Below are 53,327 nucleotides of genomic sequence, written 5' to 3'. Positions count from 1 at the left end.
AACTCTGTTTCTGTAGAATTTAATTGACGTTTATACATATTCAAAGCTCTATTTTGTTTTGAGTATTCATTACGCAGTTTTTCAGCTTCCACACTTGAGCGTTGTTCTTCTGCAGTCATTTTTTTCAATTGGTTTGAAATATCTTTCATACTGTTTTCAGTGACTTCAATACCTTTACGAAGTTCCTTTGTTCGTGTGGACAAAGAAGACATAGAACGTTCAGTATTTTTGAAATCATTGTTTGAACGCCCCATTTCACTGGATAATGTACGAAATTGTGCTTTAATTTGTTTCAGTGAGCGTTCGACACCCACATCTTTCATGCTCATCAATATTGATAAACCTTTAACATCTGCCACTCATTGCCCCTCCTTTCTTAAAATAGATAAAAAAATAAAGCCCTAGCAATATGCTAAGGCTAGAAATTTGCAAACATTGCATCAGCTTCAGCATCGGAGGTTACTTTATTCGTATTGCGTTCGTCTAATATTTGCAGTACATAATGTAAAGGCATTTTTAATATTTCATTGATATCTTTGCCATTTTCCAACATATCCCGTACTACAACATCTAAATTTTTACGCATACCTTCATATGTTAAGTCTTCCTCTTTGAGTTGGCTTAACTGATGCTCTGAATAAACTTTTTTGTCTCTTCGTCTTGCTGTCCATTTGCGATAAATTCAACTTGTCGTTGAAGTGCTTGAATTGCATCAGGGGCATGCAAGCGTGCTTTAACATCTTTAGCTGTAAATTGTTTGCCGTAAATTTTAACAACAACATCGATTAATTTGTCTAATTGTTCTTTGAAACTCATTTCTACTTCGCCTGTTTCTACTTGTTCCAATTCTGCCATGATATCTGTCGCTTCATATAAAACATCTAGCGGGATGAAGTGAGGAGTTAAAAATGTTTCCATTTTGATTTCTTCTGCTTTTGGGTTTTCTACTAATTGAATGTAGTTACGTTTAAGTTTTGTCATTTTTTATACGCTCCTTATTTATCTAATCGTTCAAAAAACGGTAGTTCATAACCTGCTTTTTCAAGTCTTTTCTCAAATTCATTAATTTCTTTAACTGTAGAATCAATTGTTTGTCCAGTTTGATACACCACATCTGTTTTTTTATTGTGGCAATCTTTCAAAACTTCATATTCTGCCATGCTCTCACTCCTTTATACGAGTGTTATTTTTGTATACAAAAATAGGCGACCGGTTAAAGTCGCCTCAAGTTATTATCCAGTTATTGTCACAGTAGCTGTACCTTTCACACCGCTGCCGTCTTTAGCAGTTGCTGTGATTGTTGCTTTACCTTCAGCCACGCCTGTCACTAAACCAGTGTCAGCATTAACTGTTGCGTATTGTGTATCAGTAGTGCTATAAGTTACACCTGTATTAGCAGCGCCTGATGGTTGTACAGTTGCTGCTAATTGAACTGTGCCGTCAACTGCAACTGATGGAGCAGATGGTGTTACTGTGATTGATGTGACTTTGACATCTGAAGAAACAGATGATGCGCCGTCATAAGCACCTAACAATAAACGCTCGAAGAATTTTGATTCATCATCTTCTTTTTTCTTAGAATCAAAGATGATTTTACGTACGCCGTCTCCGATACGGTGCATCGGTGTACCCTCAACTTCTTCTTGTGAGAATTCCCATTTTTCCTCTGCAGTTTTACCTTCCATTTTTGGATCAGTAAACATTACTTTTGTTAATCCTACACGTTGGAACGAACCGTCACGACGTTCACGTTTGAACCATACTGCTACGTAGTTGTTTTGTTTACCTTGTTTCTCTTCATAAATACCATCTTCATCATAAACTTCATTGAAGATGATTTCTCGAATTTCTTGTGGGAATGCGTGCATTGTAAGGTTTAATTTACCTTCACCGTCAGTGTTACCAGATTCGATAATACCGCCGTCTGCATATGCATTAACAATATCTCCGCCAGTTTCTAATGAAACCTCTTGTAAACCGCGTGTTTGAGTTACTTTTTCATAAACCATGTTGCCTACTTCATCAGTAGACAATACTGCGAAACCTAAGTCTTTGATATTAATATACGCTCTAGGCGTTTTAGCTTGTGTTACCATAATTTATTTCCTCCTAATATTTTTCATCATAAAAAATAGCCTCATACCGTCTTGTAGAACGATATAGGCTGAACGCTTCGTTATATTCATTTCCTAAATTCGACGATTGGCTGATTTTCAACTGTTCCCACAGTAAATCGCTAATACGTTGCGAAATTTCATTGCGTCTCAATCTTGCATTGTAATCATCAGAGTATTTAACAAACACATCAATTTGGACAATATAATTATAGGCAATGCGGTCACCGTCTGAGTGTGTTTCAGGGATTGGATCATCAAAATCATCTAATACAATATAAGGTTTGGTGATGTCTTGCTCGTCAGGATAATCATTGAACTTAATATTCTCTAACGGAACAAGGCGCATCAATACTTCATCTGCAATCAATAAGTTATAAAACGTCGTTAAGATATCAATCATAGTGCTTTCTCGATTTCTTCAGCTAATACTTTATAAAATCTGTCTCTTGCACTTCTGATTGCCTTATCGATTGCACCGAAGCCTTTCGGTTTGATAAATTTACCGTTTCTATCGTGAAATCCCTTTTCGTTTAAATGGACAATAGTATAACGTTGTTTTTCACCTTCCCAGTATACCTGAATAGAACGATTACCTTTATCCCAGAAAGGTTTTGACAATTTCACTTCGCCGTATTCTGCTCCGGTATCACGAAAGTATTTAATGTTTGCTTGTACAGCTTTACGCATGACTTCACCAGCCTCAACCAAAGCTTTATCATAAATCTTTCGCATACGTGTTTTGTTAAATTTGTTTTCAAGCATTTTCATTGCTTCTTGTTCATTAAACTTAATACTCATTGCACAATACCTCCTAAAACCATCAAGAACTGTTCGTTCTCGACATCAGGTTGCACTAATTTAATATTCAAATCTTTTGTAATATAAGGTGATTCAATATTGATGTAGTGTTTTTCGGAAGGTATATATTGTCCGCGTGTTTCTCTGATAAATACTTTCACATCATGCATTGTTCCGTTTGCAATTGCGTCCTGCAGTTCAGTCATTTTCCATTGCGGAACATATGCCCAACAACTGTATAAGATGCGTTTTCGTTTTGAACCTGCTTCTGGTCCCGTATTCGCTTGATACTCGTAAAAATGAACTTTTGTATTTAACTTTTTGGTTGTGATAAACGGCTTTTTAAATGATGTTTTCATTCGTATCACCTGCCGTCACATTGTTTAACCCGAAATTGATTAAATCGTCTTGATAATTATCATTGAAATACTCCGTCAAATCTTCATAAGCATAGCGTGTTCTTGCGAAAACCAAATCTTGACCTTCTAAATTTTTATAAATGTCAAAATCGCCAAATCTCGATACCAAATTACTGTATGACTTCTTCAAAAGGTTTTTTAAATACAGGTCTTCAGTATCATGCGAGATTTTGGCGAAATCTTTGAATTCTTTTAATAATTCATCTGTGATGTCTAACATTTACATCACCTCAATTCTTATGCGCTAGGCGTTCCGTCAGTAGTTCCACCTGAAGTAGATTGTGTTTTTGGTGCAGTTGCAATATTCAAGTCATAAACTGCAGATGCATTATTATCAGCAGGTTGACCATAAGCGAATGTTTTAGCTGTAAATAAAATCGCATCTTGTAATGCTAATGTTTGATCGAATTTCTTCACAGTCAATCCACCGCCGCGTACCGCATCATAACGGTCAGTTACAAACGCAACTAACTTACCTTTTGGAACAAATTCAGAAGTAATAATTTGTACATTGTAAGGTAAAACTGTCACATAACCGCCGTTTGCTGTTAAGTACGTATAACGTGCTTGGATATCCCAAGAATCACGAGGGTTAACAACTAAAGCGACTTTACCGTCAATTGATAATTCTTTGCCTTTTGCATCTACTGAAAGACTCTTAAGCATATCTTTCAACTCTAAAACAGTTGTATCAGCATCTTTAAATGTTAAAGTGCCAGCTGAAGTTTTATCAGTAACTGCACCAGTATCCGTATTAATATCTTTCATTAATCCTACGGGTTGTGTTTTAGCAGCACCGCCGCCATTAACAATTGCAGATTCTAAGCCTACTGAAATCGCTTCTTGAATTTGAGTACGTACAAAGCGTTCAATCCAGTTAGGACCAAAGATTGATAAATCATCCGGTAATACAACGAAACATGTCAATTTGTATTGAGTGAAATCTTCTTCTCGGAATGCTGCATCTAATTGCCCTTTGATTTCGCCGAAGATTTTACCCCATACTGCTTGACCGGCAGGGTCTGCTTTAATTACACGTGTTTTAATTCCTGCATTTTGGAAATTGATTTTAGATAATAGCGGATGATTCTTTTGTAAATCTTCAAATACACGTTCTACAACAGTTTCCGGTAAGATTTTTTCATCTGTATAACCTACTTCATAATTAATTTCATTGAAGAATTTTCGTTCTTCTGAAGTTAATGGATCTTGAGAACGTTTGGCTAAGATCCCATTATCAACCACACGATTATTTACCTCTGCTGAAATTTCTTCTTGTAAGTCATTTGATAAAGCATCAAACATTTCTCCAAACGCTTTTGATTGTTCTTCATCTGATGCTCCGTTTTGAACTAAGTTAGCAAATTTTGCCTTGTGTTCATGATAATTCTTTAATTTTTTCTGATTTCTTTTCATTTCTGACATAATATTTTTTCCTCCTTAAATTTTGCATAAAAAACAGCCTTCCGTTTCTCACGAGAGGCTGGTTAAAATGCAAATTTATTAAATTTATTTTGCGGTTGTTGCGGTGGTTGATTATCATTACCGCCTTTGCTTCCTTCTAAATCATCTAATCGAGTTTTAATGTTTTTAATATCATTTTCTACTTTTGCGACACGTTGATCTAATGTGTCGTTACTGTTAGGTTCATCTTGCTGCGTTTGAGAGGCGTTATCTTCCCCCACATTCTGAATCATTTGCGCTAAAAGTTGTTGCTGTTGTTGCAAGCTCGCTACTAATTGCTGTTTATCCATGTTCTTTACCTCCTTTTTCTTTGTTTTTTCATCAGCAAATTTCTTATTGACGGCTTCATCTGCAGTCAACCAAGTTTCATTTGCCATCATTTGCGACAACTCTGCTTTGTCAATACCAGTCCGTTCGTGATAAATATCAACAATAGATGTATCAACACTTTCTAAAGCATTGAGTGTTTTTTGAATGTCAGATTTATTGCCAAATGCCATTGTAGAGGCTTCGTGTATCATCATATTCGCACCATTATGCATGATAATCTTATCTGCTGCCATAGCAATCAATGAAGCCGCACTTGCAGCAATTGAAGTAATTTCAATCGTTACATTGTTTTTAAGGCTTTTTAGATAGTTGTAAATATTAATACCTTCAAAAGCGTCCCCACCAGCACTTGCTAATTTGATGACAATATCTTTATCCGTCCCATTCAATGAGTTTTCAACAAACTTAGATGAAATTGTATTATCAAATTCATCAGAGGCCACCACACCGTTTAATGTAAGAATATGTGTATTATTCTTTATTTCATTTTTAAACTGTGGAATTACCTTTTGCATTATTATCACCTCCTTTGAATGCGTCTGCACTTTGTAAGTTCTTAGTGATAATAAACTTATCAAGTTCCGAGTCATCTGCCGGTTCTTCGCCTGTCATGATTCTAACTTGGTTACGTGTGAATGTACCTGAGCTGACTAACTTGTCAATCGCTTCTGACATTTGTAATGGATCTCGTTTATCTATACCTACAACTCTAATATGTTTATCTTCTTTTAAGTATTCATCAGGGTAGAAAAATTTAGCGTTTAATTCAGATTCAATCTTACGTAATAAAGGATTGATACAAAACTTAAGGTATGAATCAATTGTTTTTTCCAAATCTGCCATTTCACCTAAAACGAGAGAAGGTGGAACGCCAACCATTCGAGCAACATCTGTTAAGATGGTACGTTTTAATTCTTCAATCTCATTGAAAGCTTGAGAGCCTTGAGATGCGCCTTTGCTTGAATGTTCTTCATAGCTTAATCCTTTCGTTAACGGGGCAATCGCAATCGAATTATTTTTAAATGAATCGAATAACATATCTATATATTCTTGAATGGCTTGTTGTTTGTTTTCGCCTCTCATTTGAGTAACATCAATATTTAACGTACCTCTTACCTGATTATTCATAAGTTGAAGATTAATCATTCTTCCGAATATCTCGCCATAATCTTCAAATAATCCTAATGAGTAATGCTCTAGTTTTTCGTTGTTATAACGTAAGTAAATAACATCATCCATTGCAAAGATACGCTTGAATTCAAAATCATTGACCATAACATTTGTAAATTTATGAGGTAATAAACCTAATTCATCTTCATGATAAAAATCATCTGCAATAAAAAAGTACCCGTCGTCATTTTTAACAACAAGTACTTCGTTATCCATGATTAATTTGTAAATGAACTTTTGCCAAAAATCGACTGCGTTTTGATTTTTATTTGGTTGGACGTTAAGTAAATAATATAGATTGTCTTTTTCTTTTTTGTTGCCTGTCATCACTCTGAACTCGCTTTGTGATATGGTTCGTGCTACCATCTCCACAACTGTATTTAGTGCAATTTGCTTTAAATAAGCCTTTTTACTTGTATCTTGTAGGAGTTCTAAATCGTACATCCATTCAAGCTCAGAATTACGTTTAAATACACTGTCGAATAAGCCCATAAATTACCTCCTTTCTAAAATTTTAGACCTCTTAAGAAATCAATTTCTTCATCAATTGTAGACTCTTTTAACTCATCTGCTCTATATAAAGCATGAATAAGTGCTTGGAATCCATCAGTTTTACGTCGGATAGGTTCTTTCTTTTCATATGTTTTATTGCCGTGTTTATCAATTTTCACAACAACATTTCCTGTATACCAACGCATTAATGGATTATCTCCGAATATAATATGATGTTGCGCAAACATATCTTCTACACGAGGAGCTAGCAGTGACTGGATCGCACGTGTGTTTTTTACAACTTCATATTCAATACCGTTATCTTCGAACATCGGACGTAACAAATCCATTCGGAAATTATCCGCAATCACTTTCTTTAATCCATAATTTTGTTGTGCCTCTAAAAACCAATCGATAATATGTTGAGGACTGATTGTAGGTTCATCTACAATGGTTAACAGCCCTTGCTTTTCCCATTCTCTGATTGGCGGTTTTAATTGATATTCATCTAAAAATGCCTTTCTAGCAAATGAATGAGTTTTCCATACATAATCCTCACCATCTCTGAATAACAATCCAACTGCTGCAAAGTCTTTTAAACTTGCATAGTCAAGACCGCCGATGCACTCTTCATTCTCCATAGGCGGCATTGCACGATTAGTTGCAAGAACATCGTCCCACGGTGCGACAACGCTTTGTGAATCTGTCTCAGGCATATTCATTCGCTTAGTCATGAATTCAGGACGACCAGAAGGATTGAACTTAAGTGTTAAATATTGTTGTTTAACCTCTTTGAACAGTTGCTGTCCATAAGCACTTAATGGTTTTTCAAACATCGGATTAGCCTTTTCCCACACATCAGGGTTGTCAAGTTCATCTTTATCATCAATTTTACAAATGAAAGGAAACAGTCTGTCTTCCACAGATTCGCCTTTTAGTACATTATCAGCACGCTCTTTCAATCGATCTAAAAAACCCTCTCTGACATAACCATCAGTACCAATATAAAAAGTGCGCGGATGTGCAACCTTACCTAAACCACTTCTCTTGATATTGATAATCGTATCTTTCTCGTAAGCGTGAATTTCATCAAAGAAAATACAACCTTCACGCGCACCGTCCTTTGTTTTTTCGTTCGATGTATCGAAAAGAAATTGTGATTTAGTTGAAAGGCCTTCTACATATACCTTACTTAAATAAAACGGGTTATTCGGTCGTTCAGACGTAACATAGAGATTGTTGCTTTCAATCATTTCATATATTTCTCTGAAACTAACCAACGCTTGCTTCTCACTATTAGCCACAACAGACATGTTATATTTAGGTATGCCGTGCAATGGTGTCATGAAAAATGCGCCTAGGGTACTAATATAGCCATTCTTACCACCACCACGTGCCATAGATATAAAGAATTCGGAAAAATACGGTGCGAGTGTCTGCTCTTCGTATAAGAAAACGAAGCAAGATATAAATTTTTGAAAATCTCGCAATTCGAAAAACCATTTTTCACTGAATTTAATATAATCCTCGATTTTTTGAGTATCAAAATATAGATCGTCTCTTGTTAAAATATGTGCTTCAAGAAATTTGACTAATTCGATACGCTCTCTGTTGACAATGACAGTACCTTCTTTGATTTTATCAATATAATTTGTTACATACTTAGGTATCTTCATGTCAATTCAGGTCCTTTCTGTGCTTCAAGTTTTCGTTTCTCTTCAGCACGTTTATCTAATTGGAATGATTTTTCTAACGAAAGCAATGCACCGTTCACACGATTTTTCTCTGCAATAGCAGGATTTTGTTTAATGTATTCTTGACTGCCGTTTTTTATATGCGACATAGGCCCCATTTCATCAATTGCCGTATCCAGAGCATAAAAAAGACGCAACAGATTACTGTAGCGTTCTACTTTCTCAATTTCCATATCGTTATCAGTGTCAATAACAGACATTAACATTTTCTCGGCAGCTTCTATTCTTTTTAATTGGTCTTTCGTAAGACTTTCTTGCAGATAACTGCGTTTAGCCATATACCCCTACCCCCTTTCTTAAATATTTATAATTATAGTTTTAAGTTATAGATACCCTCTAGTGTAATAAAAATAAGTTATAGTTATGAAATTGACCCAAGCGCCGGTTTCCGCTGAATCCTTTAGGTATGGGATTCTTTGAGCCGGGGGGGTATTTAATATTTTTATATGAAAATATTTATTTTATAATTTCCATTACCATTTTTCATCATTATATTTGTTTTTCTTGTTATTTTTATTAAATTCAAATCTGCCATGTTTTTTGTTGTGATGATATTTGCATAAAGTTTGCAGGTTATCCAAGTCATATGCTAAATCTGGCCTTTCTTCTAAAGGTATGCGATGGTCCACTTCCAAAGATTGGTGTTGATTAATCGTGAGTTTACCTTCTGCTTTGCAGTGTACACATTCATAATGATCGCGTTTTAATACTTGCTCACGTGTCTTACGCCACTTTGCCCGCATATAGAACTTACGGTTCTCATCACGTCTGTCTATATAGTCTGAGTACTTGCTCATATGCTTACCTCTTCAATGATATGATGTATTACTTAACATCTGACCACCATGCCTCTCTGCTTATATCAAGCATAAAGAAAGACACATCATGTTAATGATGTGCCTCAGTTATAATATAGTATTTTCATTTACATAGTAACTTAGTGATCAACGAACTTCTTTGTCAGTGCCAGATATAAGAATCATAACAGATAACATGTTATATCTCGTGTACTAATATCGCTATGACTCAATTATAATAATATGAATATAGCAATTGCAACTTCAGTCTTATCAGTCCTATCAGTCTCATCAGTCCTAACAGTCCTATCAGTCTTCTAACATCTTGCTTCTCTTCTGTTGGATAATGTACACATTAACTATCTCATCAACATGATGCATTATCTTATTGTATCCCATCTTCATAATACGTTTGATATCATTAACACTCTTACCTATCTTAATCAACTGAAGTAAGTGGTAGTTCTTATCGCTGCTGATATACTCTTCGTAACTATCTATGAATGCTAACTTATCTACTAACTCTTGTGTCTTGCGGTAATCCTTATCATTGCGTATAACTCTCACTAATACTTTATTACCAGTAGTTCCTTGTGCTTTAGGCATTGCTGATTCAATACCATACTGTCCGATAGATGTACTGTCATACTCATAAACCTTTTCGTCTACCAGCTTACGCATCCAGTGGTAATCAAACATCATATCTTTAATCTCTATTTCTGTGTACATCTAATTCCTCCACTTACTTATCTTTTCTCAATACTTCTATAATTCTATCCCTCAATTCCAATTCTTCATTCAGTTCTCTATTCGCCATGTAAAGCACAAGAGAGAGGAGAGCGAAGAGAATGGTTAGTGCTATCCACATCAATCACTCACGTTCCTTTCCTGGCGGTACTTTTGTACCTTTATCTTTCTTTGGTTTAGCCAAACTCTTATAAGGTACTCTTATACTTTTGTCTTTCTTCGGTGGCGTCGGTGCTTTCTCTGGTTTAGGTGAAATTCTATGATGATCCAGCCACTTTATAAGATTAGGGTCCGGCTGTTTTGTTTCAGGGTTTGTTAACCCACCAGTGTAATAATTATTCTTAGTCTTATTCACATGGTTGCAATCTATCTTATAAACGGTGTAGCAAATGATTGAAACTATCAATATAATAGTAAATAATATATCTTCCATTTAATCACTCTCCTCTGTTTTAATGTTAAAGTCTGCAGGTGCTTCCACATCATCGTTCTGTGTACGGTAAATGATAAGCTGTTCAGTGATGTATTTAGCTGCTTCGTATAGTGTAAGCGTTAAGATTAGTTTGAGTATTGGTTTAATCATTGTTTACCACCCTACTCTTTCCATCTTTTTATTGATATACGGCAAGCTATCGTAAAATTTACGAGCTTCTGTTTTATAATAAAAACGCTTGCCATGCGATTCACCTTTATCATCAACCCAAAGTACATTCCATTCACTAAAACTAAATGTATCTGTAACCTCTTTAATTAATCCAAACATAGTATTACCTCCTAAAAGCAAGGCGGACGAACCGCCAAGCTGTTTAATATCCTGTGCTACCGAATCCGTTTGTACCACGTGTGCTTTTTATATCAAATTCAGCTACCTCTTCTAACTCTGGCGTCCAAATAGGTACAATGACTAATTGAGCTAGTTTATCGCCTTTGTTGATTTTGTAGTAATCATTTATAATGAATGGTTTGGTTTTAGCATCATTTACAAAAGAACTCTCCATTTCTCCTTGTATATCAAAACATTGTTCATTAGTTGTTGAATATATTTGCGCATCATTCTTAATGTTAATCCCCATATTGCCATGAAAGCCTGCGTCAATCTTACCTGTTTCAATAACTAAGTGTGTTTTACTGCTTACACCGCTGCGTGAAGTAAGTAATCCCACATACCCTTTAGGAATATTAACTGCTAGATCAGTTTTAATAATTGCTTTCTCTTGCGGTTCCAGTACCACTGTTTCTGGTGCTTTATACTCATCATTTGCATGACGCAAAATCTCATCAAACGCCTTTGCTTTTTCCAGCACCTCTACATGTTCTTGGTAAATATCTTGGTGTGATTGCATGTGCGGGTACTTTTCTGCCAATGCTTTAGCACCTTCTGCTTGTTTTTCCATGTATTTATAAGTCATTCCACTATTCCTCCCTTAATTCCGGATTTTCATATACATTGCCTACGACCTCATATTCTGTCGGATTGTTTATATAACAGTGGTCGTAACCTCCGTTATAAAATTCAGTTAATACAAAACTTCCGTCTAACCATTCCACAACATATAACTCACCGTATGAATTTCTCACAATATCCGACTCATAAATTTCTTTTCCGTTTTTGTCTTTCAGACCAGTCGACATCATCACAATTCTATTAATAGTGCCATCTTTTTCGATTAAATCCAGGTCTTCAATATGGTCGAACCAAATAGTGAATCCCATATCAAAGTCTCGTTGTTCACCATAACTCATGCCTTTCTGATAATCAGTTCTATGTCTTTCTCTATCAAATTCTCTGAATTTAGGTATCATTCCAATTCCTCCTGTTATTCAAATAATCCTCTCTAGCAACGATTGCAGTAATGCGTGAGGGGCTTGCGTCAATCACAAACCCTTTTACACCTCTGCTTTGTAACTCTTGCTCTAGCTGCGTTAAACTGAGTCCTCGTGTGTCTGTTTTAAATCGTTGTTTAATTGTGTTTGTAAGTTCTCTCATCACTTCACCAGATCATTAGCTTTAATAAACTCTGCTAATTCCTTATCTGTTTTGATAGTTTTCATTTTTTGATAATGCATACCTGCCATATTGCCTACATAGTTGGTATCTTCAGCAAGCGGTATAACACTGAATGCTATTTCTCCATACTTATTTTTGAGATAGTATTTCTTTTTAGCCCCTTCAATTAATCCCATTGTTTACACTCCTAACATTTCGTAGATGTCTGTTTGATAATCTTTGGTAAGTTGATTGTTTTCCATGAATGTGTGCAATTCGTTCAAATCAAAGTTCCAACGTCTGCCTTCCCATTCATTAACACCTGTCAATTTGTATCTGTCTTTATCAGTTTCGATAACAAAGACTTTGTTGCCATGTTCATCAAATAGATTGAATTCCATTTCTATCACCCTTTTTAAAAGAGATAGGTAATTTATCGAAGTAATTATCATTAGTAATGATTGTTTGTTCAGTAGTTCCATCTAACAATACGTATGCAGCATGTGTATCGAAGTTTTGTCTGAATAACTGAATGACTGTTCCGCATTGACCTTCTTCTTGATCATCTTCTTGCCAGATAATGATTCGGTCGTAATTGTTGAGTTCATGAATCTTCATTGCGATTCCTCCTAATCTTCACTCCACGATTCTTTGAGATGTTTTATAAATGCTTCAGAATCTTTTTCTAAATCAGCATCAACATTCTTATTATTTTTCTTCTCTGGATTTAATAACCATTCAGGTGTAATCTCTTTTGATTTAGTATTAGAATTGTAGTGATTTCTATTATTTGTACGTTGTGCTTTCTGCTGTTGTTCATGAGCCTTGATTTCTTCCATAGAATTTAAATTGGCATTTAACCAATTTTTAAGAATACTCTTTGCATAACCCCAACTTATTTTGTTTCTGTCTAATGCAATCTTTAATGCTGCTTGTACAATTTCATCTGAATCGTTATCAAATGATTCAATGTAATAATTCATATCTTCAGCAGTATATTGATTTAATACTCCGAATCCATTTTCTTGGAAGAAGTCGAAGGCATTTATCTTCTTCTCCTTCTTCTCATTCTTATCATTATTTACATTATTATCTTTATTAACATTATTGTTTGTGTCTTTTTGATGTTCAGTTGATGTTTTTTTGATGTCTTTTTGTTGTTCAGTTGATGTTTTTTTGATGTCTTTTTGTTGTTCAATTTGATGTTTTTTTCTACCTTCATCACTCTGGTAAAAGTCATAATTCACAATGGTTATAAGGGTGTATTTTGTTGTCTTTTTGATGTCTATCATGTTGTCTTTTTTTAGTAGTTCTAGGAATGAATTTGTTTTAGTACGTGACCAACCCCAAAGGTCAGATAAGGTCAAAACACTTGTTAACTTTTGCCCTCTTTTAACCTCTACAAGTTGATTACCGATGGTCACTTTGTTGTCTTTATGATTAGCTTCAAGCAGCAAATGCAACCATGCTTCAAACTTTGAAAAGACTCTATCTTCTTGATACAACCAATGATTTTCAACGCTTCTGTGCAAACTTATCCAACCAGACATGTTACACCCTCCTCTCTTTTACTAACTAAATCAGAAGGGAAGATCGTCATCTTGGATATCGACTGGATCATTAGAATTTGCAAATGGATTATTATCATTAACTGATTGCTTCTGATTTGTATTATTTTGGCCATATTGCTGTTTAGTGTTGTTTGCATTGTAGTAGCTGTCTTGTTGTGTTTTTTGGCTTTTTTTAGGTTCTAAAAATTGAACACTGTCCACTAATACTTCTGTAACAAATATTTTTCTTCCTTCGTCATTCTCATAACTACGTGATTGTAAGCGACCATCAACGCCTGCAAGACTTCCTTTAAACAAGTAATTGCTTACGTTTTCTGCTTGTTTTCTAAAAACAACACAGTTAATAAAGTCTGCTTCACGTTCCCCTTGCGCATTCGTATACGTACGATTAACCGCTAGAGTAAAAGTCGCTACACTTACGCCTGAGGGTGTCGTTCTGTATTCAGGATCCTTAGTTAAACGGCCTACTAATACGACTCTATTAATCATTTAATTTCCTCCAATGTATACAGGCACACCAGACACCTGTTGTATCTCATTTTTAATTCGTTCAGCATCTGCATTTGTGCTGCTTAGATGAATAAGATTGATTTGTTGCAGTTTGCTTAGATCATTCGCTTTTAAGAATTCAACTGCATTCTCTAAACTGAAATGACTTTCCATAACTCGATTAGATAACGCTTTATGAAGTACACCGTCTTTGACATTCTGCAGCATCTTTTCATATACGTAATTGACTTCTAACATCATGTGAGTGATACCTTTGAATTTGTATTTAACGTACTTTGTATCTGTAAGGTAAAGGACCTTATAACCATAATCGCTTTTGAATAGGTAGCCTACAGGCTCTTTAGCGTCATGTTCTACTTCGAAAGGTAGAATGGACCATGTTCCGATTCTTAACTCTTGTTTGGCTTTTAAAGTACATAATCTGTGACTGTTGATGTTTAATGCATCTTTTGTACCTTGTGTCATATAAGTTGTAATTCCGTGGTTTATATATTGTTTTACATATTTAGCATGATCACCGTGTTCATGTGTGATAAGACATGCTGCAAGTTTTCTAGTCTTGAATGTTAATGCTATCTGAACATTGCGAAAGTTTATACCAGCTTCCAATAAGAGTGAGGTATAGCCATCACTGATGCGATAGCTATTCCCCTGTGAGCCAGTTGAAAATACTTGTATTAAAATGGCTCAACATCCTCTCCGACTTCCTCTGCAGGCTCTTCTTTTTGAAATGCTTCATTTTTAGGTTCATTTGCAGGTTCTTGATATTCTGTGTAAACTGCTTCTTCAAAATCAATTTCTTCTTTGTTTGCATTCTGTTCGACTTCTGCATCAAAGACTTCTTTGCGTTGACGTTCTTCTGATTCTTGTGCAAATCTTAAAAGTCCATCATCAGATGAAGTGTTGATGTAACGTTTAGCAGCACGATTGATGACCGTTTTCTTAGCCATCTCTTCTTTGAAGTTGTTATGTGTTTTTGATTTTTTTAGTGCTGCTTCGTCTTTAATCATTGATGACTGCAACCATGCTTGTTCAATTTGGTCCATTGTCATAACTTCGATATAATTCTCACGATCATCTTCAAATACGATTGTGCAGTATGCACCTTTGATTTTGTTTTTATCGATATTAAAGAAATCTTGTTCGTGTTTAATACCTTTGATACGACCGACAGAATCTAGTTCTTGTTTAAAGCTATCATCTTCGTAAATGATTTGTGCTACAACATCTTTAGCACCTGCATCACGTTTGAGCAATAAGATATTACCGAATACACTTCTTTGAAGTTGCATCTTATCTCCGTATGGAATGAAGTAGCATTGGTCTTTTGCAGGATTTAACCCTTGTGTGACCATGTCCAGCAATGCATTGGCTGTACTTGCTTCTGTACACTTAGCTAATTTGAAATCTTGACTGATTTTCAACCATGCTTGCTTCATAGCATTGCTTGGTGAATAGTTTTTTGGAAGTTCTAAGTTGCCTTTCGCTTCTAAAACCTTAACTTTGTTCAGAACGCTGTCAGAAATGTTCTTCTCCGCTAATAATTGCTCTTCTACTTTTTGTAATTTATTGTTACTCATCTTAATTCCTCCATGTCTTTGATTAGTTGAATATCTTCTGCACTCACTTCATAAATACAGTTCATTCTTGTTGCGACTAAATAAACTTTGATGGTTCTGAATCCTGTTTCTTTTATTTCGGTTTCACTGACCTTCATAAAAGTTTTAGATTGTACAACTCCGTAACGATGACCACAGATAAATCCTTTTTCTTCACAACTTGTTTTACTTCTGATTGCTAATTCTTTTCGTTGGTTCTCTTTTCTGAAATCATCTGGACCAATACTCTTTCTTGTTTTTTGCCATTTGGCTTTTATTTGTACAAAATCACCTAATTCGTATTTCATTGAACATCCTCCGCTCTAAGTTGTTGATCATCTCCGCTGACAATCAATCTGATTTGTTGTGCATCTGTTTCAATCAGTTTTGTAACCGATTCAGCATTATCGATAAAGATAGGTGCTTCAATCTCATAGTATCGGCCTAAAGTATTGATGATATCTAAACCAACATTGATACGTGCTGCGTTGTTTAAGCCCGAATCATACTCAACACCGTTAACAGTAGTAATACATGTTTCTTCCGTATCTCCGTTAACTAATTGATTGAATAGCTTGAATTCGGCGTATTTGAATTTGTTGTTGATATTGTCTGTCAGCATTTCAATTTTCGTGTTAGTGAATTTGTTCAATTTGTACAATTGCTCAGATAGCTCTTCTTTTTCATCAAGCAAGTTATCTTCTTCTGTTCGCAGATCTAACACTCTGTTTTGTGTACGTTCGTTTGCCTGTTCTACATATTTGATTGATTCGATTTCTGATTTCTTGCTTTCAGCTGTTTTCAATTCTTCTTCAAGTTCTTCAACCTGTTGATTTATTTCCGAAGCAATATCTTTTCGCTTGTTGCTGATGTCTGCAATATCTTGCATGATTTGTCGGTATTCATCTGTTTGTGTCACATCAACTGCTTCTGCTTTTAATGCTTTGATTTTCTTATCAATAGAATTAGATTTCTCTACCGCTTCATTAGATAATTGCTTTTGTTTCTCGATTTCTCTTTGAATGTTCTCTAATGTCGGCTTAATAGATTTACCTTGCTCTAACGTGTATCCTTGTTTAGCTTTAAGGTTCTCTAATTCTTCTGATTTACGCTTGTTGAAAATGTTGAACGCTTTTTCTTTAGCTTGTTCGATTTGGTATTTCGGCAACTCTTGTCCGCAGCACTGACAAATCGTGTCATCAGTGTGTTCAAACTGTTTAGCGGACACTTCTTTGATTTGTGTTTGAATATCTTTATAATCTTTTAATAATGTTTCTCTGCGTTTAGCTTCATGTTCATACTCATTTTGTAATCTCTTTATAGTTGATTCAGCGTTGATAACCGTACTGTTTTCAGTATTGAATTTATTTGTAAGTGAATGAATTTTATCTTCAGTATCATTACTGAAATTCTGTTCTAAACGTTTTAATTCAGATTGTTTGTCAGTTAATTGGTTACGTAAATCAATGTCAGCTTTACCATTTTTAACTTCTAAAATTTTGTTGTTAATCTCTTCAATCTGTTTGATTGCTGCTTTGTAATCATCTTCGTTGTATGGTTCTACTTCCTGCAATCCTTTTTGTGCTTCATTAATACGTGTAGGGATATCTTTAATATCCTTATTGATTTGTTTGATTTTATCGCCTAATATTTTCTTTTTCGTTTCGATATCATGGTCAGATAAGATATCATTGATACCGATTAATTCATCATCTGTTTCGATAATTGCTTCATCACTGATTGGATCTGCAATTTGGAACAAGATTTCTCTACGCTTTTTCCAATCCAATGTATTAAACGCTTCTGGATTAGTAACCAGTTTAAATACATCTTCATCTACAATTGATTGAATGTAGTTTTTGTACTCAGTAACTTTCAAACTTTCTTCATTTACATATTGCTTTTTAGTTCTGCTGCGACTGTACTCTTTTCTGTTCGTCTTAGCGTTAGTTGTATATTTTGCGTGTGACTCTTTACGTAGTGTTAATGGTTTATCATTCAGTACCATTTCTGCGGTGACTGTCGGTGTCAATTCGTACTGTTCTTGATTATTCTTATCAAGCGGTACTAAGTTGAATGATTTAGTCGTACCGTCTAAGCCTTTATCAAACAACAACCATTGTAATGCGACTGCAGTTGTTGTCTTTCCGCTTGCGTTAGCACCGTAAATATTTGTGTTGTTATCTCCAAAGTTAAAAGTTTGTTTTGTAATACCTGCAAAGTTTTCAATTCTTAGTTTTTTTAATCTTATCTTCATCTTTATGACCACCCTTTCGAAAAGTAAGCCATGATTTTGTCGAGTTCGTCTGTCTGTTCTTCAATAAATGTATATACATCTTGTTTAATAATCTCTTCTGCAGTTTCAATATCTGATAAACTGGCGACTGCTGTATTTGTGACGTAAACATTATTTACAGTCGAAATTAAAATACTGATATGATCATCTTCTCTTGCGATTTCTCTCATAAACTCAAAGCCGTCTACCTTGAATTTATGACGCACTACTGCGCCTTGTTCAAAATACATTTGATTATTCCTCCTGAATTTGATAATTTAGAGGGTGAAAAGTTTCTAAAACATTACACCCTGACTGTTAGCAATTGCCGTTGCTAGCAGTCTTTTTTAATACTTAATTGTAAATAACGTAATATACTCTTCGCCGTCATCGACTGCTTCCTCTGTTTCATCTTCTTCGAAATACCATACATCGAAAAAGAGATAAACCGCTAACGATAAAAGCAATGACCACGCTGCGGATATGATGAAATCTTGTGTGATAAGTGTCAGTGTGAATGTGCTTGCAAAGCAGAATGCGTATGCGATCCAGAATGATTTCATTTATATATCTCCTATTTAAATGTTAGCTTCTTTTAACTCTTTAATTACTTCATCCGATAAATCGCAGTAAGGGAATTTTTCTCTCACTAATTGGATAGGGAGTTTTCCTCTAATTGCAATAAAGCCTTCTTCTTCAAGTTGGCTGTTTAACTCTCTAACAATGGTGGATGCTTTACTTTTACTAACACCTGCTAGTATCTGTATATCTTTTATACTTAAATAATTGATGATCATAATAGCGTCTCCTTTCATGTATAATGTTGTTATCAACCTAAGGAGGTGATAACTATGACTAAAGATGAATTTTTTGAAATTTATAAATCTAAGTTAGAGTCTGCTATTAACCAACATGAAAATGATTTCGAAACTAAACAATCCTATATTTATTTAATTGATAACGAATTGCCTAATCTTGATAAACAAGCAAAATCATTTGTATTAAAACAACTAGTAACTCGTCATGTTGAACATGTTGCTTTAGTGGATCTAATTCAAGAACTCGTTGTTGATGAGTAATCTATAATTACGTTCTTTAATTCAAAAGTTTTTTATAGAAGCACCCTTTTTATTTACGGATAATTTAATTCCATGATCTTTTCTTTTCAGCACTTTCTCTAATATCATTGCAGCGATATATAAGAGGAGTGCTATTTTGATTGTTTTGAGTTTGCTCATTTTGTTTCACCTCCTTGAATCTGTTCGTTTGATTATTTTGATATAATCACCTGGGGAGGTGATTTATGTGAGCTTCAAAATGTACTGTTATTTATTTTCTCTTTATCTTAAGGGAAAGTTGAAATACAAAGATAATAGAGACATTGAACGTTTATTAAATAAAAAAATTATTCATCAAATAATAGTTGATTTTGATGGCTGCTTTCCTATTCATGATGAATATGTTTATATTACTAACGAAGGTAGAGAATTCTTCGAAAACTTTAACTTAAAATTTGCAATACCGCTGCTACTATCGATATTGTCATTGCTAGTATCGATAACAGCACTGATAATTTCGATTGTGTTTTAGCCTCTTCATTCGGTCGGTTATTCTCATTCAATGCCCTTATAAGATAGCCGACTGAACGATTATAATCAGAGCTTCCTTTTTTCAAAGCTAGTAATAAAAATTTAGATTTAGTTAAGCGATAATTATAATCATTGAATATCGCTTTCAATTCATTCTTTCCTTCTTCGCTCAATATATTTCACCTCCTTAATTCCGCTCGATTGTGGGTTTTATTCATAAATTTTCTGCTATACTCCTGTTATGGAGGTGATACTATGACTTTGATAACCGATGAATTCGAAGTACTTACTAAAGATCAACAGTATATTTTGTCAGTACTTTATAAAAATTATTTAGAATGTGTTAAGTCTGGAGTTGTTAAACTAACTTGTAATAATTTTGAAAGTGCGGAAGATATATACTCTAAACATTTTCAAAAACTACATTTTGAGGATGTAGAAAATGATTTGAAAAAACTTAAAAAGCATGGATTCCTGAATGGTATTTTTGCAGATAACACCATTTATCATGTGACTATTTCAGATAAAACTATTGTTTATTTCGAAAATGAGTTTAAAAATAATTTAAAAAGTATAATTGATAGCATTTCTAAAATTGCTTCAATAATTCCTGGTCTCTGATTGGGTTGATAACCTCCCAATCATCTGCCATTAAGTCATCTGCTGAAGGTTGCCAATGTCTAATGAGATGTTTTCCATCATTACTTGACACTATGCAGTTTAAAAAGCTATCATTCGTTGGTAACACTTGAGCTTGATGACTTTCTTTCCATTCTTTTCGTGTCATTGTTAATAGTTCTTTCGTAGCTAACTTTGTTGCTTCTTGAATGCTCATTCCATTTCCTCCTTAAATTCCGCTCGATTGTGGGTAGGATGTTGTTACTGGTTTGGTTCAGGCACAAGTTTAAAATGTTCTTCAATCTCTTGTTCTGCCCAATGCATAACTTCTGCTAAATGTTGTTCTCTGCTGATTTCTATCATTTCTACCTTTCCATCTTTTTCAATAGCATGTTCATATGTTTCATAATCATCAGCGGCTTCTTGTCTTAAGTAGTAATAAATAAGTGTGAGGACGTTTGTTTGTTCTGGTGTCATTTATACTCCTCCTAAATTTCAAACTGGCTAATATCTACACCGTATTTAATCGCCATATTCTTAATTACTGAAATGTAAATTTCAATAAGTCTAGGTTCGTCAGTAATAACATCTAACTTAGACAGTTTATTAATCTGGGTTTTAGTAGCGCCATTCGCTAACATTTTGCCTTTTCGGTTTTGCATACGGATTTTTAAATTACAACGCCCTTTTTCTTCTAATGCTTTATATGCTTCCGACTTAATCTTCTTATGCATGTCCCCGCCACCTAGGTGTTGAGCGATAGCTGATAGAATTTTATTTGTGTCATTACGCTAGTTTTTCGTTTCAATACCTACGATGTGACGAATACCTGTGATTTGACGTTCCATCTCTTTATTGAATTGTTCTTGGTTCTTTTGTACTTTGAACATCATTTCTAATGCCTGCATAGGTGTTTGTGGCACGTTCAGTTGTGATTGTTTAATGTGCTCGTCCATTTTATGAAATGCGTCTACATACATTGCAGTGAATAAAACGCCTTTAGATCCTGTCATTTTGTTTGCTACCATGTCGCAACCTTTTTTAGTGAGTAGGTAGTGTTTGTATTGTTTACCAGTTCCTGCTTGATAAGTGCTTTCTAAGAAGAATTCATCAGAACTCAAATTTGAGTTTTGACTCAACAACTCTTGATAATTTTCAATATCTCTCACTAAGTTTGCGTGTCTTTTATCTACCATCTCCGCTACTTCTCGACTGTCTACATAAAATTCATTGTTATGTTCTACTACTTGTAAATCTTGCATGTGGTTTTATGCTCCTTTCATGTATAATATTGTTATCAACCTAAGGAGGTGGATAAATTATGAAAAATTATTATCATCTTTTAACTTTTTATGATGATGTAGCTGAAAAATCTGCTAATAGCTTTCTTAAAGATGGTTGGGAACTTGTTCACGTTGGCACAAAATTGATTGATATTTTGGATAACGGACAAGCTTATTACAATACTGAATATGTTCTTGGCGGAACTAAGGAACAGTATGAAAAGTACATTGCTGATTCTGAAAAAGCTAATAAGGATTTTTTTAGTCAATTCAAATCTAACGACGATGATTAGCTAGGTAATGTTGTTCTCTATCAATTAGGTAGAGAACTTCTTTTATTTCTACGTATGAAAGTTTGGCGTTTTTAATTCCTTCGTTTAAATCTTTTTTTAGTAGCTTTTGTTCATCGTTGAGTGAATCATTCATTGCATTAATACTATGAATCTGTGGGTACGCTGTTCTTTTAAGTCCTTGCATGTGATTTCCTCCTTTAAGTTGTTTGTGATTCTTTTTCTTTAAATCTCAATCGCTGATAATCTAACGTCATTAATAAATTGAATTGCTAGATCTACATCTTTACGTTTGATGTGATTATTAGGTGCGTTACCTTTCATGCCTAAGTGTTTTTTAGTCAGTACGAGTAATTTGCGTTTGGCTTTGCCTATATGAAACTTCTCTTGTTCTTCTGCTTTTTTATAAGCGATCGCTTGCTCGTACACATCACCGATAGTATCTATTGTCATTTGCAACCCTTGATATTTAAGTGTTTCTTCCGCTTTATCCTTAACAGCATATTTGATTGCTAATAAATCTTGTGGCGTTACATATTCGCCTTCAAATTTGTTGTTGAGTTCATCTAATTTCTTATTGCTTACTTGTCCTGTTGAAATTAAATAATCAAGTTTGTCACTTACTAACTGTTCAATGAGTTGGTTCATATCCTCTAATGAAGTAATTCCATAAGCGCTTGCTAATTGATTATGTTGTCTTTCTACTTTGATGAAGTAACCTCTGATTTTTCTTCCGATTTCACTACGTTGTATCATCGAAATTTCCTTTGCCATGTCGAGTGTCATGATGTGGTCATCGGTAAGCTTGTAGCCACCATTTGCAATTGGACTTTTTTGTCTGTTTGTAATGTAATCAATGTTTTCTTCAAATCCATAAGCAATCATTCTGTTCATCCATTTTGGATACGGAGTTTTAATTTTTAGTCCTTTGTGTAATTCACGTCCACTTACTGCGACTGTTCCATCTTCATTTCGCTTCAAATTAAAAAGTTGTTGAATTTCATTCATTAATTCTTCACCTCTTCTTTAATTTCTAAGATTTTTGCAATACGTTTCTTTTGCTCAAATGCATCTCTGCGTCCACGCAAGATGTCAGATAAATAAGCACTTGAAATACCTAACATATCTGCAAGTTGTTTATTCGTGATGTTACGTTTAAGTAATTCCATTCTTACTTTCATGCCGAATTCTGTTGTTGCCATGATTTTCACTTCCTTTAACTTTTTTTCTAAGCGTATAAATTACCTATTGAAAGCAAATAACTTTTATGCTAATATTTAAGCATAGCTTAATAAACCTATAACAACGCTATTGAGCACTGTTAATGCGGTCTCTTTACTCGTTCCCCAACGAATATTTGTTATTTGTTTAATGGCTAAATTTAAAGCTTAAATACAGTATAATAACTTATTTGCTATTTATCAAACTGAAATAACAAAAAAGTTAACTGTGATAGGAGAATTTTATGAATTTAGTTCAAAGAATACGCAACTTATGCAACTCAAAAAACATGACTTTTGCTGAATTAGAGAGAGTTTTAGGTTTTTCAAACGGTCAAATTAGACGTTGGGAAAGTTCTAAGCCAGGTATTGATAAAATTCAAAAAGTAGCCGACTACTTCGATGTATCTGTTGACTACTTATTAGGTAGAGAAAAAGATGAATACACTGGCGAGCAAGAAGACGAAGAAATTCGTATTATGCATCGTGGTGTAAAAAATATGACTAAAGAAGAGAGAGAAAAAGCACTAAAAATGTTTGAAACTTTCTTTGATAATTGGGATGAATACACTAAAGACAAGTAAGGGGATTTTATTGTGCATTTTATTTATCAAAATTCATTTTTAAAAGCAGCGCGTGCTGTAAACGCCGTAATTGAAACTAACTATATAGATGAATTCCCTTTACCCATTAAAGAAATTATTGAAAATGATAGTAATGTGGAATTATTTACTTTCAAAGAATTTTGCAACATGACTGGTTATACATTGAAAGAATTACTAACCTATGGTGGTTCTGATGAAGCTTTTCATATTAAGAAAGGCAGTAAGTTTGCCATTATTTACAATGAAAATGTTTATAATAGAAGATTACGTTTTACGTTAGCTCATGAATATGGGCATTATATTATGCAACATGACGGTATGAGTTATAAGAGCACACCTATTTTTCATGACGCTCAACGCACTCGTATTGAGGAATATGAAGCAAATTCCTTTGCCTCTTGTTTGTTATTCCCTCTGGATATTCGATACAAATATCGTAATGTATTAAATATAGGTGATGTAGCAGATATGTTCAAAATAAGTTATCAAGCTGCAAAAGTAGCGTTAGACATCTTTGATGAACATATGGATAGTGGTTTAGAAGAACACATATCTATGTTTGAACATAGGCACATGGAAACGTATATATCATTTCTCGATGAAATGCTCGGCGAACAATTAGAAGAGTATAACCAAATAATGAGGGCTGAATACGGATATTAACCCCCCTCCACTCTGGGGGATTTGGTATAAAAGAAGACTTCTGCATAAGTAGACATAAAGGGGGAAACAAACATGAAAATTAAAAATTATTCATTAACTTATGACAATTATAGGGATCTCGTTACCATTTATGCTGAGACAGAGTCAGGTATACCTTTCAGCTATGTATTTAGTGAAGACCAAACAGTTAGAGAAATAAGAGAGAAGTTAATAGAAATAGCTAATAAATTGGAGCAAGAATAAAAGGTGGAAGTGATTGAGTTATTTTAAACAAAGGAGGAATGAAGAATGACAAAACATAGTAAAACTCTCATAGCATTAATACCTTTTTATCTTTATTTCTTCTTTCAAGGATTCTACGTTGTTATTTATAAGGAAAGTCCGATTGCCAGAGTATTGGCAGTTATTAGTATGTTGATTTTTACTATCTTATTAACGCTGTTTATAACAACTGATTTAATTCGAAATAAGAAGAAAAGGAAGGAAAATAAAAATGAAGAAAGATAATGATAAAACTAATATAAACAAAAAAACACCCGGCCATTTGGGAGGTGGACCAGGTGGAGAGACAAGAAGTAATAAGCCGGTAAAAAAGAATTATAGAAATCATAACCAAGAACATATACTGCCATCTGAAAGTCGATTAGAGCAAATATTTGGCGATGATTATAAAAAAGATAGAAAATAACTACTTTTTAAACCCATATATTTTATAAAAGTTACTAGAGTTTGATTTGTGATAAACATAGTACATTTGAGATTGATTCAACACATCGTCATCAAATCTTTTAGTGGTAGAGATCACAAAACTTACATCCAGGTTATCATCTACTTGATGGTGTTTTAATAATCCATACATTGATGGTTCATTAATAAATTCATCTTTATAGCATTCTACATAATAAACATAATCTTCCATAGATAAAATGTTATCAATCGAATGTTGAAAAGTTAAAGGATTTAAGTTCATATTTTTTCTAGACTTATTCATCACGTCTCTAAATTTACTGATCACAAAAACATAAACAAACTTGTTTAAAACATAAATTATAATCAAAGAAGCAATTATAAATGCTAATATAATCGAAATTATCTCATTAGGAACCCATATTGATATAACTGATTTCATTAATATAAAAATACCAATACTAATTAACGAAAACATAATAGAAAACATCTTTTTGGTTTCTAACTTTTCGGTATCGAACAAGGTTAAATAGTCTAAGTAGATGTAAGTAAATAACCCAGCAACACCAGAACTGCATAATAATAAAATTAATTCCAAAGCTCCACCTACTTTTTCTTTAATTATAACATTTATTTATCAATAAGTTTAACATTAATAGCAACAAACTATTCACCGGGTACACCACCGTACCCTTATTATTTTTTACCTTTTTTGAGGAGGAATGATTAAAAATGCCAGTTTATAAAGATGAAAGTACAAATAAATGGTATTTTTCTGTCAGATATAAAGATGTATACGGTAATAACAAACGTAAAATGAAACGAGGTTATAACACTAAAAGAGAAGCTAAATATGCAGAAGCGGCTTTTTTAAATGATATTAATGAAGGTTATAGCGATTCGAATACGTTTGATTATGTATTTAATCATTATTTAGAACATAGTGATCTAAGACCTAAGACTAAGAAACGAAAACAAAATGAATATAACAGACACTTTAAAGATAAGTTCGGCCACATTAATATGAACAAGATTACGCAGAACCAGTGCCAGGAATTTCGTAAATACCTAATGGATAATATTCCTTCTACTAATACAGCACGTACAATTTGGTCTGGTTTCAAAGTAGTTATCAACTACGCTAAAAAATATTTCGGTTTGCGTATAGATCCTACTATCTCAATCAAACCGATTCCCCCTGTTAAACCTAAACCAAAGTATATGTTAAGAGAAGAATTTGATGAGCGTGTAAAGGAAGTGGAGGAACAAGATTATCAAGAATTATTTAAGTTAATGTTTTATACTGGTTTGCGCATTGGAGAAGCAATGGCGTTAGTATGGACAGACTTTAATAAATATAAAAAAGAGATATCCATAGACAAAACTATGGACATCTCCAACAGAACAATATACCCTAGCGCTAAAACAGAAAGCTCTGAAGATATTGTCCCACTACCTAATTTCATCAATGAAATGTTAGCTGAACGCTACCAACGTGAAAAAGCAGCTAACAAATATTTTAATGAAAGAAGTTATTTTATTTTTGGAGGGATAGCACCTAAACATTATAGTCATGTTCATAAAAAATTTCAAAAGGCTTTCCCACATTATAACATACACGCGTTGAGACATTCTTACGCATCTTTTCTTGCAAATAATGGTGTAGATATTTTCGTTTTACAGTCACTCATGAGACACGCTCAAATCACTGAAACGATGGGCACTTACAGCCATTTATATACCCAGAAAAAGCATGATGCGATAGCCGTATTTGACGAGTAAATGGTATCAAAATGGTATCAATAGCCGTTTTTCGACTACAAGAATCGCTCAACCACGCGGTTTATAGCTATCCAATGCTGCCTTCCATTTCGAATTTAATTAGACGGTTCATTTCAACGGCATATTCCATTGGTAATTCTTTTGTGAATGGTTCAATGAAGCCCATTACGATCATTTCAGTTGCTTCTTCTTCTGAAATACCACGGCTCATCAAGTAGAAGAGTTGTTCTTCTGATACTTTAGATACTTTTGCTTCGTGTTCTAATGAAATGTCATCGTTCATGATTTCATTATAAGGAATTGTATCTGAAGTTGATTTGTTATCTAAGATTAACGTATCACATTCGATGTTCGCACGTGCGCCTTTAGCTTTACGTCCGAATTTAACGATACCACGGTAAACAACTTTACCGCCATCTTTAGAAATTGATTTTGAAACGATAGTTGAAGATGTGTTTGGTGCTAAGTGAATCATTTTCGCACCCGCATCTTGAACTTGTCCTTTACCTGCTAAAGCGATAGAAAGTGTGCTACCTTTCGCGCCTTCACCAGCTAATACACAGTTAGGGTATTTCATTGTTAACTTAGAACCTAAGTTACCGTCAACCCATTCCATGTTACCATTCTCATGAACTAAAGTACGTTTAGTAACTAAGTTATAAACGTTGTTTGCCCAGTTTTGAATTGTAGTATAACGAACGTGTGCATCTTTGTGTACAATAATTTCTACTACAGCTGAGTGTAGAGAGTTTGTTGTGTACACAGGTGCTGTACAACCTTCAACATAGTTCACTGAAGCACCTTCATCAGCGATGATTAAAGTACGTTCGAATTGACCCATGTTTTCTGAGTTGATACGGAAGTATGCTTGAAGTGGTGTATCTAATTTAATATTCTTAGGAATATAAATGAATGATCCACCTGACCATACTGCTGAGTTCAACGCTGCGAACTTGTTATCGGCAGCTGGAACTACTGAAGCGAAGTATTCTTTGAATAATTCTTCGTTTTCACGTAATGCAGAGTCAGTGTCTTTAAAGATTACACCTTTCTCTTCTAATTCAGCTTCCATGTTTTGGTAAACAACCTCTGATTCATATTGTGCAGAAACCCCAGCAAGATATTTTTGTTCTGCTTCAGGGATACCTAAACGGTCGAAAGTACGTTTGATTTCATCTGGTACTTCGTCCCATGAACGTTCTGCTTGTTGAGAAGGTTTTACATAGTACGTGATATCGTCAAAGTTTAACTCTGACAAGTCGCCGCCCCATTGTGGCATTGGCATTTTATAGAATAATTTCAATGCTTTTAGACGGAAGTCTAACATCCATTGAGGTTCTTCTTTCATTTTTGATATCTCAGTTACGATATTTTCCGTTAATCCGCGTTCTGATCTGAAAATGGACACATCATCGTCGTGGAATCCATATTTGTAATCCCCAACATCAGGTGCTTTTTTAGCCATTTCAATCACTCCTTTTATATAATCAACACGATACATAGACACGTGACAATATTTCAATCATTGATAGAACTTCATGATGATTTATAGCTTTCACATTATCCGATTGGCTAATGTTACTTGTATAAACCAGTCTATCATGGAACTGACAAGTTCGAAACCTCCTTGCCAGTTACCTATTCTTTACCCGTTATAAGTGCTTACTTTGCATTTTCTTCAGAATCGATATCTGCTTTACCTTCACGTTCCACAGTACCTTTTTCTAAAGCTTTCCAAGCAAGCGTTGCACATTTAATACGAGCAGGGAATTGAGAAACACCTTGCAGTGCTTCGATATCTCCCATATCTTCAGTTAATTCATAATCTTCGCCAAGCATCATTTTAGAAAATTCTTGACTCATTTCTAATGCTTCTTTTAACGAATGACCTTTAACTGCTTCAGTCATCATAGATGCACTAGACATTGAAATTGAACAACCTTCACCATCAAATTTAGCATCCTCAATAATGCCATCAACAATATCGAAAGTAAGGTGAATTCGGTCTCCGCATGTCGGGTTATTCATATCAACAGTTAAAGAGCCGTTATCTAATTTACCTTTGTTTCTCGGATTTTTATAATGGTCCATAATTACAGATCTATATAGTTGATCTAAATTATTAAAATTCATATGAGAAAAACTCCTTCGTTTGGTTTAAAGCGTAAATTAATTGATCAATGTCTTCTTTAGTATTGTAGATATAGAAACTTGCTCTTGCTGTTGAAGATTGATTCAACCATTTCATTAATGGCTGTGCACAGTGATGTCCTGCACGTACAGCAACACCTTCTGTATCTAAAGCCGTCGCAACATCATGCGGGTGAATATCTTTCAAGTTGAAAGTAATTACACCTGCACGTCTATCTTTTGGCGGACCATAGATTTCTAAGCCTTCAATCGCAGACATTTGTTCGTATGCATATTCAGTCAATTCTTTTTCATGTTGATGAATCGCATCAAAACCAATGTTTTCAAGATACTTAATTGCTTCGCCTAAACCGATGGCTTGCGCAATTAAAGGTGTACCTGCTTCGAATTTAGTTGGCAAGTCTGTCCAAGTTGCTTCATATTTACCTACGAAGTCAATCATGTCGCCGCCATATTCAATGGGTTCCATATCTTTAAGCAGACTACGTTTGCCATATAAGACACCAATACCTGTAGGGCCTAGCATTTTGTGTCCACTGAAACTGTAGAAGTCTACATCTAAATCTTGTACATCAATTTTCATGTGTGGTGCTGCTTGTGCACCGTCCACGCTGATAATTGCGCCATGTTCATGCGCAACTTTCGCGATTTCTTTCACATCGTTGATTGTACCTAGTACGTTAGATACATGTGCAACTGCTACAATTTTAGTATTATCATTAATTGTCGCTTTTACATCTTCGATGTTTAATTCACCCGTTTCTGTCATCGGGATGAATTTTAAAGTCGCACCTTTACGACGTGCTAATTCTTGCCAAGGTACAATGTTAGCGTGATGTTCCATTTCAGTTACGACAATTTCATCGCCTTCTGAAATATTCGCATCACCATAACTATGTGCGACTAAGTTAATAGAAGCTGTTGTACCTCTTGTGAAAATAATTTCTTCAAAGTAGCGTGCATTAATGAAACGTCTTACTGTTTCGCGTGCACCTTCATAACCATCTGTTGCTAATGAACCGAGTGTGTGTACACCACGGTGCACATTAGAATTATAACGTTTATAATAATCGTCAATCGCTTCGATCACTTGAAGTGGTGTTTGACTTGTTGCTGTTGTATCTAAATAAGCTAAGCGTTTGCCATTGACTTGTTGTTTCAAGATTGGAAAATCTTCTATAACTTCATTAACATTTAGTGTTGTTTCGGCCACTATATCCACAGACCTTTCTTCATTAATAATCACTTGTCGTACAAAATAACTTACAAGCTGACAGGATTTAATGAATAATAATTGACTGCGAACTGTTTATTCAAAAGCGTAAAGAGAAGGAGGAAACATCGCACAGTGATGCAGACACATCAGCTGACTTCCTCCTGTTTTAATCTCTCCTGCCTAGCTTATCTGTTTGTTTTATTTTGCAACTTTTAATTCAATAACTTCACGTAATTGACGTTTAACATCTTCAATCGGCAACTCTCTTACTACTGGATCTAAGAAACCATGAATAATTAAACGTTCTGCTTCTTGACGAGAAATACCACGGCTCATTAAGTAGTAAAGTTGTTCATCATCCACACGGCCTACTGATGCTGCGTGACCTGCTTCTACATCATCTTCATCGATTAATAGAATTGGGTTCGCATCGCCACGTGCTTTTTCTGAAAGCATTAACACACGTGATTCTTGGTTCGCAATTGATTTTGAACCGCCATGTTTAATGTATCCGATACCATTAAAGATGATTGTCGCTTCTTCTTCAACTACACCATGTTTAAGAATGTAACCATCTGTTTCTTTACCGTATTGAACGATTTTAGATGTTACGTTTGATTTTTGTTGACCAGTACCTACTGCTACTGATTTCAATTCACTTGTTGAACGGTCACCAATCAAGTTTGTTGTATTATCAATGATTTGGTTGCCTTCATTCATTAAACCAAGTGCCCAGTTAATAGATGCGTCAGCTTCAGTAATACCACGACGAATGATGTGGCCAGTGAAACCTTTATCTAAATAATCTACTGCACCATAAGTGATTTTCGCGTTTGGTCCAGCAATAACTTCAGAGATAATATTCAATTGATTGCCTTCACCGCTTGCATCTGACAAGTAGTTTTCAACGTAAGTCACTTCCGCGCTTTGTTCAGCCGCAATAATGACATGGTTGAAGAAGCTTGCATTGTCGTCATCATGTAAAACTACATATTGAATTGGATGTTCCACAACTACATTTTTCGGTACATATACAAATAATCCACCGTTGATTAATGCAGTATGCAATGCTGTTAAGCGATGTTCATCAACGTTAACCGCATCTTTCATCAAATATTTTTTAACTAAATCATCATGATTCACTAAAGCTTCTGCTAAACCTTCAATGATTACACCGTCTTTTTTCGCTTTTTCTGAAACGCGTGTATAAGCAAGTGTATTATTGTGTTGAATGACTAAGTTTTCAGATTTATCTACATCAATAATCTTTTCAATTGATTCTGGTACTTCGCTGATATCTGAATACGTAGCAGCTTTTGTTTCGAATTGTTTAAATGAGTCGAAATCCCATTTTGTGATTTTAGTTTTATCTGGTTTTGGCATTTCTAAAGTTTCAGTTAGTTTCAACGCTTCTTTACGTAATTCTGTCATCCAAGAAGGTTCATTTTGGGCTTGTGAATACTCAACAAGTTCTGCTTCAGAAATGTTCAAAGTTTCAGTCGTCATAACTTAATATCCTCCTAACGATACTTATAACATTTAATCGGTTGTTTCATCTTTGCGTATATCACTTACGCTTCGCTGAATTCTTCTTTAACCCATTCATAACCTTCATTTTCTAAACGTTGTGCTAATTCTGCACCGCCAGTTTTAACGATTTTACCGTTATACATAACGTGTACGAAATCAGGTGTAATGTAGTTTAATAAACGTTGATAGTGCGTGATGATTAATGAACCAAAGTCATCTCCACGCATTTCGTTGATACCTTTAGATACAACTTTCAACGCATCGATATCTAAACCTGAGTCGATTTCGTCTAGGATAGCGAATTTAGGTTGTAACATCATTAATTGTAAGATTTCGTTACGTTTTTTCTCGCCGCCTGAGAAACCTTCATTAAGGTAACGTTGCGCCATATCTGGATCCATATCTAGGAATTCCATTTCTTTATCTAATTTCTTAATGAATTGCATTAAGTTGATTTCTTTACCTTCTTCACGTTTCGCATTGATAGCTGAACGCATGAAGTCAGCATTTGTTACACCAGTAATTTCTGATGGGTATTGCATCGCAAGGAATAAACCTGCTTTTGCACGTTCGTCAACCTCTAATTCTAAAACGTTTACACCGTCAAGTAATACTTCACCTTTAGTTACTGTGTAAGCTGGGTGGCCCATGATTGCTGCTGATAAAGTAGATTTACCAGTACCGTTAGGTCCCATTACTGCATGAATTTCTCCCGTGTTAATTGTTAAGTTAACACCTTTTAAGATTTCTTTATCCTCAATAGACACGTGTAAGTCTTTAATCTCCAATGTTGATGGCATTAAAAGTCCCTCCGTAAACATAAATAGTATTTCAATTACTAGTTTATAATAATTTTAATCTGTAGTCAAAACCGCACTACATTGTTACATTTATAAATTATAACGCAATTAAACCCCAGAATAAACCTTTTAAGTACCTAAATAAAAAGAATTATTAAATTGTAATGAGTTTCATTAAAGCGTTTTAATGTGAAATGCTGCACGATTTTCAAAGTCACTGATTCTCATTTTCTGTCCTTCTATTATCATTACCCACATCTTTGTCACATATTAGTATCAATAATTCTTATGTCCCATACTATTTATAACCCAAATAAATCACCCCCAAGCATCTCTGCCTGAGCGTGATAAACAATATATTATTCTACTGGGATAATCGCACTTATTTAGGTAATTATTACAAATTAATCAAAGTGTCATTATATCAAGGTTATAGCGATATTCAGAACAGATAATTATTCATGACTTCGCTTTTTTTATCAACGTCCTGTTACTCACTTAGATTGTAAAGTTACACAAAATCATCCCTCACTACAAAACAGGTCATTTCTCATTATGAAAACACTATTCATCAAAGCAAATAGAAAGTATTATCATATTAAATAACATTCAATTATGAGCTATATCATTATTAAAAGTCATATCAGAATAGGGGATAACAACTATGATGGATAAACAGCCTAAAACTACTGATGGTCTTATGCGACACATTAGAAATAACAAAGATATAAAAATAAAAGGTAGTAAACAAAAAAGACAGTTACAAAACATTGGTTACTTTCCTGGATATAAAGGTTATAGTTTTTTTCAAAATAAAAATACACCTTTATATTTCGAAAACTTTGATGAAGTGGTTTCTCTTTATGAATTTGATTCTAATATCAAAACTCTTTTCTACAAACATGTTATGTTTGCGGAAACCGCTATAAAAAATCGGCTATTAGAGATTATACATAGGCAATCAGGAACTGAATTAGACAAATTATTCAGTGAAGTACTAACTGATTATAAGAGATATCAAGTTCGCACAGGTAAATACAAAGAAAAATTTAAACAAACAATGAAACTTAGAAGTGATATTTATGAAAAAATCCATGCGAATTTTACTAGTAAATCATTCATTAATCATTTTATTTATAATGACAGATCAGTTCCTCTTTATGCTGTGTTTGAGTTATTCACTTTGGGCAACCTAGTTTTCTTCACAAGGTGTATGAATTCTACAACAAAAATACAAATTATAACTGATCTAGGTCTTTATCACTCCTCTTTCGATAAAAATGACAGATTAATTGGTGATTTAATTGATTGTTTAAAGGGATTAAGAAATGCTATTGCTCACAATGGCGTCTTATTTGATTGTAGATTTAAGGAAAGTAATGTAGGAAAACAAATTACAGAATATTTCAATATCAAAATGAATGTGAAAGATATACAATTTAATAGGATTGTTGATTATTTAGCTGTAATCATCTTAATAAGTTCTTCTTTGGGATACAATAAGACTGAACTAAGAAAAATAGTTAAATCTTTCGAATTATACTTAAATGAGCTACGACAAAAGCTTAATGTAAGCACATATGATAGAATTTTCGGCACTGATGTTCTCAATAAAATAAGAGAAATAAATGCGTACATCAATAGTTTCTCTTGATATCTATATACTAAAATGCTAATATTATAAACAAATAGCGGTACACATCTGCGGAGTGTACTTGAGGTTAACTGTTGCGACGGTTGCCTCTTTTTTTATGTAGGAGAACTTGCATAATAGGAGTGAGAAAACAAAGAACATAATATTCTAAATATATACAATTTATATTTCAACAATTAATATAACTGATTTATTGGTACAAACAAATTTTCATTCCAATCTATTTGATTATGGTTAAACTAACACAAACCTGCACTTATCTCTGGTGCATTTGATTAATTATACGACTATCCAATTGTGTATTGTTCTGTGCCACAATCACCTCAGCATTAGACTCCCTAATATTAAAGAGTCCTCCTTTTCTACTTATTATTCATGAATAGGTCAGTATTAATACACGACAATCTTAACATATGTAATTGAGCATAAAAGTAACCCTTCGCCTTTTTGTAGGCCTGATAAATTAGCCATTAAAAACATCCCTTTTAATTTAAAACTCATCTATTTCTGTACTCCAAACCTAAATTGAAATCAAAAATCCAAAACTAATTTAAGTCTCTCTTTTTTCAATTAAATAGGCATACATAAACCCCATAAACATTGAGTTTACGGGGTTTTGTTATGGAAATACGATTATTTAGCTGGGATTACAGCACCATCATATTTTTTGTTGATAAAATCTTTAATTTCTTGAGATTGTAATGCTTTGATTAAAGCTTGGATTTTTTTGTCTTTTTCATGGCCTTCTTTAACCGCTACTAAGTTTGCATATGGGTTATTTTCAGGTTTTTCAAGTGCGATTGAGTCTTTTCTAGGGCTTAATTTTTGTTCAATAGCGAAGTTAGAGTTAATGATTGCTGCATCTACATCTTCGTTTTGATAAATTTTTGGTAAATATTCAGCTGATTGTTTGTTGTTGAATTTAATGTCTTTTTTGTTTTCTACAATGTCACTGAAGTGAGCGTCTTGAACTTTTACGCCTTCTTTTAATTTGATTAAACCTTCGTCAACGAAGAATTTTAAGAAACGGCCTTCTTCAGCTGGGTTATTAGAAACGTAAACTGTTGCACCTTTTGGTAATTCTTTTAAGCTTTTATATTTTTTAGAGTATACAGCCATTGGTTCTAAGTGAACATTACCAACAGATACTAATTTATAACCTTTGCTTTTTTTCTCAGTATTTAAATATGGTGTGTGTTGGAAGAAGTTGGCATCTAATTCACCGCTATTTACTAATTTGTTAGGTGTTGTATAGTCGTTGATTGTTTTGATCTTTAAGTCATAGCCTTCTTTTTTCAAGATTGGTTTAGCTTTTTCTAAAAGTTCAGCGTGAGGCGCTGGTGAAGCACCAACTGTGATTGTCTTAGAATCTTCTCCTCCTGCTGATTTATCCTTACTGCCGCATGCTGCTAAAACTACAGTTAACACTAAAACTGCTAAAATACTAATAATTTTTTTCATTGAATTGGTCCTTTCAAAATAGAGTTAACGTTTATCAATTTTATTTGTAGCCCAGTCACCCACAAATTGGATGATGAACACGAATACTAAAATAAAGATTGTTGAAACTAAAATGACATCATTTTGGTTTCTTGTAAAACCTGTTAAATAAGCTAAGTTACCTAAACCGCCTGCACCGATAACACCGGCAACAGCTGTAGAACCTACTAACGCGATAGCAGTAACTGTGATACCTGAAATCAAAGCTGGACGTGATTCTGGGATTAATACTTTATGAATAATTGTCCAAGTATTCGCCCCCATTGAACGTGCCGCTTCAATCACACCTTTATCAATTTCTTTAAATGCGATTTCTACTAAACGCGCATAGAATGGTGCTGCACCAATGACTAATGCCGGAAGTGCACCAGTTGGTCCACTGATTGTGCCAAGTATTAAACTTGTGAACGGAATCAATAGCAAGATTAAAATGATAAATGGAATTGCTCTGAATAAGTTCACAATAAATGACACGATTTGATAAAACACTTTCGCTGTCGGCGATTTACTCTTGGCTGTTAAAAATAACAGTACGCCAAGAATGATACCGATCACAAACGCAAAGATTGTGGAAATGGCTGTCATATAGAGTGTTTCGTATGTAGCCACCCAAACTTGATCCCATTGAACATTCGGCATCGTGACCATTTCTCGTAATATATCACTGAATGATTTATCCATTACGAACCACCTCCACATTCACATTACGTTGTTCTAATTCATTTTTAAAACCTTCAAAAAATTCAGTCTTTAAGTCTGCAATATGTACGATTAGAAAACCGATAGGCCCGCTTTTTGAATGACGGATATTCGCTTCTAGTATGTTCACATTGAGATTATATTTTTGTGTGATATATGACACAATCGGTTCTGTCGTTTCTTCTCCAGAGAAGTTCAAACGTACAATATAACCATCTGTCGACTCAGGAATTAATTCTTGAATGGATTCATCAAATTCATCATTCAAGCCTTCTTTAACGAAACGTTTTGTCACTTGGTGTTTCGGATGTTCAAACACTTCTTTGACCGCACCGCGTTCGATGACTTTACCATTCTCCATCACTGCAACTTCATCGCAGATTTGGCGAATTACATTCATTTCATGTGTAATAATCACGATTGTTAAATCTTCTTCTTTTCTGATTTTCAATAACAATTCTAAAATTTCATCTGTTGTTTGAGGATCTAAGGCACTTGTTGCTTCATCACAAAGTAATACTTTTGGATCGTTAGCTAATGCACGTGCAATACCAACCCTTTGTTTTTGTCCGCCAGATAATTCTGAAGGATAGGCTTTCTCGCGCCCTTTCAATCCCACAAGCTCAACTAATTCTGCCGCTCTTTCTTCTGCTGCTTCTTTATTAACGCCAGCAATTTCTAAAGGGAATTTAATATTATCTAACACTGTTCTAGACCATAATAGGTTAAAGTGTTGGAATATCATACTTACCTTTTGACGCTTTTTCCTTAGTTGTTTTTTACTGAGTTGACCTAATTCATCTCCATCTATTATGACTTGACCTGATGTTGGTTCTTCTAAATAATTTAAAATTCTGACAAGTGTACTTTTACCGGCACCTGAAAACCCGATGACACCGTATATCGTACCTTCCGACACATCTAAATCGACATGATCAACTGCCAGCACTTCTTGGTGTTTCGTCTTATATCTTTTGACGATTTGTTTCAGTTGAATCACTGCATTCTCCCCTTTCCTTGCAATACCTACCTATAAATTAAAAATGCTTTCTCTTATCGCTGCTATGAGCATTAAAGAGAAAGCAATTTAAAATTTCTTTCTCTCATCTTCAAAAGCAGTAAACTTTTTGTGAATTGGCACCATTTCTTAAAAATAAGACGGTTGCCGGGTTTCGTCGGGCACATCCCTCCACCTCTCTTGATAAGAGATAACTATTTAATTGATATTTATCCTACCACTTCACTCAGAAGTAGTCAATAACTATTTTAAATTTTCTAACAAATAAGGAACCGATTGAAATGCATAAATACGGTTTATTTCCTTATCTTTTGACATCACTAACAAAACTGGAACTGATTGAATTTGATAAGCTTCACTGAAATCAGGATGAAAATTCAAATCTGCCTTGACTAAAGGCAGCTGCAAAATTTCATTGGCTATATCTAACATTTTCTCTGAAATTTTACATGTTCCGCACATCGGTGTGTAGCCGAAAATTAAGTGCTTATCTTGGTCATAATTTTGTGTGATATCTGTGATTTGTTGCTTAACATTCATTTATATACTAATCCTTTCACTGGTGCTTCACCTTTAACCATAAACCCATGGTTTCTAAGCACTTTGGCAAGATAAGGGCGTGGACAACGCGCGACTTCAGAATAGGTTCTATCGATAAAGATATGTTCGCTTTCTGATAAATAATGTTTGAACCATTGACGAATGCGACGACCTTCTTTATCCGCATCAACTAATATATAGACGGGGCGTTCATAAAGATGTTCTATCATATCATCTAATTTATCGATTCCCATTGTGCCATGTGTACATATAATTTGTACCGGCTCATCAATCACTTCTTCTACACGCTTCTTATCTGTTTTACCTTCTACAACGATTACTTTATCTAACAATGCCATATTCACTACACTCCAATACAATCGTGATATCATTGCTTCATTACTCGCAAACGTAAATGCTTAGGTTCTGCCAACTCATATAAAATTGTTGCGTTAGTTGGTACTTACATTGTAACGCAAGCCCTGTTTTAAAGACACGCAACTTGTTTAACAACTAAACAAACACGAAAAATTATGTATTTATTCAGCTGTATAGGTTCAGCACGTGAGCGCTCTAGTTAGTTATAGCCGATTTCAAATAAAAAATAACCCCAAAATACAAAGTATCTTGGAGTTTGATTTTTAAAGCCGATTATTCACCGATCATTTCTTTGTATTGATCAGCTGATAATAATTCATCTAATTGGCTTGCGTCATTTAATTTAACTTTAACCATCCATGCTTTTTCGTATGGTGATTCATTTACGAATTCTGGACTGTCTTCTAATTCTTCGTTAACTTCGACTACAGTTCCTGAAACTGGTGCGTATAATTCAGAAACAGTTTTAACTGATTCTACGCTTCCGAAAGATTCGCCCTCATCGATATCATCGTCAGTTTCTGGTAATTCAACGAATACGATATCTCCAAGTTCTCCTTGTGCGTATTCAGTGATACCGATAGTTACTGTATCGTCCTCAACTTTAACCCATTCATGTTCTTTTGAATATTTTAATTCCTCTGGCACTGCCACACGAATCCCCTCCTAATTTATAAATGAATACTCTTTTATGATGCCATATGAAACCTTTTCATTCAACTATTTATAGACATCTTGTAGTTTTTTAATTTTTTTGTAAATAAAACACTTAACAACACGATATTTCAGATCTGCTTATACGGTATATTAGTTTACCCAAGTATCTTTGTATTCTTTTTCATTAAAGCCAAGTGTAATTTTGTCACCTAAAACTGCCAGTGGTCGTTTAACAAGCATTCCGTCAGAAGCCAATAAATCTAGTTTTTCATCATCAGACAAACTGTCAAGTCTATCTTTCAGACCGAGTTCACGATATTTACCTCCACGTTTATTGAATAGCTTATCAATTTCAACGCCGGTTTTATCAATAATATCTTGTAGTTCTCTTTTATTAGGATTAAGTCCTACAATGTCGATAGGTTCATAACTTACACCATATTCATCTAAAAATTTTGCTGCTTTCTTGCATGTCGTACAGTTTTGGTACTGATAAAATCTAATCATCTTTTGACCTCCTTTAACTATTATGTCTAATATACCAAATTTCTAAAAAAAGCGCTTTAAATTGTCGGTTTAATATTTTTAAATTTACGTTCAAATTCGATATAATATATATAATAGCATTAGAAAAAGGAGCGAAATGAAAATGGAAGCAATTAAAACACGTGAAGATTTCGATAAAATCATCGAAAGCAACGCACCTGTGATTATTAAATTTGAAGCAGGATGGTGTCCTGACTGTCGTGCAATGGACATGTGGATTGATCCGATTGTAGAAAAATATAACGACTATAAATGGTATAACGTCAATCGTGACGAATTAGAAGATGTTGCTCAAGATTACGAAGTTATGGGTATTCCAAGTTTACTTGTTTTCAAAGATGGTGAAAAAACAGCACACTTGCATTCTGCAAATGCTAAATCACCAGAGCAAGTTGAAGACTTCTTAAGCGAAACATTTAAATAAATCATTATATATTAAATAAAGCCAAGCTGAAATCAGCTTGGCTTTAAACATATCGTTAATACTCTGAAATAAAGTTCTCAGTGTGACGTGGTTTCTTTGGAGGAATCTTCGTGTCCATATCAGTAAGATATAGGAATCCGACTAAATCTTCATCATCTTCTACACCCAGTACTTTTCTAACTTTAGGCATGAAAATATAAGGCGGTGTTTTCCAGCACGTACCGATACCCGCTTCATGCAGCAACAGCATCAAGTTCTGTGCATAAGCACCGAAAGCAAGATGATTTTCAAGATTTTCTTTTTGTCTTGGATCTCGTTTAACAATCATTACAAGTAATCCACCCAATTTTGTCACTGCATCATAGTGACTTTGTTGTTTCTCTGGTTCATTTCTAAATGCATAACGAGAAACAGTTCGACTTAAATCCCCTAGTCTGTCCTTTGAAACATGAATGATTCTCCATGGTTCTCTCATCCCATGATTTGGTGCATCTGTAGAGAGTTTTAGTGCTTCATATAGCGCTGTATCATCTATATGCATATCATGGTCGAATATTTTCACACTTCTTCTTGATGAAATTGCATCTCTTAATTCCACAATCTAACTCTCCTTTATATTATTGATAACCATTATCAATTACAGTATAGATTGAAATACATATCTTTTCAAATTATTTGTTTGATTCATATAATGTCAAAAGTTCTTTTAATTTATTAACATGTATTTGTCCAGGTGCTTGCGGTGCACCTAAACAGCCATAAGAGATACTGCCTCCAAAGACACCTTGTGCTGTTCTTGATACTAAACCAAGATGAGACATAGAAATACCTACTACCTTCATTTTGACGCTTTGTGATGAAATATAGAGTGCATCTAAAAGGTTTGTCACATCTTCAGGATCTTTCGGCATCACTGCGAGTTTTAAATAGTCAGCATGTGTTTTACTCATTTTAAAATAAGTGAATTTGAGATTTTCAAGTGCAGGCGTTTCTTCAAAATCATGTTGAGACAAGACAACTTCTAAACCGGCTGCTTGTGCTTCAGCAACAAGTTCAGCGATTTTCTCTTTATGTGCTTCTTCCCATTCAATATCAATCATGTCGCAACCTTTAACTTGCATTAATGCTTGCAATAGCGCATAATAAGCTTCTTGTGCTTTTTCACCTTTTCCGCCTTGTGAGGCTGTGCGGTACGTAATTAATAACTTGGCCTCTGGGACACTTTGGTGTAAAGCATCTACAAGTGCTTCAATCTCAGCTACTTCAAATGTTTGACGTTGATCAATTCTTAATTCAATAATATTAACGGCTGCTTGCGCTTTTGCTAAATCTTCACGCAACGTTTGTGTTATGTCAGCTTCTGGTGCTATCGTTACAGCGATTTCTACTTGTGTCATCTTATCTACCCCTTACTTTTAAAATGTGACCAGTTTGTTTCGTTAATCATAGTTTAACATTAGTCAGCATCATAGCGCGTATTGCGTGATATTTTATTCACTTAAACTACCATTTATTAGGCAGTTTGCCATTAAGCGCATCTTCATAACTTATCATAGCGATATTTATATTTATGTTAGCATTAAAATGAAGTGTGTATGACGTCTAATTCATCTACACATAATAGGTTTTCACTTGAATCACCCCATATTGTGAACAATCGCTTTTATAGCGATACTTTTTTCTAAGGTATACCTATTAAGTGTTGCTTTGATTAAAAGTATATAATAATATTAAATTAAACTTATCAATAATGACCACATTATTAAATTAATGGAAAAGTTAAGAAAGTAAGAAGAGAGGTGTTAACTTCATGAAAGAGATTAGATTACTAAACTCTGATGACATAGAAGATGTCTATCAACTATTCAAAGAGGCTACAAGCGATCCTAAAAACATTTATACTTGGGCGATATTTGATGAAGATAAAGTGTGTAGAGACTACTTTAAAAGGTTGATAGACAATAACAATAATGCGCAATATTTATTCGGTGTGTTCTTCAATAATGAATTAGTGGGTGCTTTAACATTATTCCATCCGATTATCGTTGGGACACAGCATAAAGCTATTATTGAAAATATGTATGTAAAAGATATTGACCATTTAGATGAAAAACTATTAAATACTGTCGCTGATTTTTGTACTGCACATGAAATTGAAAAAATCATGGCTCCTGTCGCATCGAATAATATCGGCGCATTAACGTTCTATAGTGAATATGGTTTTTCAAAAATAGGATTTGAAAAGAATTCTCGTAAGTATGGCGATGAGTATATTGATGAACATTGGCTGATTTACCCTATCAAAGAGTCTGCAGAGGTTAATTAATATACGGGGTAGCATAATAGTGGGTATAAAAAAAATTCGGTACATTCCCGTGTACCGAATTGATTAAGTAAAGTAAGTTGTAATTAAGTGACCGTAAATCGTAACGGTTACGTTTTATATTACATGACGTTTCGTCATTTGTAAACCATAAATCGTAATTTTCACGATTTATTTTTGTTTATGAAGAAAGCAAGTGCACAATTTGGGATGCACTTGCTTTTTTAGTTACTTTTATATACACTGAGCGCTCTATTAGCTGATTCTAATAGATGATGTTCAAAATAATGCTCATGTACATATTCGTATATATTATCTATATTTGTTTCTTCTTTAGGAAAGTTATGATCTTTTTCAATACATTCAGCTAATTGTCCGAACGGTGTATCATCTTCCATAAAAGTAATAATAAACTTATAAAAACTCATGTAACAACCCCACTTAAAGATATTTCTAAATCGAAAAAACACTAACATCGATAAATTTCCGTAGGAGGAAATCATTCTTATCAGTTAAATAGGCTTTTTCGTCAGTATAACATAAGGTTTGGAATAAAATACAGTTTATAATAAAATTCATTTAACAAAAAACTGTATTTACATTCAAATCTTACCCTCTTGAAACGCAAGGTTCAAAAACTTTAAAAGGACTTCTTACCCTATTTCAAAATATTTATACATCTTATTTATAAAGTTAGCCTAAACCAGCAATAAATACAAGGTATTCTTATTTAAATTGATAAACTTTATACATAGTATTTACATAAAATTCATAATTTCGTACGAATCTGCAACATTTATAACGATCAGTCGGACACTGTAGAATATTTTTAACTGCAAAAAAGCAAGATGCCAAGCACCCTGCTTTTTCTTTGAATTGATTTGGTTGTTAGAATCCGCGACCAGCACCTCCGCCGCCGAAGCCGCCGCCTCCGCCGAAGCTGCCACCGCTGAAACCACCGCCACTTGATGAACCACCGCCGAAGCCGCCGGTGCCTACCCACCAAGTACCTGTATTATCTCTTCTACGGCCACCACCTCTAGGAGGTCCGCCACCGCCATTTTTAATAGAGATAATAATAATTATGATGATAATAATGAAGATGATACCAAATACACTAAAGCCGCCTTCACCACCTGATTGTGCTGTGGCTTTAGGTGTATCTTCAGTAAATTTTTCACCATCATAACCATAAGCTTTGGCGATTTCACTCCAAATCGCATTATAAAGTTGCGTGATTCCTTTACTGTAGTATGCTTGTTGTTGTTCTTTACTATCAGCCTGCCCTGCTTTTTTAGCATAAGGCATAAAGTTATCATCAATCAAAGCACCGACTTTGGCATCATTTAAGACACCTTCTAATCCTCGGCCCACCGCAACTTGAATACCACGATTTTGATATTCATTGCCGTTATCTAAATTGACTAATATCACAACACCCCGACTATGCTTTTGATCGCCGACTTTATAGTGACGGCCTGCTTGATACGCATAATCTTCTTTCGGTGTTTGACCTATTGATTTCATCGTCATAACTAATATATCTGAATCTGTACCATTTTGTAATTTTTGACCTTTTTCAACCATCGTATTTTTATCTTGGCTTGTAATCAAATCTGCATGATCTTGTACAAATACAGGTTGTTCTAATTTTGGAAATTTATCTGATGCCGCAAAGATGCTTTGTGCGACGAGCAACATCCCAACCCATATGACAGCTAAGACGCTGACACATTTTTTAATCATTGAGATGTATTAGTGCCGAAATCAACTTTAGGTGCTTTATCTGCACCGCTTTCGGCTTTAAAGTATTCTTTCTTATCAAATCCAAATAGCTTAGCTACAATGGTCGTTGGGAAATGGCGGATTGCTTGGTTATACTTATTAACAGATGTATTGTAATCATTACGAGCCACAGCAATTCTATTTTCTGTTCCTGCTAACTCATCACGTAATCCTGTAAATTGCTTATCTGCTTTCAAATCAGGATAGTTCTCACTTATTGCTAATAATCTACTTAATGCAGAATTGACTTCCCCATTCGCTTCCGCTTTTTCTTTAGGTGTAGAAGCGCCAGCAAGTTTACTACGTGCATCAGAAACTTGTTTAAATACGTCTTCTTCATGCTTAGCATAACCTTTAACAGTATTTACAAGGTTCGGAATTAAATCTACACGTCGTTGTAGTTGATTGTCGATATTTGAAAGTGCTGTATTAGTATCTTCATCCATACCTACTAATTTGTTGTAAGGTGCAATCATAGTGACACCAATCACAACAATAACAATGCCGATAATAATAAGTGGTGTAAGTATTTTCTTCATCTTTATCTCCTTTTTCCTAAAATTTATCAATTTTATTATACAATATTGTGACCCTGTCTGGCTAAAGTTGTATGTTGCAAACAATCATTGAAATGATTATTCCTCGATATTTTTGCGTATTTGTTATTTTGTAGATGCAATTACTGAAAATGATTGTATAATAACAGATGTATTTGAAATAAACACAAAAATCCAAACGAAATAAAGAAGGTGTTTAAGTGGCTTTCTTAAAGAAACCCCTGACTGTTTATTTATCATTATTTCTATGTACCACACTTATAGGTGCACTACTTTTATATTTACCATGGACCGGAAAACATTATACCTCTTTTATTGATGCATTCTTTGTAGCATCCAGTGCATTTACAGTAACTGGCTTATCAACCGTTGATATTACTTCACAATTCAACTGGTTAGGTGATTTAATTATTATGTTTTTAATTCAAATCGGCGGTTTAGGGATTGTAACAATAACAACACTAACTTTAATCATCGCTAATCGTAGAATTTCGATGCATGAACGCAAATTAATCATGGTAACCTGGAACGTAGACGAACCTGGCGGTATGGTTCGTTTAATTCGTCAATTAACACTCTATAGTCTATCTACAGAGTTTGTAGGGATGTTATTACTCGGTTTATCTTTTGTCCCCAGATACGGATTAGGCAAAGGATTATTCATCAGTATCTTTACGTCCGTTTCCGCATTCAACAATGCCGGATTCGCATTGTTTTCTAAAAATATGATTGGATTTAATGATGATCCAGTAGTCACATTAGTGATTCCTATGTTGATTATTATGGGTGGTCTAGGCCCTGTTGTCATGTCTGATTTAGTCAGAACAAGAAGATTAAATAAATTAAAGCTACATACTAAAGTTGTGATTTATACAACCTTGGTTTTAATCTTTGGCGGAATGGCGCTTTACTTCGTCTTAGAGTTCAATAACACTTTAAAACCTTTTAGCATGTGGGGTAAACTTGGAACTTCTTTCTTCCAATCCGTCACAACTCGAACAGCTGGTTTCCAGTCTGTTGACTTAGAATTAATTCATACACCTACTGCATTGATGATGATGGTACTCATGTTTATTGGGGGTGCACCATTCAGTGCTGCTGGTGGGATTAAAGTAACAACATTCATTGTCATGACTATGTTTGTTTATAGTACTTTACGTAATGAAGACCATACGACTATCTTCAGCAGAACGATTAAACCTAAAACTATTGCGAAAGCCATTACAATTTCAACAGTCAGCTTTATTTTTGTGTTAACCGTATCTTTTATCGTCAGTCTATTAAATGAAACAACACCGCTTATGAAAGTATTATTTGAAGTTGTGTCTGCTTTTGGTACCGTCGGCTTAAGTATGAACTTTACGTCTGAATACGGGACATTAACGAAAATAATCATTATCATTGTGATGATTTGCGGTAAGTTAGGTGTCGTAACTGTATTAGCGCTATTCATCCCAAGTAAGAAACGCTTTTATCAATACGCTAAAGGCAACATCTACTTATAATTCACTTTTCAAAAGACCTGTTTTTTCAGGTCTTTTTTATTTTAAAAAGAGTTTTAAACCACATGAAAGTCGGTTATAGTTAAACTAATACACAAATAGAAAGAAAGGGTGTAGATTCAATGAAAAAACTCTTCACATTACTAGCCATGAGTCTATTAATCATCTCAGCATGTGGTCAAAATGATGAAAAGACTAAAGAAGAATCTGAAGATAAAGCAACCTCAGAAAAGAAAGAGACTTCACAATCTAAACAGAAAGAAAAAGACACTACGAAAGATCATGAAAAAGACAGTAAGAAGCAAAATGAACAACAAACAAACTCTGAATCATCGGATAAACAAACTCAAAATGAAGCCTCAACAGAAAATCAAAATCAACAGAATCAACAAGCACAACAAGTTAATATAAATAATATTACTGACCGCGCAACTCTAGAAAGTGTCATTTACGGAAACTATGCGGAAATTGACAAAATCAAGGCATATAATAGCGCAGTAGCAAATGGTGTTATTCCTCAAGGTAATGTTACAGAAGGTCCTGCAAGCGCCGCATATGAGAGTTCATTACGTGTAGAAAGCGGTGCTGAACAATCGGTATATGATCAAAATGCACAAACACAAGCTGAAGTTCCGAGTGAAGATGTGAATGCGGAAATCAATGCAGCTCAAACAGAAGATCAATATATTGATGCCTTACGAAAAAAATATAACGGCGGATTATCTTCAGCAGAAATACAAACAAAATATGCGATTGAACAAGGCTATTATGAGGGCGATGCAGCTGAACAACAAGCTGTATATGATGAAATACAGAGAAGAGAAGCAGATATCGAAGCTGGTAAATATGATCACTACAAACAATAAAATAAGCAAAATAAAAAGCAGCACAACAACCTCTAAAGATTGTTGTGCTGCTTTTATCAGCTTAAGTAAAAATTAAGACATTTTTACAACGTTTGCAGCTTGTTCGCCACGGTCGCCTTCAACGATGTCGAAGTCAACTTTTTGGCCTTCTTCTAATGATTTGTAGCCTTCGCCTTGGATAGCTGAGAAATGTACGAATACGTCGTTACCATCTTCTCTTTCGATAAATCCAAAACCTTTTTCTGCGTTAAACCATTTAACTGTACCACTATTCATATAAAAATCCTCCGTATGTGCTTTTGCACGAATATTTGTAACTTGTTTATAAAAATCAATGGGAGTAAATTCATACGAATAAAACTGCAAATCAATTTCACGAACAATTACTTAAGGTCTATACTACACCTAATATTTAGGTTTGTATACCTTTTTGACTTATTTCTTTAAAATATTTTTGTCACTTTTATTATTCCAGCAATTTGTTTTCTTACATCTCATCTTGCCAACAAGACTGTTTGGTAACATTGCTAGACGATTAATCTAATATCATAAACATAAAGGTATAACATTGATACTAATTCATCACTCAATGCTATACCTTTTCTCATATCGAAATAATTATGCTTATTTATTTAATAAATCTTCAATCGGCTCACCAATTTTAACATAGTGATCACCTACGACACTTGTAATTGGATTTAATTTTTCTACATCAACGTAAGCTTTATCTACATCATAAATTTCATCATCAATATAGATAGATTTAACTTGGCCAACTAACATATCTGTACCAAATTTTTCATCTCCTAATTCAGCATGATGGACTAATTCACATTCATAACGTACTTTCGCTTCTTTAACACTTGGCACCTTCACAACTTGTGATGGCGTCGTTGTTAAATTAGTCTTATCTAATTCATTCACATCTGAATCATAATTATCGCCAGTTTTCACAACTTCTCTCACAATAGATTCATCAACTATATGAACTACGAATTCTTTCGTACTTAAAATATTAGCACTTGTATCTTTTAGTGCACCATTATCTTTACCAACTGAAATCATTAACATTGGCGGTGCAGGACATACCACATTAAAGAATGCGAAGGGTGCCGCATTGACATTACCTTCTTTGTCTTGTGAAGTCACAAAAGCAATCGGTCTAGGTGTCACTGTACCTATCAACATTTTATACATATTAAATGGTTCTAATTTATTTGGGTCAATAAACATACTGATATCACCTTTCTCATGAGTATTAGTACATTTTATAAGATTTCTGTACGATTATAAATCTTAACGCCTTATATACTACAATATATCCATAAAAACCAACAATACACCACCAATAATAATGAACATATCACAAATAATGACTTATTCTTTAAATTTGAGTGCACAAATATTATTTAACAGCGTATTAAAAAGACTGGAGAAACACTCCAGTCTTAAGTGAAATTTATATAATATTATCGAATTGCTAAAAAGTAGATGAATCCTAATGTGGCCATAACTAAAATGAAAATATGCGATTTTTTATACATCACAAGACAAGCAATATATTCACGAATAAAAGCATTGGGATAGAAATAAGAAGCTGTATAACTCCCTGCAACTGTCGCTTTTAATTTAACCTTTCTAGATAAGAAAGCTGCCCTCAAAACATGAAAGTTATTAGAAACAATGGTGAAGAATGGTAATTTTGTTTGCGTATCTTTAACCTTTTGATTAGAGAATACTAGATTTTCATAGGTTGTTGTAGATTCTGTTTCAAATATGATGTCAGATTCCTTAATACCTTGTTCAATTAAATACTTTCCCATCGCTTCTGATTCACTGACAAGTTCATCTGGACCTTGGCCGCCACTTACAATCATTTTTGCATTTGGAAACTTATTTTTTAATTCTATCCCTTTATCTAAACGTGACTTTAATAATGGCGGCACACGATCACCTATTAATCCTGAGCCTAATATTAAAATATAGTCTGGATTTTTATAGTTTGATACGAAACTCATTATCATTGAGTATAACGTCTGAGATAATAAAATGATGTTGAAATACCAAAAGATAAAGTTCAAATATATACCGATAATACCCTGTCGATAATGAAACAATAAGTACGGTTGATAATTAATTATTAAAAAGTCAAAAAATAAGAATAGGCCATAAACCAAAACTAATAGATTCGTTAACCTCTTCCCCTCTTTAGCAACAATCTTGCGTGTATTGAATAATGTTAATGCAAAAATAATCAGCAATATGATGGGAAAAATAAAAGTTAATAAAATAACATACAACAAATTGATATTGCCTTCACTATTAACTATGGGGATAAAGAAATCTGCTATATTTATCAATCCAGATACAATCAATAGTGACAAAACATATATATTCAAATATAGCCTTGGTTCAATAATCAATATAGCAATGAAAAGAAGTAACAATCCAATAACTAAAACCATTAAAGACCTCCAATTTATACTATAATTATATTATTCATATTAAATCTTCTTAAACTTTTTAATTTCATCCTACAAAGTATATCATTTTGAAGATGCGTAAAAAAATAAAAGCCCTCATCCACAATGGTTGAAGGCTCCTTGTATGAAGGCATCAGATAAAAAACTATACGAACTTAACTTAAAATATTTTTGTAACTATTAATAATAGCCATTCCATTTTGTTTGGCTAACTACTCACGATTTTTTATCTTGGTTTTCTTGAGTTTCTTGATTTTTCAAATTTACCTCTTCCGCTTTTTCAATTTCTTTCCCTTGTAACTCTCTTAATGATTCTAAAATATCCTCTAATGGAATATAGCCATCTAGCATTGGAGTTATAGCCATATTAATCATCCACTTTCCATCATATTTTCTTTAAATTATATTACTTTGAGTCTGTCATTCAGTCACTCACTTATATTGTCATATACTTTGTTTATTCTTTTCTTCTTGATCTTTCTTTTTATCTTGCTTTTCCTTTTCTTCTCTTTGTATAATGTATTCCATAACTTTCAGTGTTTCCTCTATTGAACATTCACCATCAAGTTGCATTTTGAAGGGCATAATAATAACCTCGATTTATACTATATTTCACCTGCTTTACATAACTCTCAAAGCGGTTTTAAATTAGGTGATAATCTAATTGATACATTTCTACCGTTTACATTAATATCCTAATAAATAGTGCAAGTATTATTCCTGTTGTTTCTCTCTGTAATTACTAAATAAAATGACTTAACTTAAATTTATAAGCCACTGAACATACTTTTCCCATTTAGTTAACTACTCATGATTTTTTATCTTGTTTTTCTTTTTCTCTTCTTTCTTTTTCTACATCTTTCTCTAATTGTTTTGTTAACTCATCAAACATTTCCGCTGCTTCTTTAGCAGTAACATGACCGTCTAAAATATATACTGGTTTCATATGATCATCTCACTTTATACTTTATTTTTACTTAGGTAGTTACTTAAGAAATGACCTTAATGGATATGATTTCACTTTCTTTAATATCGAAAATTATATTTTCAACTTCTAAGTGTATTGAATCTTCCCCAAATTCATTATCTAGTCTTGTGTCAAAGCCTACTACATTGCCAATAAAAGTTTTGCCATTAATTGCTAAGAGTTCAATTCTGTGATTTAAGTACTCCCAAAGTTCCATGACTGCTTCTTCCCTTTCTATTTAGCACAATGTGTATTCCTATTTTGGAACAGTGGTACCTTCAGAAAAGTCATAACCTTTCTTAATTTTTATTTGGTATAACTTAATTATTATTTTATTTTACCGTAATGTCATAATATTGTCGTCACTAGGATGAGAATTGTCAAAAAGATTTAATAAAGCTGAGAATCTAATTTAAAGAGCACAAAATAAAAAGCCCTCAACCGCAATGGTTGAAAGCTCTATGTATGGAGGCGGCGGGATTTGAACCCGCGTCCAAGGATCCTGATACAAATCTTTCTACGTGTGTAGTCTATTATTCAAATTTCGCATGGTGGTAGGAAATAGACAACCAACACCATGCTAGTTCGCTTAATCTCTTCTAGACAGACTTCGAACAGCAGTGCCTAGCGTATCCTACTAAAGTTGAATCACGTTAACAGCACATAGGCGATGCTGTTAGGTGATGCAGAGTGCGATTAGGCAGCTACTGCTAAATTATTGTTTGTTTTGCCAGTTATTATAAACTGAGTGTGTTGATAACGAAGACAACCCTCCGACACGCTTAATAAGCTCTGGGGACCCCTGTCGAATCCAAAACGCCCCCGAAATAATATTAAATAGATTCTATTTGCTAGAATCCAATAGCACTCTTTATCATATCAAAAATGCATTTAGTAATCAATATAATTGTTTATTAGTAAACTAAGAATGCGGGAAGCAGGCTTTTACCTGCTTTCCCTTAATAACGGTCTTTCATTGCACGCTGCATGTCGCGTTTAACTGCTTTGTCTTTAAGATCTTGACGTTTGTCATATTTCTTCTTACCTCTTGCGACACCAATCAGCATTTTACATACACCGTGTTTCAGATACAATTTTAACGGGATAATTGAATAACCAATTTCTCTCGTGCGTGTACCTAGTTTCTCAATCTCTCTTTTGTGTAAGAGTAATTTTCTAGGGCGCACTGGGTCATGATTGAATCGATTAGCCTCTTCGTATGGCGCAATATGCATATTATGAACGTATACTTCACCATTTTTCACTTGTGCGAAACTATCTTTTAAGTTTGCGCTGCCACGACGAATTGATTTAATCTCTGTACCTTTTAACACAATGCCCGCTTCAATCGTATCTTCTACATTATAGTCGTGTCTGGCTTTACGATTTTCCGCTAAAGTACCAGGAGACTTTTTCTTCTTCTTCGACATCGTGTTCACCTCTTGTTGAAAATTTGATAGAACGCGATGAGCAGCTACTCATACGCGCTTATTTTTTCTTTTTACGTGCTTTTTGTTTTACCTTTTTACTTTTGTAAAACGGTTTATGGTTCGTGTCATTTTGTTTATCACGGTTACGTTGGTTTTTGCCTTTGCGTTGTTTTTTCTTGCCTTTTTTCTTGTCGCCGCCAAGGCTCTTACCACGCGTTTTCGTTTGAATTGTCGTACCGCGTGCAGGACGTTCATTTGATTTTCTGCGTCTTGGTTCTGGCATGCCGACGATTTGGAAATCAATCATACGTTGATCAACATCTACATTGACAACTTTAATTTTCACTGAATCACCAATACGGAAGACACTGCCTGTACGTTCACCAATCATAGCCATTTGACCTTCAGCAAATTGGTAATAATCGTCTGTCATGTTTGAAACATGTACCATACCTTCAACTGTATTCGGTAATTCTACGAACATACCGAAGTTTGCGACTGAACTGATAATACCTTCGAATTCCTCGCCAATATGTTGAAGCATGAATTCTGCTTTCTTAAGTTCATCAGTATCACGTTCTGCTTCAATCGCACGACGTTCACGATTTGACGTATGTTCCGCAATTTCTGGTAATTTATCTTCCCATTTACGCAGTTCTTTACCGCTCATTGAATCTTCAATCAAGTATTTACGGATTAAACGATGCACCACTAAGTCAGGGTAACGACGAATCGGTGATGTGAAGTGCGTGTAATAATCCGCAGATAGACCAAAGTGACCTAAGTTCACATCTTCATAACGCGCCTGCTGCATTGATCGTAACATCATTGTAGAAACAACTGTTTGTTCCGGAAGCCCTTTGACTTTCTCATGAATTTCTTGAAGTGTGCTTGGCGATACATCTTCGCCTGTACCTCTTACAAGAATACCGAAGTTCGTAATAAACTCGAAGAATTGTGTTAAACGATCTGCTTTCGGTTGTTCATGGACACGATAGATAAAGGGAACTTCCATTTTATTGAAATGTTCAGCTACTGTTTCGTTCGCTGCTAACATAAATGATTCAATTAAACGTTCACCTTCACCACGCTGACGCAATTGAACGTCTACTGGAATACCTTCATCATTGACGATTACTTTTGCTTCATCAATATCAAAGTCGATTTCACCGCGACGTTTACGCATTTGAATTAACGTTTCACTTAATGATTGCGCTAAATCTAGCATTGGCGTCACATCTGGGTATTTCGCACGTACGCTTTCATCATGTTCAGTGATAATTGGGTTCACTTCATCGTAAGTCATACGATGATCAGATTGAATGACACTATCAAAGATTTCGTGTTTAACGACTTTGCCGTCTTGATTAATTTCCATGCGACAGCTTAACGTTAAACGGTCAACATTAGGGTTCAATGAACAGATACCATTACTTAGGCGATGTGGAATCATCGGTATCACACGGTCTACTAAATAAACACTCGTCCCGCGGTCATATGCTTCTTTATCTAATGCTGAATCTTCTTTCACATAA

Annotated in this window: 80 protein-coding genes, 1 other RNA gene, 2 pseudogenes and 1 riboswitch (2 of these 84 only partly in view); of the genes and pseudogenes, 14 read left to right on the top strand and 69 right to left on the bottom strand. The window is 34.3% G+C overall.

Annotated features, from left to right (window positions below):
* From ACFCT9_RS12640 to ACFCT9_RS12475, 34 genes and pseudogenes are all read right to left on the bottom strand, one after another.
* Positions 1-359, bottom strand: partial view of a phage tail tape measure protein gene (locus ACFCT9_RS12640; protein WP_412519767.1) — the 5' end (the start) only. Its footprint begins 5,797 nt before the window's first position; 359 of the gene's 6,156 nt are visible here — the first part of the coding sequence; its start codon is at positions 357-359; its stop codon lies beyond the left edge, outside the window.
* A gap of 59 nt (positions 360-418) precedes the next feature.
* The gene (gene gpGT, locus ACFCT9_RS12635) at positions 419-586 is read right to left on the bottom strand and encodes a phage tail assembly chaperone GT (RefSeq protein ID WP_412519766.1); all 168 of its coding nucleotides are present in this window, start codon (positions 584-586) and stop codon (positions 419-421) included.
* Positions 587-621: 35 nt separating this feature from the next.
* Positions 622-981 carry a phage tail assembly chaperone G gene (gene gpG / locus ACFCT9_RS12630; protein WP_412519764.1) on the bottom strand — a complete coding sequence of 120 codons (360 nt, stop codon included), beginning with the start codon at positions 979-981 and terminating at the stop codon, positions 622-624.
* 14 nt (positions 982-995) lie between these two features.
* The gene (locus ACFCT9_RS12625; protein WP_412519762.1) at positions 996-1,160 is read right to left on the bottom strand and encodes a hypothetical protein; all 165 of its coding nucleotides are present in this window, start codon (positions 1,158-1,160) and stop codon (positions 996-998) included.
* 72 nt (positions 1,161-1,232) lie between these two features.
* On the bottom strand, positions 1,233-1,535 hold the full coding sequence (locus ACFCT9_RS12620; protein WP_412521689.1) for an Ig-like domain-containing protein: 303 nt from the start codon (positions 1,533-1,535) through the stop codon (positions 1,233-1,235).
* Positions 1,515-2,096 (bottom strand): annotated as a pseudogene (locus ACFCT9_RS12615) (major tail protein); the annotation flags it as partial. The gene ACFCT9_RS12620 and the pseudogene ACFCT9_RS12615, both read right to left, overlap by 21 nt.
* A gap of 13 nt (positions 2,097-2,109) precedes the next feature.
* Positions 2,110-2,517 (bottom strand): hypothetical protein, encoded by a 408-nt coding sequence (locus tag ACFCT9_RS12610; protein WP_412519760.1) that lies wholly within the window; start codon positions 2,515-2,517, stop codon positions 2,110-2,112.
* Positions 2,514-2,915 carry a hypothetical protein gene (locus ACFCT9_RS12605; protein WP_412519759.1) on the bottom strand — a complete coding sequence of 134 codons (402 nt, stop codon included), beginning with the start codon at positions 2,913-2,915 and terminating at the stop codon, positions 2,514-2,516. Before ACFCT9_RS12605 ends, ACFCT9_RS12610 begins: the two co-directional genes overlap by 4 nt.
* Complete coding sequence (locus ACFCT9_RS12600; RefSeq protein WP_412519757.1) at positions 2,912-3,274, bottom strand: phage head-tail adapter protein; 363 nt, start codon at positions 3,272-3,274, stop codon at positions 2,912-2,914. The genes ACFCT9_RS12605 and ACFCT9_RS12600 overlap by 4 nt, the downstream gene beginning before the upstream one ends.
* Positions 3,258-3,554, bottom strand: a complete 297-nt coding sequence (locus ACFCT9_RS12595; RefSeq protein ID WP_412519755.1) for a phage head-tail adapter protein — start codon at positions 3,552-3,554, stop codon at positions 3,258-3,260. The genes ACFCT9_RS12600 and ACFCT9_RS12595 overlap by 17 nt, the downstream gene beginning before the upstream one ends.
* A gap of 17 nt (positions 3,555-3,571) precedes the next feature.
* On the bottom strand, positions 3,572-4,759 hold the full coding sequence (locus ACFCT9_RS12590; RefSeq protein WP_412519754.1) for a phage major capsid protein: 1,188 nt from the start codon (positions 4,757-4,759) through the stop codon (positions 3,572-3,574).
* A 62-nt stretch (positions 4,760-4,821) separates the two neighbouring features.
* Entirely contained in the window at positions 4,822-5,643 is an 822-nt protein-coding gene (locus ACFCT9_RS12585) for a head maturation protease, ClpP-related (RefSeq protein ID WP_412519752.1), read from the bottom strand.
* Positions 5,618-6,790 carry a phage portal protein gene (locus ACFCT9_RS12580; protein WP_412519750.1) on the bottom strand — a complete coding sequence of 391 codons (1,173 nt, stop codon included), beginning with the start codon at positions 6,788-6,790 and terminating at the stop codon, positions 5,618-5,620. The genes ACFCT9_RS12585 and ACFCT9_RS12580 overlap by 26 nt, the downstream gene beginning before the upstream one ends.
* A gap of 14 nt (positions 6,791-6,804) precedes the next feature.
* On the bottom strand, positions 6,805-8,466 hold the full coding sequence (locus ACFCT9_RS12575) for a terminase TerL endonuclease subunit (protein ID WP_412519748.1): 1,662 nt from the start codon (positions 8,464-8,466) through the stop codon (positions 6,805-6,807).
* Positions 8,463-8,822, bottom strand: a complete 360-nt coding sequence (locus ACFCT9_RS12570; RefSeq protein WP_412519746.1) for a hypothetical protein — start codon at positions 8,820-8,822, stop codon at positions 8,463-8,465. The genes ACFCT9_RS12575 and ACFCT9_RS12570 overlap by 4 nt, the downstream gene beginning before the upstream one ends.
* Positions 8,823-9,017: 195 nt before the next feature.
* On the bottom strand, positions 9,018-9,341 hold the full coding sequence (locus ACFCT9_RS12565; RefSeq protein ID WP_412519744.1) for an HNH endonuclease: 324 nt from the start codon (positions 9,339-9,341) through the stop codon (positions 9,018-9,020).
* Positions 9,342-9,650: 309 nt separating this feature from the next.
* Positions 9,651-10,070, bottom strand: coding sequence for a hypothetical protein (locus ACFCT9_RS12560; RefSeq protein WP_107539616.1), 420 nt, complete (start codon positions 10,068-10,070; stop codon positions 9,651-9,653).
* 142 nt (positions 10,071-10,212) lie between these two features.
* A complete protein-coding gene (locus ACFCT9_RS12555; protein WP_412519743.1) occupies positions 10,213-10,521 on the bottom strand; it encodes a hypothetical protein in 309 nt (102 codons plus the stop codon).
* A complete protein-coding gene (gene rinB / locus ACFCT9_RS12550; RefSeq protein WP_412519742.1) occupies positions 10,522-10,671 on the bottom strand; it encodes a transcriptional activator RinB in 150 nt (49 codons plus the stop codon).
* 3 nt (positions 10,672-10,674) lie between these two features.
* Positions 10,675-10,851, bottom strand: a complete 177-nt coding sequence (locus ACFCT9_RS12545; protein ID WP_412519740.1) for a hypothetical protein — start codon at positions 10,849-10,851, stop codon at positions 10,675-10,677.
* A 43-nt stretch (positions 10,852-10,894) separates the two neighbouring features.
* Positions 10,895-11,497 carry a dUTP diphosphatase gene (locus tag ACFCT9_RS12540; RefSeq protein WP_412519738.1) on the bottom strand — a complete coding sequence of 201 codons (603 nt, stop codon included), beginning with the start codon at positions 11,495-11,497 and terminating at the stop codon, positions 10,895-10,897.
* A gap of 4 nt (positions 11,498-11,501) precedes the next feature.
* Positions 11,502-11,891, bottom strand: a complete 390-nt coding sequence (locus ACFCT9_RS12535) for a YopX family protein (protein ID WP_412519736.1) — start codon at positions 11,889-11,891, stop codon at positions 11,502-11,504.
* Between the two features lie 183 nt (positions 11,892-12,074).
* Positions 12,075-12,272: a DUF3269 family protein gene (locus tag ACFCT9_RS12530; RefSeq protein WP_412519734.1), complete on the bottom strand. Its 198-nt coding sequence runs from the start codon at positions 12,270-12,272 to the stop codon at positions 12,075-12,077.
* A 3-nt stretch (positions 12,273-12,275) separates the two neighbouring features.
* Positions 12,276-12,476: a hypothetical protein gene (locus tag ACFCT9_RS12525; RefSeq protein WP_412519732.1), complete on the bottom strand. Its 201-nt coding sequence runs from the start codon at positions 12,474-12,476 to the stop codon at positions 12,276-12,278.
* Entirely contained in the window at positions 12,457-12,693 is a 237-nt protein-coding gene (locus tag ACFCT9_RS12520) for a hypothetical protein (protein WP_412519730.1), read from the bottom strand. Before ACFCT9_RS12520 ends, ACFCT9_RS12525 begins: the two co-directional genes overlap by 20 nt.
* Before the next feature lie 11 nt (positions 12,694-12,704).
* On the bottom strand, positions 12,705-13,625 hold the full coding sequence (locus ACFCT9_RS12515) for a DnaD domain-containing protein (RefSeq protein ID WP_412519728.1): 921 nt from the start codon (positions 13,623-13,625) through the stop codon (positions 12,705-12,707).
* A gap of 30 nt (positions 13,626-13,655) precedes the next feature.
* Positions 13,656-14,135, bottom strand: a complete 480-nt coding sequence (ssb, locus tag ACFCT9_RS12510) for a single-stranded DNA-binding protein (RefSeq protein ID WP_412519726.1) — start codon at positions 14,133-14,135, stop codon at positions 13,656-13,658.
* Positions 14,136-14,765: an MBL fold metallo-hydrolase gene (locus ACFCT9_RS12505; protein WP_412519724.1), complete on the bottom strand. Its 630-nt coding sequence runs from the start codon at positions 14,763-14,765 to the stop codon at positions 14,136-14,138. It lies immediately after the preceding gene.
* A gap of 68 nt (positions 14,766-14,833) precedes the next feature.
* Positions 14,834-15,736 carry a recombinase RecT gene (locus ACFCT9_RS12500; RefSeq protein WP_412519722.1) on the bottom strand — a complete coding sequence of 301 codons (903 nt, stop codon included), beginning with the start codon at positions 15,734-15,736 and terminating at the stop codon, positions 14,834-14,836.
* A complete protein-coding gene (locus ACFCT9_RS12495; protein WP_412519720.1) occupies positions 15,733-16,062 on the bottom strand; it encodes a hypothetical protein in 330 nt (109 codons plus the stop codon). The genes ACFCT9_RS12500 and ACFCT9_RS12495 overlap by 4 nt, the downstream gene beginning before the upstream one ends.
* Entirely contained in the window at positions 16,059-18,011 is a 1,953-nt protein-coding gene (locus ACFCT9_RS12490; RefSeq protein WP_412519718.1) for an AAA family ATPase, read from the bottom strand. Before ACFCT9_RS12490 ends, ACFCT9_RS12495 begins: the two co-directional genes overlap by 4 nt.
* A 2-nt stretch (positions 18,012-18,013) precedes the next feature.
* Positions 18,014-18,280, bottom strand: coding sequence for a DUF1108 family protein (locus ACFCT9_RS12485; RefSeq protein ID WP_412519716.1), 267 nt, complete (start codon positions 18,278-18,280; stop codon positions 18,014-18,016).
* Positions 18,281-18,376: 96 nt separating this feature from the next.
* Complete coding sequence (locus ACFCT9_RS12480) at positions 18,377-18,592, bottom strand: hypothetical protein (protein ID WP_106421056.1); 216 nt, start codon at positions 18,590-18,592, stop codon at positions 18,377-18,379.
* Positions 18,593-18,607: 15 nt separating this feature from the next.
* Positions 18,608-18,826 (bottom strand): hypothetical protein, encoded by a 219-nt coding sequence (locus tag ACFCT9_RS12475; protein WP_105988757.1) that lies wholly within the window; start codon positions 18,824-18,826, stop codon positions 18,608-18,610.
* 54 nt (positions 18,827-18,880) lie between these two features.
* Here ACFCT9_RS12475 and ACFCT9_RS12470 point away from each other — a divergent pair, with 54 nt between their 5' ends.
* Positions 18,881-19,108: a hypothetical protein gene (locus ACFCT9_RS12470; RefSeq protein WP_023015315.1), complete on the top strand. Its 228-nt coding sequence runs from the start codon at positions 18,881-18,883 to the stop codon at positions 19,106-19,108.
* Positions 19,109-19,129: 21 nt separating this feature from the next.
* Here the strand turns inward: ACFCT9_RS12470 and ACFCT9_RS12465 are convergent, their stop codons facing one another.
* Both ACFCT9_RS12465 and ACFCT9_RS12460 read right to left on the bottom strand, forming a co-directional pair.
* A complete protein-coding gene (locus ACFCT9_RS12465) occupies positions 19,130-19,267 on the bottom strand; it encodes a hypothetical protein (RefSeq protein WP_412519713.1) in 138 nt (45 codons plus the stop codon).
* 263 nt (positions 19,268-19,530) lie between these two features.
* On the bottom strand, positions 19,531-19,791 hold the full coding sequence (locus ACFCT9_RS12460) for a hypothetical protein (RefSeq protein ID WP_412519711.1): 261 nt from the start codon (positions 19,789-19,791) through the stop codon (positions 19,531-19,533).
* A gap of 82 nt (positions 19,792-19,873) precedes the next feature.
* Between ACFCT9_RS12460 and ACFCT9_RS12455 the strand changes: the two genes are divergently transcribed.
* Positions 19,874-20,239 (top strand): hypothetical protein, encoded by a 366-nt coding sequence (locus ACFCT9_RS12455; protein WP_070684229.1) that lies wholly within the window; start codon positions 19,874-19,876, stop codon positions 20,237-20,239.
* Here ACFCT9_RS12455 and ACFCT9_RS12450 read toward each other — a convergent pair.
* The 3 genes and pseudogenes from ACFCT9_RS12450 to ACFCT9_RS12440 all read right to left on the bottom strand — a co-directional run bounded on the left by ACFCT9_RS12450 (position 20,208) and on the right by ACFCT9_RS12440 (position 21,498).
* Entirely contained in the window at positions 20,208-20,453 is a 246-nt protein-coding gene (locus ACFCT9_RS12450; RefSeq protein ID WP_412519709.1) for an MW1434 family type I TA system toxin, read from the bottom strand. The two genes, ACFCT9_RS12455 and ACFCT9_RS12450, sit on opposite strands and share 32 nt — an antisense overlap.
* 44 nt (positions 20,454-20,497) lie before the next feature.
* The gene (locus ACFCT9_RS12445; protein WP_412519707.1) at positions 20,498-20,713 is read right to left on the bottom strand and encodes a pathogenicity island protein; all 216 of its coding nucleotides are present in this window, start codon (positions 20,711-20,713) and stop codon (positions 20,498-20,500) included.
* A gap of 11 nt (positions 20,714-20,724) precedes the next feature.
* Positions 20,725-21,498, bottom strand: a pseudogene (locus tag ACFCT9_RS12440) (Rha family transcriptional regulator).
* 59 nt (positions 21,499-21,557) lie between these two features.
* Between ACFCT9_RS12440 and ACFCT9_RS12435 the strand changes: the two are divergent.
* A complete protein-coding gene (locus tag ACFCT9_RS12435; RefSeq protein ID WP_412519705.1) occupies positions 21,558-21,812 on the top strand; it encodes a hypothetical protein in 255 nt (84 codons plus the stop codon).
* On the opposite strand, the gene ACFCT9_RS12430 is transcribed toward ACFCT9_RS12435, so the two are convergent.
* Genes ACFCT9_RS12430 through ACFCT9_RS12420 form a run of 3 tightly spaced genes read right to left on the bottom strand, consistent with a single transcriptional unit; the run spans position 21,796 to position 23,011 of the window.
* Positions 21,796-21,996: a hypothetical protein gene (locus tag ACFCT9_RS12430; RefSeq protein WP_070864624.1), complete on the bottom strand. Its 201-nt coding sequence runs from the start codon at positions 21,994-21,996 to the stop codon at positions 21,796-21,798. The genes ACFCT9_RS12435 and ACFCT9_RS12430 overlap by 17 nt on opposite strands.
* Before the next feature lie 38 nt (positions 21,997-22,034).
* A complete protein-coding gene (locus tag ACFCT9_RS12425; protein WP_070864625.1) occupies positions 22,035-22,817 on the bottom strand; it encodes an antA/AntB antirepressor family protein in 783 nt (260 codons plus the stop codon).
* The gene (locus ACFCT9_RS12420) at positions 22,817-23,011 is read right to left on the bottom strand and encodes a helix-turn-helix domain-containing protein (protein WP_053018059.1); all 195 of its coding nucleotides are present in this window, start codon (positions 23,009-23,011) and stop codon (positions 22,817-22,819) included. Before ACFCT9_RS12420 ends, ACFCT9_RS12425 begins: the two co-directional genes overlap by 1 nt.
* 263 nt (positions 23,012-23,274) lie before the next feature.
* On the opposite strand from ACFCT9_RS12420, the gene ACFCT9_RS12415 reads away from it, so the two are divergent.
* From ACFCT9_RS12415 to ACFCT9_RS12395, 5 genes are all read left to right on the top strand, one after another.
* Positions 23,275-23,613, top strand: coding sequence for a helix-turn-helix domain-containing protein (locus ACFCT9_RS12415; RefSeq protein ID WP_262583320.1), 339 nt, complete (start codon positions 23,275-23,277; stop codon positions 23,611-23,613).
* Between the two features lie 12 nt (positions 23,614-23,625).
* Complete coding sequence (locus ACFCT9_RS12410) at positions 23,626-24,297, top strand: ImmA/IrrE family metallo-endopeptidase (protein ID WP_070864627.1); 672 nt, start codon at positions 23,626-23,628, stop codon at positions 24,295-24,297.
* A 72-nt stretch (positions 24,298-24,369) separates the two neighbouring features.
* Complete coding sequence (locus ACFCT9_RS12405; protein ID WP_412519702.1) at positions 24,370-24,540, top strand: hypothetical protein; 171 nt, start codon at positions 24,370-24,372, stop codon at positions 24,538-24,540.
* Between the two features lie 45 nt (positions 24,541-24,585).
* Positions 24,586-24,804 carry a hypothetical protein gene (locus ACFCT9_RS12400; protein WP_412519701.1) on the top strand — a complete coding sequence of 73 codons (219 nt, stop codon included), beginning with the start codon at positions 24,586-24,588 and terminating at the stop codon, positions 24,802-24,804.
* Entirely contained in the window at positions 24,791-24,985 is a 195-nt protein-coding gene (locus tag ACFCT9_RS12395; protein ID WP_412519699.1) for a hypothetical protein, read from the top strand. Before ACFCT9_RS12400 ends, ACFCT9_RS12395 begins: the two co-directional genes overlap by 14 nt.
* Here ACFCT9_RS12395 and ACFCT9_RS12390 read toward each other — a convergent pair whose 3' ends face one another.
* Positions 24,986-25,582, bottom strand: a complete 597-nt coding sequence (locus tag ACFCT9_RS12390) for a hypothetical protein (protein WP_412519698.1) — start codon at positions 25,580-25,582, stop codon at positions 24,986-24,988. It abuts the gene before it with no gap.
* Positions 25,583-25,716: 134 nt separating this feature from the next.
* Between ACFCT9_RS12390 and ACFCT9_RS12385 the strand changes: the two genes are divergently transcribed.
* The gene (locus ACFCT9_RS12385; RefSeq protein WP_412519696.1) at positions 25,717-26,766 is read left to right on the top strand and encodes a tyrosine-type recombinase/integrase; all 1,050 of its coding nucleotides are present in this window, start codon (positions 25,717-25,719) and stop codon (positions 26,764-26,766) included.
* Between the two features lie 67 nt (positions 26,767-26,833).
* On the opposite strand, the gene sufB is transcribed toward ACFCT9_RS12385, so the two are convergent.
* From sufB to sufC, 5 genes are all read right to left on the bottom strand, one after another.
* A complete protein-coding gene (gene sufB, locus ACFCT9_RS12380; protein ID WP_412519694.1) occupies positions 26,834-28,231 on the bottom strand; it encodes a Fe-S cluster assembly protein SufB in 1,398 nt (465 codons plus the stop codon).
* A 197-nt stretch (positions 28,232-28,428) separates the two neighbouring features.
* Positions 28,429-28,899 (bottom strand): Fe-S cluster assembly sulfur transfer protein SufU, encoded by a 471-nt coding sequence (gene sufU, locus ACFCT9_RS12375; protein WP_412519692.1) that lies wholly within the window; start codon positions 28,897-28,899, stop codon positions 28,429-28,431.
* Positions 28,889-30,139 (bottom strand): cysteine desulfurase, encoded by a 1,251-nt coding sequence (locus tag ACFCT9_RS12370; RefSeq protein WP_412519690.1) that lies wholly within the window; start codon positions 30,137-30,139, stop codon positions 28,889-28,891. Before ACFCT9_RS12370 ends, sufU begins: the two co-directional genes overlap by 11 nt.
* Before the next feature lie 192 nt (positions 30,140-30,331).
* Complete coding sequence (gene sufD, locus ACFCT9_RS12365) at positions 30,332-31,639, bottom strand: Fe-S cluster assembly protein SufD (RefSeq protein WP_412519688.1); 1,308 nt, start codon at positions 31,637-31,639, stop codon at positions 30,332-30,334.
* Positions 31,640-31,704: 65 nt separating this feature from the next.
* On the bottom strand, positions 31,705-32,463 hold the full coding sequence (gene sufC / locus ACFCT9_RS12360; RefSeq protein ID WP_412519686.1) for a Fe-S cluster assembly ATPase SufC: 759 nt from the start codon (positions 32,461-32,463) through the stop codon (positions 31,705-31,707).
* A 664-nt stretch (positions 32,464-33,127) separates the two neighbouring features.
* Here sufC and ACFCT9_RS12355 point away from each other — a divergent pair.
* Entirely contained in the window at positions 33,128-34,117 is a 990-nt protein-coding gene (locus tag ACFCT9_RS12355) for an Abi family protein (protein WP_412519684.1), read from the top strand.
* Between the two features lie 633 nt (positions 34,118-34,750).
* On the opposite strand, the gene ACFCT9_RS12350 is transcribed toward ACFCT9_RS12355, so the two are convergent.
* The 7 genes from ACFCT9_RS12350 to ACFCT9_RS12320 all read right to left on the bottom strand — a co-directional run bounded on the left by ACFCT9_RS12350 (position 34,751) and on the right by ACFCT9_RS12320 (position 39,416).
* Positions 34,751-35,578, bottom strand: coding sequence for a MetQ/NlpA family ABC transporter substrate-binding protein (locus ACFCT9_RS12350; protein WP_412519683.1), 828 nt, complete (start codon positions 35,576-35,578; stop codon positions 34,751-34,753).
* Positions 35,579-35,602: 24 nt separating this feature from the next.
* The gene (locus ACFCT9_RS12345) at positions 35,603-36,298 is read right to left on the bottom strand and encodes a methionine ABC transporter permease (protein WP_412519682.1); all 696 of its coding nucleotides are present in this window, start codon (positions 36,296-36,298) and stop codon (positions 35,603-35,605) included.
* Positions 36,291-37,316, bottom strand: a complete 1,026-nt coding sequence (locus ACFCT9_RS12340; RefSeq protein WP_412519680.1) for a methionine ABC transporter ATP-binding protein — start codon at positions 37,314-37,316, stop codon at positions 36,291-36,293. The genes ACFCT9_RS12345 and ACFCT9_RS12340 overlap by 8 nt, the downstream gene beginning before the upstream one ends.
* A 100-nt stretch (positions 37,317-37,416) precedes the next feature.
* Positions 37,417-37,524, bottom strand: a riboswitch (SAM riboswitch).
* A 53-nt stretch (positions 37,525-37,577) separates the two neighbouring features.
* On the bottom strand, positions 37,578-37,874 hold the full coding sequence (locus ACFCT9_RS12335) for a thioredoxin family protein (protein ID WP_412519678.1): 297 nt from the start codon (positions 37,872-37,874) through the stop codon (positions 37,578-37,580).
* On the bottom strand, positions 37,871-38,233 hold the full coding sequence (locus tag ACFCT9_RS12330; RefSeq protein WP_412519676.1) for a toprim domain-containing protein: 363 nt from the start codon (positions 38,231-38,233) through the stop codon (positions 37,871-37,873). Before ACFCT9_RS12330 ends, ACFCT9_RS12335 begins: the two co-directional genes overlap by 4 nt.
* Positions 38,234-38,525: 292 nt before the next feature.
* On the bottom strand, positions 38,526-38,906 hold the full coding sequence (gene gcvH / locus ACFCT9_RS12325; RefSeq protein WP_412519674.1) for a glycine cleavage system protein GcvH: 381 nt from the start codon (positions 38,904-38,906) through the stop codon (positions 38,526-38,528).
* A gap of 153 nt (positions 38,907-39,059) precedes the next feature.
* Positions 39,060-39,416, bottom strand: coding sequence for an arsenate reductase family protein (locus tag ACFCT9_RS12320; protein WP_412519672.1), 357 nt, complete (start codon positions 39,414-39,416; stop codon positions 39,060-39,062).
* 142 nt (positions 39,417-39,558) lie between these two features.
* Between ACFCT9_RS12320 and ACFCT9_RS12315 the strand changes: the two genes are divergently transcribed.
* On the top strand, positions 39,559-39,879 hold the full coding sequence (locus tag ACFCT9_RS12315; RefSeq protein WP_412519671.1) for a thioredoxin family protein: 321 nt from the start codon (positions 39,559-39,561) through the stop codon (positions 39,877-39,879).
* Between the two features lie 55 nt (positions 39,880-39,934).
* Here the strand turns inward: ACFCT9_RS12315 and ACFCT9_RS12310 are convergent, their stop codons facing one another.
* Together ACFCT9_RS12310 and aroD are read right to left on the bottom strand one after the other, a co-directional pair.
* Positions 39,935-40,477: a nitroreductase gene (locus ACFCT9_RS12310; RefSeq protein WP_412519669.1), complete on the bottom strand. Its 543-nt coding sequence runs from the start codon at positions 40,475-40,477 to the stop codon at positions 39,935-39,937.
* 73 nt (positions 40,478-40,550) lie between these two features.
* On the bottom strand, positions 40,551-41,276 hold the full coding sequence (aroD, locus tag ACFCT9_RS12305) for a type I 3-dehydroquinate dehydratase (protein ID WP_412519667.1): 726 nt from the start codon (positions 41,274-41,276) through the stop codon (positions 40,551-40,553).
* Positions 41,277-41,689: 413 nt separating this feature from the next.
* Between aroD and ACFCT9_RS12300 the strand changes: the two genes are divergently transcribed.
* Positions 41,690-42,205: a GNAT family N-acetyltransferase gene (locus ACFCT9_RS12300; RefSeq protein ID WP_412519665.1), complete on the top strand. Its 516-nt coding sequence runs from the start codon at positions 41,690-41,692 to the stop codon at positions 42,203-42,205.
* 221 nt (positions 42,206-42,426) lie between these two features.
* Here ACFCT9_RS12300 and ACFCT9_RS12295 read toward each other — a convergent pair whose 3' ends face one another.
* From ACFCT9_RS12295 to ACFCT9_RS12285, 3 genes are all read right to left on the bottom strand, one after another.
* Positions 42,427-42,630: a YozE family protein gene (locus ACFCT9_RS12295; RefSeq protein ID WP_412519663.1), complete on the bottom strand. Its 204-nt coding sequence runs from the start codon at positions 42,628-42,630 to the stop codon at positions 42,427-42,429.
* Positions 42,631-43,090: 460 nt separating this feature from the next.
* Positions 43,091-43,948: a TPM domain-containing protein gene (locus tag ACFCT9_RS12290; RefSeq protein WP_412519661.1), complete on the bottom strand. Its 858-nt coding sequence runs from the start codon at positions 43,946-43,948 to the stop codon at positions 43,091-43,093.
* Positions 43,945-44,526, bottom strand: coding sequence for a LemA family protein (locus tag ACFCT9_RS12285; protein WP_412519659.1), 582 nt, complete (start codon positions 44,524-44,526; stop codon positions 43,945-43,947). Before ACFCT9_RS12285 ends, ACFCT9_RS12290 begins: the two co-directional genes overlap by 4 nt.
* A 218-nt stretch (positions 44,527-44,744) precedes the next feature.
* On the opposite strand from ACFCT9_RS12285, the gene ACFCT9_RS12280 reads away from it, so the two are divergent.
* Both ACFCT9_RS12280 and ACFCT9_RS12275 read left to right on the top strand, forming a co-directional pair.
* Positions 44,745-46,049, top strand: a complete 1,305-nt coding sequence (locus tag ACFCT9_RS12280; RefSeq protein WP_412519657.1) for a TrkH family potassium uptake protein — start codon at positions 44,745-44,747, stop codon at positions 46,047-46,049.
* Between the two features lie 119 nt (positions 46,050-46,168).
* Positions 46,169-46,912, top strand: coding sequence for a hypothetical protein (locus ACFCT9_RS12275; RefSeq protein ID WP_412519655.1), 744 nt, complete (start codon positions 46,169-46,171; stop codon positions 46,910-46,912).
* Positions 46,913-46,984: 72 nt separating this feature from the next.
* Here ACFCT9_RS12275 and ACFCT9_RS12270 read toward each other — a convergent pair whose 3' ends face one another.
* The 9 genes from ACFCT9_RS12270 to rnr form a co-directional block, all read right to left on the bottom strand.
* Entirely contained in the window at positions 46,985-47,188 is a 204-nt protein-coding gene (locus ACFCT9_RS12270; protein ID WP_002481579.1) for a cold-shock protein, read from the bottom strand.
* Positions 47,189-47,536: 348 nt separating this feature from the next.
* The gene (locus tag ACFCT9_RS12265; protein ID WP_412519653.1) at positions 47,537-48,145 is read right to left on the bottom strand and encodes a flavin reductase family protein; all 609 of its coding nucleotides are present in this window, start codon (positions 48,143-48,145) and stop codon (positions 47,537-47,539) included.
* Between the two features lie 236 nt (positions 48,146-48,381).
* Positions 48,382-48,936 carry a YdcF family protein gene (locus tag ACFCT9_RS12260; protein ID WP_412519651.1) on the bottom strand — a complete coding sequence of 185 codons (555 nt, stop codon included), beginning with the start codon at positions 48,934-48,936 and terminating at the stop codon, positions 48,382-48,384.
* Between the two features lie 675 nt (positions 48,937-49,611).
* Positions 49,612-49,761, bottom strand: a complete 150-nt coding sequence (locus tag ACFCT9_RS12255; protein WP_412519649.1) for a hypothetical protein — start codon at positions 49,759-49,761, stop codon at positions 49,612-49,614.
* A gap of 442 nt (positions 49,762-50,203) precedes the next feature.
* The gene (locus ACFCT9_RS12250; protein ID WP_412519647.1) at positions 50,204-50,341 is read right to left on the bottom strand and encodes a hypothetical protein; all 138 of its coding nucleotides are present in this window, start codon (positions 50,339-50,341) and stop codon (positions 50,204-50,206) included.
* Positions 50,342-50,384: 43 nt separating this feature from the next.
* Positions 50,385-50,579, bottom strand: a complete 195-nt coding sequence (locus tag ACFCT9_RS12245; protein ID WP_412519646.1) for an LSM domain protein — start codon at positions 50,577-50,579, stop codon at positions 50,385-50,387.
* Positions 50,580-50,825: 246 nt separating this feature from the next.
* Positions 50,826-51,186: a transfer-messenger RNA gene (ssrA, locus tag ACFCT9_RS12240) on the bottom strand.
* A gap of 135 nt (positions 51,187-51,321) precedes the next feature.
* Positions 51,322-51,792, bottom strand: a complete 471-nt coding sequence (smpB, locus tag ACFCT9_RS12235) for an SsrA-binding protein SmpB (protein ID WP_412519644.1) — start codon at positions 51,790-51,792, stop codon at positions 51,322-51,324.
* A gap of 58 nt (positions 51,793-51,850) precedes the next feature.
* Positions 51,851-53,327 carry the 3' portion of a ribonuclease R gene (gene rnr / locus ACFCT9_RS12230; RefSeq protein WP_412519642.1) on the bottom strand. 887 nt of this gene lie beyond the right edge of the window, so the window shows 1,477 of its 2,364 coding nt (coding positions 888-2,364); its start codon lies beyond the right edge, outside the window — the gene reads right to left on this strand; its stop codon occupies positions 51,851-51,853.

Source organism: Staphylococcus simulans (assembly GCF_047037175.1).
Lineage (GTDB): Bacteria > Bacillota > Bacilli > Staphylococcales > Staphylococcaceae > Staphylococcus > Staphylococcus simulans_C.
Note: the sequence above shows the minus strand (reverse complement) of the source record. Positions and strands in the feature narration are given on the sequence as shown.

Excerpts from the sequence above, each read along its gene's own strand:
- smpB (WP_412519644.1), bottom strand. The coding sequence starts at position 51,792 with ATGTCGAAGAAGAAGAAAAAGTCTCCTGGTACTTTAGCGGAAAATCGT.
- ACFCT9_RS12485 (WP_412519716.1), bottom strand. The coding sequence starts at position 18,280 with ATGTATTTTGAACAAGGCGCAGTAGTGCGTCATAAATTCAAGGTAGAC.
- ACFCT9_RS12590 (WP_412519754.1), bottom strand. The coding sequence starts at position 4,759 with ATGTCAGAAATGAAAAGAAATCAGAAAAAATTAAAGAATTATCATGAA.
- ACFCT9_RS12490 (WP_412519718.1), bottom strand. The coding sequence starts at position 18,011 with ATGAAGATAAGATTAAAAAAACTAAGAATTGAAAACTTTGCAGGTATT.
- ACFCT9_RS12385 (WP_412519696.1), top strand. The coding sequence starts at position 25,717 with ATGCCAGTTTATAAAGATGAAAGTACAAATAAATGGTATTTTTCTGTC.
- ACFCT9_RS12415 (WP_262583320.1), top strand. The coding sequence starts at position 23,275 with ATGAATTTAGTTCAAAGAATACGCAACTTATGCAACTCAAAAAACATG.
- sufU (WP_412519692.1), bottom strand. The coding sequence starts at position 28,899 with ATGAATTTTAATAATTTAGATCAACTATATAGATCTGTAATTATGGAC.
- ACFCT9_RS12245 (WP_412519646.1), bottom strand. The coding sequence starts at position 50,579 with ATGGAACTTTGGGAGTACTTAAATCACAGAATTGAACTCTTAGCAATT.
- ACFCT9_RS12595 (WP_412519755.1), bottom strand. The coding sequence starts at position 3,554 with ATGTTAGACATCACAGATGAATTATTAAAAGAATTCAAAGATTTCGCC.
- ACFCT9_RS12515 (WP_412519728.1), bottom strand. The coding sequence starts at position 13,625 with ATGTCTGGTTGGATAAGTTTGCACAGAAGCGTTGAAAATCATTGGTTG.
- ACFCT9_RS12605 (WP_412519759.1), bottom strand. The coding sequence starts at position 2,915 with ATGAGTATTAAGTTTAATGAACAAGAAGCAATGAAAATGCTTGAAAAC.
- ACFCT9_RS12585 (WP_412519752.1), bottom strand. The coding sequence starts at position 5,643 with ATGCAAAAGGTAATTCCACAGTTTAAAAATGAAATAAAGAATAATACA.
- ACFCT9_RS12395 (WP_412519699.1), top strand. The coding sequence starts at position 24,791 with ATGAAGAAAGATAATGATAAAACTAATATAAACAAAAAAACACCCGGC.
- ACFCT9_RS12250 (WP_412519647.1), bottom strand. The coding sequence starts at position 50,341 with ATGAAACCAGTATATATTTTAGACGGTCATGTTACTGCTAAAGAAGCA.
- ACFCT9_RS12450 (WP_412519709.1), bottom strand. The coding sequence starts at position 20,453 with ATGAGCATTCAAGAAGCAACAAAGTTAGCTACGAAAGAACTATTAACA.
- ACFCT9_RS12400 (WP_412519701.1), top strand. The coding sequence starts at position 24,586 with ATGACAAAACATAGTAAAACTCTCATAGCATTAATACCTTTTTATCTT.
- sufD (WP_412519688.1), bottom strand. The coding sequence starts at position 31,639 with ATGACGACTGAAACTTTGAACATTTCTGAAGCAGAACTTGTTGAGTAT.
- ACFCT9_RS12470 (WP_023015315.1), top strand. The coding sequence starts at position 18,881 with ATGACTAAAGATGAATTTTTTGAAATTTATAAATCTAAGTTAGAGTCT.
- ACFCT9_RS12445 (WP_412519707.1), bottom strand. The coding sequence starts at position 20,713 with ATGACACCAGAACAAACAAACGTCCTCACACTTATTTATTACTACTTA.
- ACFCT9_RS12500 (WP_412519722.1), bottom strand. The coding sequence starts at position 15,736 with ATGAGTAACAATAAATTACAAAAAGTAGAAGAGCAATTATTAGCGGAG.
- ACFCT9_RS12430 (WP_070864624.1), bottom strand. The coding sequence starts at position 21,996 with ATGCAAGGACTTAAAAGAACAGCGTACCCACAGATTCATAGTATTAAT.
- ACFCT9_RS12420 (WP_053018059.1), bottom strand. The coding sequence starts at position 23,011 with ATGGCAACAACAGAATTCGGCATGAAAGTAAGAATGGAATTACTTAAA.
- ACFCT9_RS12545 (WP_412519740.1), bottom strand. The coding sequence starts at position 10,851 with ATGTTTGGATTAATTAAAGAGGTTACAGATACATTTAGTTTTAGTGAA.
- ACFCT9_RS12285 (WP_412519659.1), bottom strand. The coding sequence starts at position 44,526 with ATGAAGAAAATACTTACACCACTTATTATTATCGGCATTGTTATTGTT.
- gpG (WP_412519764.1), bottom strand. The coding sequence starts at position 981 with ATGACAAAACTTAAACGTAACTACATTCAATTAGTAGAAAACCCAAAA.
- rinB (WP_412519742.1), bottom strand. The coding sequence starts at position 10,671 with ATGATTAAACCAATACTCAAACTAATCTTAACGCTTACACTATACGAA.
- ACFCT9_RS12530 (WP_412519734.1), bottom strand. The coding sequence starts at position 12,272 with ATGGGATTAATTGAAGGGGCTAAAAAGAAATACTATCTCAAAAATAAG.
- ACFCT9_RS12425 (WP_070864625.1), bottom strand. The coding sequence starts at position 22,817 with ATGAATGAAATTCAACAACTTTTTAATTTGAAGCGAAATGAAGATGGA.
- sufB (WP_412519694.1), bottom strand. The coding sequence starts at position 28,231 with ATGGCTAAAAAAGCACCTGATGTTGGGGATTACAAATATGGATTCCAC.
- ACFCT9_RS12525 (WP_412519732.1), bottom strand. The coding sequence starts at position 12,476 with ATGGAATTCAATCTATTTGATGAACATGGCAACAAAGTCTTTGTTATC.
- ACFCT9_RS12535 (WP_412519736.1), bottom strand. The coding sequence starts at position 11,891 with ATGATACCTAAATTCAGAGAATTTGATAGAGAAAGACATAGAACTGAT.
- ACFCT9_RS12600 (WP_412519757.1), bottom strand. The coding sequence starts at position 3,274 with ATGAAAACATCATTTAAAAAGCCGTTTATCACAACCAAAAAGTTAAAT.
- ACFCT9_RS12465 (WP_412519713.1), bottom strand. The coding sequence starts at position 19,267 with ATGAGCAAACTCAAAACAATCAAAATAGCACTCCTCTTATATATCGCT.
- ACFCT9_RS12565 (WP_412519744.1), bottom strand. The coding sequence starts at position 9,341 with ATGAGCAAGTACTCAGACTATATAGACAGACGTGATGAGAACCGTAAG.
- ACFCT9_RS12270 (WP_002481579.1), bottom strand. The coding sequence starts at position 47,188 with ATGAATAGTGGTACAGTTAAATGGTTTAACGCAGAAAAAGGTTTTGGA.
- ACFCT9_RS12575 (WP_412519748.1), bottom strand. The coding sequence starts at position 8,466 with ATGAAGATACCTAAGTATGTAACAAATTATATTGATAAAATCAAAGAA.
- ACFCT9_RS12475 (WP_105988757.1), bottom strand. The coding sequence starts at position 18,826 with ATGATCATCAATTATTTAAGTATAAAAGATATACAGATACTAGCAGGT.
- aroD (WP_412519667.1), bottom strand. The coding sequence starts at position 41,276 with ATGACACAAGTAGAAATCGCTGTAACGATAGCACCAGAAGCTGACATA.
- ACFCT9_RS12315 (WP_412519671.1), top strand. The coding sequence starts at position 39,559 with ATGGAAGCAATTAAAACACGTGAAGATTTCGATAAAATCATCGAAAGC.
- ACFCT9_RS12540 (WP_412519738.1), bottom strand. The coding sequence starts at position 11,497 with ATGACTTATAAATACATGGAAAAACAAGCAGAAGGTGCTAAAGCATTG.
- ACFCT9_RS12300 (WP_412519665.1), top strand. The coding sequence starts at position 41,690 with ATGAAAGAGATTAGATTACTAAACTCTGATGACATAGAAGATGTCTAT.
- ACFCT9_RS12265 (WP_412519653.1), bottom strand. The coding sequence starts at position 48,145 with ATGTTTATTGACCCAAATAAATTAGAACCATTTAATATGTATAAAATG.
- ACFCT9_RS12555 (WP_412519743.1), bottom strand. The coding sequence starts at position 10,521 with ATGGAAGATATATTATTTACTATTATATTGATAGTTTCAATCATTTGC.
- ACFCT9_RS12255 (WP_412519649.1), bottom strand. The coding sequence starts at position 49,761 with ATGGCTATAACTCCAATGCTAGATGGCTATATTCCATTAGAGGATATT.
- ACFCT9_RS12560 (WP_107539616.1), bottom strand. The coding sequence starts at position 10,070 with ATGTACACAGAAATAGAGATTAAAGATATGATGTTTGATTACCACTGG.
- ACFCT9_RS12350 (WP_412519683.1), bottom strand. The coding sequence starts at position 35,578 with ATGAAAAAAATTATTAGTATTTTAGCAGTTTTAGTGTTAACTGTAGTT.
- ACFCT9_RS12345 (WP_412519682.1), bottom strand. The coding sequence starts at position 36,298 with ATGGATAAATCATTCAGTGATATATTACGAGAAATGGTCACGATGCCG.
- ACFCT9_RS12260 (WP_412519651.1), bottom strand. The coding sequence starts at position 48,936 with ATGATAATGAGTTTCGTATCAAACTATAAAAATCCAGACTATATTTTA.
- ACFCT9_RS12330 (WP_412519676.1), bottom strand. The coding sequence starts at position 38,233 with ATGGCATTGTTAGATAAAGTAATCGTTGTAGAAGGTAAAACAGATAAG.
- ACFCT9_RS12480 (WP_106421056.1), bottom strand. The coding sequence starts at position 18,592 with ATGAAATCATTCTGGATCGCATACGCATTCTGCTTTGCAAGCACATTC.
- ACFCT9_RS12290 (WP_412519661.1), bottom strand. The coding sequence starts at position 43,948 with ATGATTAAAAAATGTGTCAGCGTCTTAGCTGTCATATGGGTTGGGATG.
- ACFCT9_RS12520 (WP_412519730.1), bottom strand. The coding sequence starts at position 12,693 with ATGAAGATTCATGAACTCAACAATTACGACCGAATCATTATCTGGCAA.
- ACFCT9_RS12355 (WP_412519684.1), top strand. The coding sequence starts at position 33,128 with ATGATGGATAAACAGCCTAAAACTACTGATGGTCTTATGCGACACATT.
- ACFCT9_RS12335 (WP_412519678.1), bottom strand. The coding sequence starts at position 37,874 with ATGAATGTTAAGCAACAAATCACAGATATCACACAAAATTATGACCAA.
- ACFCT9_RS12495 (WP_412519720.1), bottom strand. The coding sequence starts at position 16,062 with ATGAAATACGAATTAGGTGATTTTGTACAAATAAAAGCCAAATGGCAA.
- ACFCT9_RS12580 (WP_412519750.1), bottom strand. The coding sequence starts at position 6,790 with ATGGGCTTATTCGACAGTGTATTTAAACGTAATTCTGAGCTTGAATGG.
- sufC (WP_412519686.1), bottom strand. The coding sequence starts at position 32,463 with ATGCCATCAACATTGGAGATTAAAGACTTACACGTGTCTATTGAGGAT.
- ACFCT9_RS12625 (WP_412519762.1), bottom strand. The coding sequence starts at position 1,160 with ATGGCAGAATATGAAGTTTTGAAAGATTGCCACAATAAAAAAACAGAT.
- ACFCT9_RS12320 (WP_412519672.1), bottom strand. The coding sequence starts at position 39,416 with ATGATTAGATTTTATCAGTACCAAAACTGTACGACATGCAAGAAAGCA.
- gpGT (WP_412519766.1), bottom strand. The coding sequence starts at position 586 with ATGCGTAAAAATTTAGATGTTGTAGTACGGGATATGTTGGAAAATGGC.
- ACFCT9_RS12610 (WP_412519760.1), bottom strand. The coding sequence starts at position 2,517 with ATGATTGATATCTTAACGACGTTTTATAACTTATTGATTGCAGATGAA.
- ACFCT9_RS12435 (WP_412519705.1), top strand. The coding sequence starts at position 21,558 with ATGAAAAATTATTATCATCTTTTAACTTTTTATGATGATGTAGCTGAA.
- ACFCT9_RS12455 (WP_070684229.1), top strand. The coding sequence starts at position 19,874 with ATGACTTTGATAACCGATGAATTCGAAGTACTTACTAAAGATCAACAG.
- ssb (WP_412519726.1), bottom strand. The coding sequence starts at position 14,135 with ATGATTAATAGAGTCGTATTAGTAGGCCGTTTAACTAAGGATCCTGAA.
- ACFCT9_RS12295 (WP_412519663.1), bottom strand. The coding sequence starts at position 42,630 with ATGAGTTTTTATAAGTTTATTATTACTTTTATGGAAGATGATACACCG.
- ACFCT9_RS12405 (WP_412519702.1), top strand. The coding sequence starts at position 24,370 with ATGAAAATTAAAAATTATTCATTAACTTATGACAATTATAGGGATCTC.
- ACFCT9_RS12570 (WP_412519746.1), bottom strand. The coding sequence starts at position 8,822 with ATGGCTAAACGCAGTTATCTGCAAGAAAGTCTTACGAAAGACCAATTA.
- ACFCT9_RS12275 (WP_412519655.1), top strand. The coding sequence starts at position 46,169 with ATGAAAAAACTCTTCACATTACTAGCCATGAGTCTATTAATCATCTCA.